The organism is Pseudomonadota bacterium (genome assembly GCA_018817425.1).
Taxonomy (GTDB): domain Bacteria; phylum Desulfobacterota; class Desulfobacteria; order Desulfobacterales; family RPRI01; genus RPRI01.
Genome location: JAHITX010000011.1, coordinates 1 through 57,671, shown reverse-complemented (window position 1 = coordinate 57,671; position 57,671 = coordinate 1). Strand labels below are relative to the sequence as shown.

Annotated in this window: 44 protein-coding genes and 1 pseudogene (1 of these 45 running past the window's edge); 8 read left to right on the top strand and 37 right to left on the bottom strand. The window is 38.1% G+C overall.

Annotated features, from left to right (window positions below):
• The 5 genes from KKC46_02595 to KKC46_02575 form a co-directional block, all read left to right on the top strand.
• Positions 1-1,266, top strand: the 3' portion of a protein-coding gene (locus tag KKC46_02595; protein MBU1052701.1) for an amidohydrolase. It extends 63 nt beyond the left edge of the window; only the last 1,266 of its 1,329 coding nucleotides appear in the window; its start codon lies beyond the left edge, outside the window; it ends in the stop codon at positions 1,264-1,266.
• Entirely contained in the window at positions 1,263-2,975 is a 1,713-nt protein-coding gene (gene ade / locus KKC46_02590; protein ID MBU1052700.1) for an adenine deaminase, read from the top strand. Before KKC46_02595 ends, ade begins: the two co-directional genes overlap by 4 nt.
• Before the next feature lie 99 nt (positions 2,976-3,074).
• On the top strand, positions 3,075-4,196 hold the full coding sequence (gene mtnA, locus KKC46_02585; GenBank protein ID MBU1052699.1) for an S-methyl-5-thioribose-1-phosphate isomerase: 1,122 nt from the start codon (positions 3,075-3,077) through the stop codon (positions 4,194-4,196).
• Positions 4,197-4,469: 273 nt separating this feature from the next.
• Complete coding sequence (locus tag KKC46_02580; GenBank protein MBU1052698.1) at positions 4,470-5,918, top strand: sodium:proton antiporter; 1,449 nt, start codon at positions 4,470-4,472, stop codon at positions 5,916-5,918.
• Between the two features lie 3 nt (positions 5,919-5,921).
• On the top strand, positions 5,922-6,809 hold the full coding sequence (locus KKC46_02575; protein ID MBU1052697.1) for a universal stress protein: 888 nt from the start codon (positions 5,922-5,924) through the stop codon (positions 6,807-6,809).
• Here KKC46_02575 and KKC46_02570 read toward each other — a convergent pair.
• The 7 genes from KKC46_02570 to KKC46_02540 all read right to left on the bottom strand — a co-directional run bounded on the left by KKC46_02570 (position 6,799) and on the right by KKC46_02540 (position 16,724).
• The gene (locus KKC46_02570) at positions 6,799-7,659 is read right to left on the bottom strand and encodes an OmpA family protein (protein ID MBU1052696.1); all 861 of its coding nucleotides are present in this window, start codon (positions 7,657-7,659) and stop codon (positions 6,799-6,801) included. The two genes, KKC46_02575 and KKC46_02570, sit on opposite strands and share 11 nt — an antisense overlap.
• Before the next feature lies 1 nt (position 7,660).
• Positions 7,661-8,512, bottom strand: coding sequence for a flagellar motor stator protein MotA (motA, locus tag KKC46_02565; GenBank protein ID MBU1052695.1), 852 nt, complete (start codon positions 8,510-8,512; stop codon positions 7,661-7,663).
• Between the two features lie 380 nt (positions 8,513-8,892).
• Positions 8,893-10,653, bottom strand: a complete 1,761-nt coding sequence (locus KKC46_02560; protein ID MBU1052694.1) for a hypothetical protein — start codon at positions 10,651-10,653, stop codon at positions 8,893-8,895.
• 232 nt (positions 10,654-10,885) lie between these two features.
• On the bottom strand, positions 10,886-11,602 hold the full coding sequence (locus KKC46_02555) for an FHA domain-containing protein (GenBank protein MBU1052693.1): 717 nt from the start codon (positions 11,600-11,602) through the stop codon (positions 10,886-10,888).
• Positions 11,603-11,641: 39 nt separating this feature from the next.
• Entirely contained in the window at positions 11,642-12,463 is an 822-nt protein-coding gene (locus KKC46_02550; GenBank protein MBU1052692.1) for a protein phosphatase 2C domain-containing protein, read from the bottom strand.
• Positions 12,464-12,666: 203 nt separating this feature from the next.
• Entirely contained in the window at positions 12,667-15,219 is a 2,553-nt protein-coding gene (locus KKC46_02545; GenBank protein ID MBU1052691.1) for a CHASE2 domain-containing protein, read from the bottom strand.
• Between the two features lie 68 nt (positions 15,220-15,287).
• Complete coding sequence (locus KKC46_02540; protein MBU1052690.1) at positions 15,288-16,724, bottom strand: sensor domain-containing diguanylate cyclase; 1,437 nt, start codon at positions 16,722-16,724, stop codon at positions 15,288-15,290.
• A 552-nt stretch (positions 16,725-17,276) separates the two neighbouring features.
• Here KKC46_02540 and KKC46_02535 point away from each other — a divergent pair.
• Positions 17,277-18,575: a CBS domain-containing protein gene (locus KKC46_02535; protein ID MBU1052689.1), complete on the top strand. Its 1,299-nt coding sequence runs from the start codon at positions 17,277-17,279 to the stop codon at positions 18,573-18,575.
• A 47-nt stretch (positions 18,576-18,622) separates the two neighbouring features.
• Here KKC46_02535 and gptM read toward each other — a convergent pair whose 3' ends face one another.
• Both gptM and KKC46_02525 read right to left on the bottom strand, forming a co-directional pair.
• Complete coding sequence (gptM, locus tag KKC46_02530) at positions 18,623-19,930, bottom strand: geopeptide radical SAM maturase (protein MBU1052688.1); 1,308 nt, start codon at positions 19,928-19,930, stop codon at positions 18,623-18,625.
• A 393-nt stretch (positions 19,931-20,323) separates the two neighbouring features.
• Positions 20,324-22,297, bottom strand: a complete 1,974-nt coding sequence (locus KKC46_02525; GenBank protein MBU1052687.1) for a TonB-dependent receptor — start codon at positions 22,295-22,297, stop codon at positions 20,324-20,326.
• A gap of 156 nt (positions 22,298-22,453) precedes the next feature.
• Between KKC46_02525 and KKC46_02520 the strand changes: the two genes are divergently transcribed.
• Both KKC46_02520 and KKC46_02515 read left to right on the top strand, forming a co-directional pair.
• Complete coding sequence (locus KKC46_02520; GenBank protein MBU1052686.1) at positions 22,454-23,356, top strand: ABC transporter substrate-binding protein; 903 nt, start codon at positions 22,454-22,456, stop codon at positions 23,354-23,356.
• A gap of 10 nt (positions 23,357-23,366) precedes the next feature.
• Entirely contained in the window at positions 23,367-25,682 is a 2,316-nt protein-coding gene (locus KKC46_02515; protein MBU1052685.1) for a response regulator, read from the top strand.
• A gap of 313 nt (positions 25,683-25,995) precedes the next feature.
• Here the strand turns inward: KKC46_02515 and KKC46_02510 are convergent, their stop codons facing one another.
• From KKC46_02510 to KKC46_02375, 28 genes and pseudogenes are all read right to left on the bottom strand, one after another.
• Entirely contained in the window at positions 25,996-26,556 is a 561-nt protein-coding gene (locus tag KKC46_02510; GenBank protein ID MBU1052684.1) for a sugar transferase, read from the bottom strand.
• Between the two features lie 104 nt (positions 26,557-26,660).
• A complete protein-coding gene (locus tag KKC46_02505; protein MBU1052683.1) occupies positions 26,661-27,617 on the bottom strand; it encodes an SDR family oxidoreductase in 957 nt (318 codons plus the stop codon).
• A 98-nt stretch (positions 27,618-27,715) separates the two neighbouring features.
• Positions 27,716-28,798 (bottom strand): glycosyltransferase family 4 protein, encoded by a 1,083-nt coding sequence (locus KKC46_02500; GenBank protein ID MBU1052682.1) that lies wholly within the window; start codon positions 28,796-28,798, stop codon positions 27,716-27,718.
• Positions 28,799-28,912: 114 nt separating this feature from the next.
• On the bottom strand, positions 28,913-29,995 hold the full coding sequence (gene wecB / locus KKC46_02495; GenBank protein MBU1052681.1) for a UDP-N-acetylglucosamine 2-epimerase (non-hydrolyzing): 1,083 nt from the start codon (positions 29,993-29,995) through the stop codon (positions 28,913-28,915).
• Between the two features lie 29 nt (positions 29,996-30,024).
• The gene (locus tag KKC46_02490; protein MBU1052680.1) at positions 30,025-31,308 is read right to left on the bottom strand and encodes a class I SAM-dependent methyltransferase; all 1,284 of its coding nucleotides are present in this window, start codon (positions 31,306-31,308) and stop codon (positions 30,025-30,027) included.
• 51 nt (positions 31,309-31,359) lie between these two features.
• Complete coding sequence (locus KKC46_02485) at positions 31,360-31,530, bottom strand: hypothetical protein (GenBank protein ID MBU1052679.1); 171 nt, start codon at positions 31,528-31,530, stop codon at positions 31,360-31,362.
• Positions 31,523-32,378 (bottom strand): annotated as a pseudogene (locus KKC46_02480) (SDR family oxidoreductase). The gene KKC46_02485 and the pseudogene KKC46_02480 overlap by 8 nt, the downstream one beginning before the upstream one ends.
• 93 nt (positions 32,379-32,471) lie before the next feature.
• On the bottom strand, positions 32,472-33,647 hold the full coding sequence (locus tag KKC46_02475; protein ID MBU1052678.1) for a glycosyltransferase: 1,176 nt from the start codon (positions 33,645-33,647) through the stop codon (positions 32,472-32,474).
• Positions 33,648-33,649: 2 nt separating this feature from the next.
• A complete protein-coding gene (locus tag KKC46_02470) occupies positions 33,650-34,579 on the bottom strand; it encodes an NAD-dependent epimerase/dehydratase family protein (GenBank protein ID MBU1052677.1) in 930 nt (309 codons plus the stop codon).
• 37 nt (positions 34,580-34,616) lie between these two features.
• Positions 34,617-35,954: a hypothetical protein gene (locus tag KKC46_02465; protein MBU1052676.1), complete on the bottom strand. Its 1,338-nt coding sequence runs from the start codon at positions 35,952-35,954 to the stop codon at positions 34,617-34,619.
• A gap of 55 nt (positions 35,955-36,009) precedes the next feature.
• Positions 36,010-36,939, bottom strand: a complete 930-nt coding sequence (locus KKC46_02460) for a glycosyltransferase (protein ID MBU1052675.1) — start codon at positions 36,937-36,939, stop codon at positions 36,010-36,012.
• 32 nt (positions 36,940-36,971) lie between these two features.
• Entirely contained in the window at positions 36,972-37,874 is a 903-nt protein-coding gene (locus KKC46_02455; protein ID MBU1052674.1) for an NAD(P)-dependent oxidoreductase, read from the bottom strand.
• Between the two features lie 147 nt (positions 37,875-38,021).
• Positions 38,022-39,308 (bottom strand): glycosyltransferase, encoded by a 1,287-nt coding sequence (locus tag KKC46_02450; GenBank protein MBU1052673.1) that lies wholly within the window; start codon positions 39,306-39,308, stop codon positions 38,022-38,024.
• A 6-nt stretch (positions 39,309-39,314) separates the two neighbouring features.
• A complete protein-coding gene (locus KKC46_02445; GenBank protein ID MBU1052672.1) occupies positions 39,315-39,914 on the bottom strand; it encodes an acyltransferase in 600 nt (199 codons plus the stop codon).
• A gap of 7 nt (positions 39,915-39,921) precedes the next feature.
• Positions 39,922-41,871, bottom strand: coding sequence for a hypothetical protein (locus KKC46_02440; protein MBU1052671.1), 1,950 nt, complete (start codon positions 41,869-41,871; stop codon positions 39,922-39,924).
• Between the two features lie 70 nt (positions 41,872-41,941).
• Positions 41,942-42,877 carry a hypothetical protein gene (locus KKC46_02435; GenBank protein MBU1052670.1) on the bottom strand — a complete coding sequence of 312 codons (936 nt, stop codon included), beginning with the start codon at positions 42,875-42,877 and terminating at the stop codon, positions 41,942-41,944.
• A 52-nt stretch (positions 42,878-42,929) separates the two neighbouring features.
• Positions 42,930-43,799: a hypothetical protein gene (locus KKC46_02430; GenBank protein MBU1052669.1), complete on the bottom strand. Its 870-nt coding sequence runs from the start codon at positions 43,797-43,799 to the stop codon at positions 42,930-42,932.
• Positions 43,800-43,818: 19 nt separating this feature from the next.
• Complete coding sequence (locus KKC46_02425; GenBank protein MBU1052668.1) at positions 43,819-45,009, bottom strand: glycerate kinase; 1,191 nt, start codon at positions 45,007-45,009, stop codon at positions 43,819-43,821.
• Positions 45,010-45,028: 19 nt separating this feature from the next.
• Complete coding sequence (locus KKC46_02420; protein MBU1052667.1) at positions 45,029-45,769, bottom strand: hypothetical protein; 741 nt, start codon at positions 45,767-45,769, stop codon at positions 45,029-45,031.
• A gap of 56 nt (positions 45,770-45,825) precedes the next feature.
• Positions 45,826-46,857, bottom strand: coding sequence for an aldehyde dehydrogenase (locus tag KKC46_02415; GenBank protein MBU1052666.1), 1,032 nt, complete (start codon positions 46,855-46,857; stop codon positions 45,826-45,828).
• A 55-nt stretch (positions 46,858-46,912) separates the two neighbouring features.
• Entirely contained in the window at positions 46,913-47,896 is a 984-nt protein-coding gene (locus tag KKC46_02410) for a hypothetical protein (protein ID MBU1052665.1), read from the bottom strand.
• 2 nt (positions 47,897-47,898) lie between these two features.
• Complete coding sequence (locus KKC46_02405) at positions 47,899-48,624, bottom strand: acylneuraminate cytidylyltransferase family protein (protein ID MBU1052664.1); 726 nt, start codon at positions 48,622-48,624, stop codon at positions 47,899-47,901.
• 385 nt (positions 48,625-49,009) lie between these two features.
• Positions 49,010-49,654: a hypothetical protein gene (locus KKC46_02400; GenBank protein ID MBU1052663.1), complete on the bottom strand. Its 645-nt coding sequence runs from the start codon at positions 49,652-49,654 to the stop codon at positions 49,010-49,012.
• Positions 49,651-51,342 (bottom strand): ABC transporter ATP-binding protein/permease, encoded by a 1,692-nt coding sequence (locus KKC46_02395; GenBank protein ID MBU1052662.1) that lies wholly within the window; start codon positions 51,340-51,342, stop codon positions 49,651-49,653. Before KKC46_02395 ends, KKC46_02400 begins: the two co-directional genes overlap by 4 nt.
• A 162-nt stretch (positions 51,343-51,504) precedes the next feature.
• On the bottom strand, positions 51,505-53,160 hold the full coding sequence (locus KKC46_02390) for a hypothetical protein (GenBank protein MBU1052661.1): 1,656 nt from the start codon (positions 53,158-53,160) through the stop codon (positions 51,505-51,507).
• Between the two features lie 64 nt (positions 53,161-53,224).
• Positions 53,225-54,304 carry a hypothetical protein gene (locus KKC46_02385; GenBank protein MBU1052660.1) on the bottom strand — a complete coding sequence of 360 codons (1,080 nt, stop codon included), beginning with the start codon at positions 54,302-54,304 and terminating at the stop codon, positions 53,225-53,227.
• 6 nt (positions 54,305-54,310) lie between these two features.
• Positions 54,311-55,696, bottom strand: a complete 1,386-nt coding sequence (locus KKC46_02380) for an amidase (protein MBU1052659.1) — start codon at positions 55,694-55,696, stop codon at positions 54,311-54,313.
• Positions 55,693-57,501, bottom strand: coding sequence for an N-acetyl sugar amidotransferase (locus KKC46_02375; protein ID MBU1052658.1), 1,809 nt, complete (start codon positions 57,499-57,501; stop codon positions 55,693-55,695). The genes KKC46_02380 and KKC46_02375 overlap by 4 nt, the downstream gene beginning before the upstream one ends.
• Between the last annotated feature and the right edge of the window lie 170 nt (positions 57,502-57,671).

Genomic DNA, 57,671 nt, shown 5'->3' with positions numbered 1-57,671 from the left:
ATAAAAGACGGCATTGTCTTTATTACTGACGGCAAGATAGTAGAAGTATCATCAAAACCCTTAACCGCCCCCCTTCCGGAAGCAAAAGAAATAATTGATGCTCAAGGCGGAATAATAATTCCGGGGCTGGTAAACACCCACACACACCTTCCGATGACTATCTTAAGAGGGATAGGCGATGACCTTTTGCTTTCCGAATGGCTCAATAATTATATTTTCCCTTTAGAAGCAAAGTATATGAATCCCGAAACTGTAAGGGTTGCTTCTTATCTTGGATGTGCCGAAATGCTTCTTTCGGGCACTACAAGTTGCTGTGACGGATATTTTTTTGAGGAAGAAGTTGCACAAGCCGTGCTTGAATCAGGGATGCGCGCTGTTTTAGGGCATGGCGTGATTGATTTTGCCGCACCAGGAGTTTTGGATCCGGCAAACAATATAAAAACAGCTCTGAATTTTGTGCAAAAATGGCAAAACGTATCTTCATTGATTACACCCTCAATTTTTTGTCATTCACCCTATACATGTTCGGAAGAGACACTTAAAAAAGCAAAACAGATTGCTTCATCTCACAATATACTATTTCAGATTCATGTGGCTGAAACAAAAGATGAATATGATACAATTATGGCAAAGCATTCGGTTTCACCTGTAAAGTATCTTGAGCAAACAGGGATTCTTGATGAAAACACACTTCTTGTTCATGCTGTTTGGATTGATGAAAATGATATAAAGATTATATCAACGCATAACTCAAAAGTTTCCCATAATCCCCAGAGTAATATGAAACTTGCATCCGGGATATCGCCTGTGCCAAAAATTTTAAAAGAAAGAATCACAGTGGGCCTTGGAACTGACGGTTGCGCAAGCAATAATGACTCTGATATGTTTAAGGAGATGGATACCGCAGCTAAGTTGCATAAAGTTAATGTCCTTGACCCCACAGTTATGGATGCCGAAACCGTAGTTAAAATGGCAACAATTAAAGGAGCAGAAGCTATAGGAATTGGCAATGAAACCGGAAGCATAGAAAAAGGAAAACAGGCCGATATCATTATAATAGACACAAATGTTTCTCATTTGATTCCGATGTATCATCCTGTCTCGCATATAGTATATTCGGCAACAGGCTCTGATGTTAGAGATGTGGTTGTTTCCGGGAAAGTGGTAGTAAAGAATAAAAAGCTTTTAACCCTGGATATAGAAGATATTATGGATAAAATAAATCTTCTTGCCTCCAACATTAAAAAAGATCCGATAATGATATGAACCTTGGTTTAAAAATAAAAGCTTCCCTTGGAGATTTAGAAGCAGACATACTTTTTACAAATGCCCGCATCATAAATGTGTTTTCAGGCGAAATCATGCCCGGAAATTTTGCTGTTACCGGAGGGTTTTTTTCAGGTTTCGGATCTTATAAGGCAAAAAAAATTGTTGATCTTAAAAACAGTATTGTTGCACCTGGTTTTATTGATGCACATGTTCATATAGAAAGTTCCATGTCCTGTATAACGGAATTTGTAAGAGCGATTTTTCCCAGAGGCACTACCTGTGTTGTTGCAGACCCGCACGAGATTGCAAATGTTTTGGGAAAAACCGGAATAGATTATATGATCGAATCAAGCAGGAATCAGCCGATTGATATATACTTTTCCTTGCCTTCTTGTGTTCCGGCAAGTGATATGGAAACTTCAGGCGCAAAACTTACTGCTAATGATCTTTTTCCCTATATGAATAACGAACGCATTGTATCACTTGCGGAAGTGATGAACTTTCCAGGTGTTATTTACGGCGATCAGGATATCCTTGCTAAAATAGAACTTTCAAAAAAACATAAAAAACCTATCGATGGGCATGCTCCATGTTTATCCGGGAAAAACCTTTACGCATATTTAGCGGCAGGCATTTCAAGCGACCATGAATGCACAACAATTGCAGAAGCAAAAGAAAAGTTGTCAGCCGGAATGCATATAATGATAAGGGAAGGTACTGCTGCAAAAAATCTTTCGGTTCTGCTTCCTCTTGTGAATGAAAAGAATTTTCATCGGATTATGTGGTGTACCGATGACCGCCACCCCGGCGATATTATCAATAGAGGTCATATAGATTCAATGGTACAAGAAGCCGTAAGATACGGAATTGATCCTATTACTGCAATACGAATGGCAACAATAAATCCTGCAAATTATTTCGGCCTTTATGAAAAAGGCGCTATCGCTCCGGGAAGGCATGCCGATTTTGTTGTATTTAAGGATTTGAATAATCCTTTAATAGAGCAGGTGTATTCAAGAGGAGTGCTTTTGGCGCAAAACGGGGTGATAGAAAATGAGGTTAGAAAACCCGAACCTGTTTTGCTGCCTTCTGCAATGAATGTTGAAATAAGCGATATTGATTTTTCCATTTCTTATAAATCTGAAAAAATAAAAGTAATAGAAATTATACCGGATCAGATTATAACCCGTCATATTGTTTCAAAAACAAATATTGTAAACGGTATGGCTGTTTCCGATATATCAAATGATATTTTAAAAATCTGTGTTATTGAAAGGCACAAAAGCACAGGTAATATCGGCAAAGGTTTTGTCAAAGGTTTAAGCCTGAAAAAAGGAGCAATTGCATCAAGCGTTGCACATGATTCCCACAATATAATTGTTGCAGGAACAAATGATGAAGATATGAAAGTTGCAGCAAATGCGGTTATTCAAATGGGCGGAGGACTATCAGCAGCATGTGACGGAAATGTTTGCGCAACGCTTTGTCTTCCTATTGTCGGCCTGATGTCAGATGAAACCGTTTGTGATATTGACAGAGATATGAAACATCTTGTTTCAATTGCTCAATCTTTCGGCTCATTACTTGCCGATCCGTTTATGGCTCTCTCATTTCTCGCCCTTCCTGTAATTCCTGAACTTAAAATTACCGATAAAGGGCTTGTTGATGTTGATAAATTTTGTATAGTGCCACTTTTTGAACCGTAAGAACGAATACTTTTTTATAAAGAGAATAAAAGCTTATTGCAAAACACAAGTTGTTCTTGAACCCTAATATTTTATAAAAAAATCGAAAGCAAAAAAACAATGAAAGAAACAAAATCCCCCCCCCCAATACCTCTTCGGCCAATATGGCTTGATGACAAACAGGATGCCGTCAAAATTATTGACCAGAGGCTTCTTCCGCACAAGTTTATCATCGTTGATCTTAAAACCGTTGATGATGTGATAACTGCGATTAAAGATATGTACGTTAGAGGAGCTCCTCTTATAGGAGTAACGGCAGCATACGGGGTTTATCTTGCCGTACTTAGTCTTTTAAAAAACCAGGGCGGAAATGATTTTATTGTAAATGAGTGTAACAGAATAAAATCTGCAAGGCCGACAGCTATAAATCTTGTATGGGCAGTTGACAGAGTATTAAAAAAGGTTCTTTCTGTTGATAAAATTCAGGATAAAATTTTTGCAGCTCGAGATGAGGCAGCAATAATAGCTGAAGAAGAAGTTAAAAACTGCAAGGATATAGGCCTTCATGGCCGTGAAATAATAGAGAAGATAAGCCGCAACAAAAATAATGCTACAGTAAATATTTTAACTCATTGTAATGCCGGCTGGCTTGCCTGTGTAGAATACGGCACAGCAACAGCTCCAATTTATGCTGCTCATGAAAAAGGGATGGATGTCCATGTCTGGGTTGATGAAACAAGACCGCTTAATCAGGGAGCACGATTAACTGCATGGGAGTTGGGAAAAAGCGGTGTAAAACATACGGTAATAACCGACAATGCAGGCGGGCACCTTATGCAAAACGGCATGGTTGACATTGTAATTGTTGGAACCGACAGAACAACATATAAAGGAGATGTTGCCAACAAAATAGGGACTTATCTGAAAGCTTTGGCCGCAAAAGATAATAATATCCCTTTTTATGTAGCTCTTCCATCAAGCACTTTTGACTGGAATATTGATAATATAAAAGATATGCCTATTGAGTTGCGAGATCCGGATGAAGTGCGTTATGTTCAGGGACTTGATATAGATATTATAAAAAGCGTTCTTATTACTCCAAAAGAAAGTCCTGCTGCTAATTTTGCATTTGATGTTACCCCTTCAAGGCTTGTTACCGGTTTTATCACCGAAAGGGGGATTTGCAGTGCTGAAAATATCAATGAGCTTTTTCCGGATAAGATAAAGATTAAAATTGCCTAAAAGATCATAAATTGTAATTTGCTTGACAACGTGATTTGCCTAGAATAGGTTTTCCAAAAGGACAAATACTTGAGCCAGTTTCAAAACGCCCCATTTTGGCCGATCTCTGCGTTGGGCTCAAATTTCAATCCTCGAAATACTCAATGTATTCCTGTGGTTGAAATTTTCCCCCGCCTTGAGCTTGACCAAACTGAAACGTTTTGAAAGTGGCTCACTTGTTATTTTAGATCAAATTTAATATACATCAGCCTCACTAAAAGAGGAATGTAACATATGAAGATTGACAGAAAGATTATTTTCGGTTTGTTTCTAATAGCACTAGTGATTCCTGCAATTGTTTTTGGCAGCGACACCGAATCGCCGACAAATCATATGAACATAGGAGAAATTCTTCCGCTCTGGAGTTGTATACCTTTTGGTTTTATGCTTCTTTCAATAGCTCTTTTTCCTCTTCTTGCCCCAAACTTCTGGCATCATCATTTCGGCAAAATTTCCTTTTTCTGGGCAGCTCTGTTAGCCATTCCAGGGTTGGCTATATTTCGCGGAATTGCTTTATATGAAATCCTTCATATTATAATCATTGATTACATACCTTTTATTATACTGCTCTGGTCACTTTATGCCGTATCGGGTGGTATTTTGCTGCGCGGTACTCTGGTTGGGACTCCTGTTGTAAATACCTGCATGCTTATAATAGGAACTTTGCTGGCTTCCTGGATGGGTACTACCGGAGCAGCAATGCTTATGATACGTCCTTTTTTGAGGGCAAACAGCCATCGCAAAAACAGAACTTTTATGGTGGTTTTTTTTATATTTTTAATCGCCAATGTAGGCGGTGCCCTGACGCCTTTGGGTGATCCACCGCTTTTTTTGGGTTTTTTACATGGCGTGCCTTTTTTCTGGACACTTAATATTGCTCCTCATATGATTCTGGTTGCAGGATTACTTCTTATAATTTATTTTTTTATGGATTCATATCACTACCGTCGCGAGAAACCTTCACCAATAAACCTAAATAAAAAAGTACCTTTCGGGATAGAGGGAAAGCACAATTTTCTTTTAATAGCAGCAATTGTAGGCGCAGTTCTTATGAGCGGCATAGCAGACTGGGGAGAAGTATCAATCTTTGGTGTACATACTTCTGTGCAGGATCTGGTTCGTAACGGGCTTTTACTTATGATAGGAACTTTATCAATTGTAACCACAAACATAACCGTTTATGAAGAAAATAATTTTTCATGGGCACCGATCATTGAAGTTGCTTATCTTTTTATTGGTATTTTTATTACTATGATTCCATGTTTGCTGATTTTAAAAGCAGGCAGCAAAGGAGCCCTGGCTTTTATTATTAATTCAGTTCAGGATCCGGTTCATTTTTTCTGGATTACAGGGGTATTTTCGAGCTTTCTTGACAATGCACCCACTTATCTGACTTTTTTCAATACTGCTTTGGGAAGTTATTGCGCATCATTACCGGAATCGGCTGCCATAGCTTATCTTATTGCCGAACACCCGATATATCTTGAGGCCATTTCTACAGGAGCTGTTTTTTTTGGAGCTTGCAGCTATATCGGCAATGCCCCCAATTTTATGGTACGATCCATAGCCGAAGAAGCAGGCACTCCTATGCCCAGCTTTTTCGGCTATATCATCAAATATACACTTTTGATACTTATTCCGGTTTATATATTAGTAACTTTTATCTTTTTCTGGGGCAGGTGAAAAATGAAATTTGAAAAAATATTGTTTAATACACGTTTTAAAGACAATGCAATTAGCGCTCTTGAGGAGATAACAGATCTTAGAGCAATTGGTCTTAAAGAAGTTGTGCTGGTTTATGTTATTCCAAGAGACAGTGTCGCTTTTGTTCCTTATGGAGGTTATCAAAAAGAAAAAGAATTGGAAATTAAGAAAAAAGTCTCAGATAAATTTGAGAATTGGGTTGATATTCTTGCGAAAAAAGGTGTTAAAAGCAAAATACAAATTGAAGTCGGCATGCCGAATGCCGTAATACTTTCCATAGCTGAAAAAGAAAAAGTGGATATAATTGTCGCGGGAAGCAAAAAACGCTCACTACTGGAAAAAGTTTATGTGGGAACACACCTGCTGGATCTTGCACGCCGCAGCCCTATCCCGATATTGATGAACAAGTACCTGGCTGAATATGAAAAAGACGGAGAAATAATAACAAAGGTTAATGAGCATATTTTTGACCGTCCCATGCTTGCTACAGATTGGTCATGCCCTTCGGAAAACGCACTTGAAGCTCTGATATCTCTTAAGGGATTAGCTTCTAAAATTATAGTAGCTCATAATATCGGTTTTAAAATAACTAAAGCTATGAGCCCTGACCAGTTTAAGGAAATTAAAAAAGAAAGCCGCAAGAGACTTGAAGAATACCAAAATCGTCTGAAAGATGCGGGTATTGATTCGGAAACAAGTCTGACCTCCGGACGGACAGTGCCTGAACTTATCAATGTTTCGCGAAAGAATAATGCTTCTATGATTGTGATGGGCAGAACCGGGAAAGACTGGCTCAGCCAATACTGGTTGGGCGGTATATCTCACAGGATAGCTGAAACCTCCGAATTGCCTGTATTACTTATTCCCTAACAATATTACCAATTTTCTGTATCTCAGGTTTAGACATATTAATGGGTGCGTATTGATCCGTTTGCGCAGATCCCTTTTTATCAGACCATGACAGGGGTAAAAGAATGCTTACCCTTCTGTTTGAAAAGTCTAAAGGCTTATCAGGAAGCCTTAGATTTCTGTCTGCAAAACCTCGCACTTCAAGTATCTGATCCTTTCGCAAGCCGCCTTCTTCCAGTATCTTTCTTGCGCTATTGGCTCTTTCAGTACTTAGTTCCCAGTTGGAATAGCCGGAAGAAGATACATAGGGCCTTGCATCTGTGTAGCCCTCAATTATGATTCCGTTTTTTAGTTTGCCCAGATGTGATGCTGCAAGTACATGTAATAACTTTACCGTTTCAGGCTTTATTTGAGACTTGCCTATATCAAAAAAAAGGCCTTCGGATGCCTCAACAAGATTAATTCGCATACCCTCATTTGACACAGATACCATAATCTTATCCTTAAACCTGTCAAATTCCGGAGTCTGGTCTATAGTTTTTGAGATTTTTGACGCTTCTGCTTTTAGTGTCTCCATTTCAAAGGCACGTTTGTCTGCCGGTATCGGCGAAGGCGGCAAGGACATAGCTTTTTCCTTTTCAGGGAGAATACCTCCGGTTCTGCCGGACTCAAAAATTCCCGGGTCATTAAAATAGGCGCCGATATATTGTTTTACCTCTTTGCTTTGTCCTACAATCCATAAAACTATAAATAGTGCCATCATAGCAGTAACAAAATCTGCATATGCAACCTTCCATGCTCCTCCGTGATGACCGCCATGGCCTTTTTTTTTCTTAATAACTATAATCGGGGGAAGTGTTTCATCGTTCATTTTATTTACCCTTTACATGGTTTTCCATTTCCTGAAATTCAGGCCTGTAATCACTTGGAATAGAGCGCCTTGCAAATTCTACTGCTATTATAGGATTTAGTCCTTTTGCAAAGGCTATCATACCCGCCTTGATTGCATCATAGATTTTAGATTCATCATCATTGGCCAAATCGATATTTGTGGCAAGTGGCTGAATAAAACCATACGAAAGATATATGCCAAGAAAGGTTCCTACAAGAGCAACCGCAACCTTATGTCCAACTACTTCAGGCGGACCATCAATGGCCTGCATTGTTATAACAATACCTAACACAGCAGCCACGATGCCAAGCCCAGGCATTGAATCACCGATTTTCTGAAGAATCATGCCCGGTTTTGATCCTTCGCTGTGATGAGTTTCAATATCACAGTCTATAAGAGCTTCCATATCGTGGGCAGCTACCCCTCCAAGCACTACAAGACGAAATGTATCACATATGAAATGAAGAAGATGGTGATTATTTAAAAATTTAGGGTATTGGGTAAAAATTGTGCTTTTTTCAGGATTTTCAATATGGCCCTCAAGAGCTATAAGTCCGTCTTTACGGCTTAACTGAAAAACATCAAACAGGAGCTTTAAAAGATCAAGGTATGTTTGCTTGCTTATTGAAGAGCCTTTCATTGTACCAATTATTTTACCCATTACATCTTTAAGAAGGCTGGCCGGGGCCGAAATGAAAAGCGCTCCAAGTGCTGCACCACCTATAATCAAAAATTCAACCGGCTGTATAATGACAGCTAAAGGGCCTCCTTCCAACACAAAACCCCCAAAAACACTTACAATAACCACTACAATACCTATAATTACAAACATCTCTTTTTTTCCCTTTCCGATTGAATAAGGAAGTATTTGAAGTGGATCACATACATACCCATAAAAAAATCCAACGTTTTACTTCCGAGGTGCTAAACAGCTGTCTATTTATTTATCGGCACAATATAGTAAAACTTTAGAGCCACTTTCAAAACGTTTCAGCTTGCTCAAGCTCAAGGCGGGAGAAAATTTCAACCACAGGAATACAATTTAGTATTTTGAGGATAGCGCTAAAGGTTAGCGCTTATGCTTCACTACGTGTCACTTCGTGCGAAATTTGAGCCCAACGCAGAGATCGGCCAAAATGGGGCGTTTTGAAACTGGCTCTTTAAATAGTCTTTTTAGCTAATATTGAAAGTCGATCAAGTCTTAAAAAAGAATTAGAAATTGCAGATAGCGCCAAGCCTCTGGTCATACATCTTGCCCACTCCATATTCATTTCGTCTCATAAATTTATCTTCTGAAGGACCACTGATTTGCATTTCGGGATGTTTTTTGAGGACTTCACTTGCTATTTTCATCTCTTTTGTACACCCGGTGCTAAACGTTGCATCTTTACCTACCCATTCGGGAGGAACTTTTCTTCCCAGGATCTGAAAAGTTTCAACTATGTCATCATATGTCTGAAATCTCCATATGTCGATCAAACCGCTTCTTTGTACTATTTCCCACATATACATCAGATCATCGGCATCCATCCCTTCTTCGTAGTATTCTGAAGGATTAATTATAAATGTCATAGAAAAGCGTTCCCTAAGATGCTGGATGAAAACGGACATAATTTTTTTGGCCATTTTAATTTTTCCTGGGATAGAACCAATTATGCCACTGTAAAAAATAACAGTCATACCCTTTTTCTTAGATTCAGACATCTGGTTGATAATTGTATTTGCCTTTATTTCTAAACTCTCATAGGAAAATTTAATCACAGAAGGATGTTTTGGTTTGTAGCTTATATTTACCGAATCGTTTTCACCGGATGAAATATTAAAAATATCCTGTGTGAATTGGAAATGGGAGTTGAAAAACCGCCTTTTCTGGTCATAACCCCTTGAAATAATAAAATCGACTTCTTTGAAAAACCTGGCAAAAGTTGTAGATGTAAGAAGAAGATTTATATTTTCAAAAATTCCGTCCGATATTGCCATGATATCATTATCGCTTCTTATAATCCTGATCAGTTCATTTTTCCCCAGATGGCTGTCTTTTATAAAATATGTTCCTTTAAGATCTTCAGCCATGGTTTCATCTCCCATTGCATCATAAAAAGTAGCTTTTGTAAAAAGAGGCCCTTCCTTAAACACCAGAATTATTTTATGACCAAGTTTTGCAAGATATTTTACGATTGTTATATCCACAACAGCTTCACCGGCTTCGTCTATAAGCCATAGAATCTTCTTGCGCAACTCCTGCCCGCTATTACTGTCGCTTTTGCAAAGAAGGTCAAAAAGCAGTTCGGCTCCATTTCCTGTAAATTTTCTTTCGAATATTTTCAAAAAATCTTCTTCAGTATATCCGGCCGATTTAGCGGATGTCCAAAGGGAATTTTCTACACAAAGAGTAAATAGTCTTTTAAGTTCAAGGTAGTCAGCCAGTTTTCTGATATCGGAAATTGTACCTGGAATATCTTTAAAATATGATGGGTCTACAATGTTTAAGGCTTTTTTGCAGGATTCCGATTTCAAGGTTTTTCTGGTAGAAACATTCCGAAAGGCTTTGTCACATAAATAAGGATCTAGTATGTTTGAATGATTGATGAATATTCTAAGCAGCCGCTTTTCAAGACGCGACGGGAGCATAATAGTATCTTTTGTTTCATGCATGAACTTAATTTGTATTAAAGATTTGAGAAAATTATTTTCGTTTTCATCTTCTATCTGATCATCTACAACATTAAGTATCCGCTCAAGAACAGCATTATATTTTTCATGCACAAAAGCTTGATCATTACGATTCATTATGCTTTCAAACATTTTATCGGAACATGGATAATAACGCTCGTCTTCTTGAGTATAAACCATAAACCTCACCTGTTCGGGAGTTGCAACCTGTTCGGGATATGAGTTATAATCGAGGTGATTTTCAATAAAAAAAGCGACATACCAGGCATCTTTCTCGGGATTTTCACCTTCTGTGTAGATGCTCTTTTGTTCCGGTGTTGTTGGTTTGTCATTATGAAAAAATTCCATTAAAGGTCTCCTGTGTTAAATGGAAAATAAAAATTGGGCAGTCTTGGGAAATGAAGCGGATGGGGAAAAATAGAAGTATATAGTGTTTTGCAAAAAAACATTACTATTGATACGAAGATTATCAACTCTCGCATTAAAATTATTTGAAACAACAAAATCAATGACAATATTCACAACATATAAGCTATTTTAACAAGAATCTCATCTTTGCAGAACCGATTTCTATAACATCAAAATCCTTAAGTTTAACAGATTCACTTACAGCAGTTCCGTTGACTTTTGGTTTTGACCCGCTTTCATGACTTAAAAAATATCCGCTTGGCCTTTTGCTTATAGTGGTTGAAACCTTGCCTACCAGAAATCCGCCTACTACTATGTCATTTGTTGATGCTTTTCCAATTTTGAAAAGTTTTTTTAATAGCCCTATTTCTCCTGTTCCCCCTGATATAAATGATAGCATAGCGGCAGGTTCAGTTATCTGAGTTTTAGCTGCCTGTAGTGAAGCGGCATTAGGAGTACTCTTAGCAAGCATAGATTTGTACGCATCGGTATCCATAACCATAGTCTGATCCATATCTTCTGAAGCGGTGGCTTCGGGTTTGGTTTCAGTATCTTTGTATTGAAAAGAAAGACTATGTTTGCCTATTGTAATGTTATCTCCATGTTGAAGCCAGTGTGAACTTACATACTGTTCGTTAACAAAGGAGCCGTTTTTACTTTGAAGATCGGTTAACAAAAAACCTTCACCAACCGAATCTATCTTGGCATGGTGACCGGATACGGCAAGATTGTCGATAACAATATTGTTATCTTCCCGCCTTCCGATATTAATCGATTTCTCTTTTTCAAGAACGTATTCGGAAATAACATTATCTTTGAATTTAAGTGTTAGAGTCGGCATTGCAATACCTCATTTAAAAAGGTTAGTAATAATAAAAAACTATTTAAAAAAGTTTTTTAGCTTTGACATCAATCCTTTCATCAGGCCGTTTCGATTTTTTTTATTCTTAACCTTTAAAACAATAACGGTTATGTTATCATTGCCGCCGCGTTCATTTGCAAGATCAACGAGCAAACTGCATGCCTTCTGAGGGTGTTCTTGTCTTACTGTTTCAAGTATCTCTTCAGGCGTAACATTGTCTGATAGTCCGTCTGAGCTTAATACTAATACGTCTCCCTGGAAGTAGGGAGTTTCGTATATATCAGGCTCTATCGTTTCTTTTATGCCGACAGCCCGGGTTAACATGTGCTTGAAATGGTGCTCAAGCATTTTGGCCCTTTGCGGATCAATAGCCATCTGTTCAGCTAAAACAGTATGTGGTACAGATAGTAGTTCTATGCTACCATTATGTATAAGATAAATCGGGCTATCGCCCACATTGGTTGCAATTAAATTATTTTCAGTAAAAAGAACCGCTGAAACAGTTGTTCCCATTTCTTCATATGCTTCATTGCTTTTAGATAAACTATAAATTCCTTTATTGGCAAGATGAATACTTGAAATAAGCCGGTTAGCGTCTTTTGAAAGAGAGATATCAGAATCTTTAAGCTCCTCGACACCAATAGTATTATCTTCAAAACGTTTCATATAATCACGGATAGTATCCACAGCAATAGAGCTGGCCACTTCTCCGGCATTGTGTCCGCCCATACCATCAGCAACTACAAAAAGGTTCATGGAATTGTCGATATATATGGCATCTTCGTTCTGTTTTCTTTTTCTTCCGACATCACTAATGCCTGCTGATTCAACAACTGCCATGTAAGCTATGTTCCTATATATACGAATACAAAAGATAATGTGGATTCGATCTGTTAAATTTAAAACAATCTAACTTTTCCCTTATATAATAAAAAGTTGTTGGGGTCAAGCAAGATAAATATATATTTCTTTTAAGATTAATTATAAAGTTTTAAAGTGTTATTCACACCCTGCCATGCATATTATACCAGATGAATACACAATCAAACATTACTTTTCGGTTTCATCCTGGCGATAACCTCATCAATTCTTTTGCCGATTGCTCTAAGATCTGATGCCATCATAGATACCCGTTTATAACGTTTTTCCTTTTCTTTTTCCAATGCTTTGTCAATGACTGTTACAAGAGATTTTATTATCTTTGGGTTGATCTGTTTCGGGTCGGGATGTTTTACATTCATGATTTGATTCATCAATGCAGCAGGGCTGTCCCCGGCAAAAGGGTATTGACCGGTTGAAAGCTGGAACAGCATTGTTCCTAAAGAGAATATATCAGATCTTCCATCAACCTTTTCTCCTGAAAACTGTTCAGGCGACATGTAATACGGCGTGCCTTTGATAACACCGGTTTGAGTCTGTGAAGTAGCAGTTATTCTCGCAATACCGAAATCAGTTATTTTAACTATCCCGCTTTTTAAAAGCATTATGTTTGCCGGTTTGATATCGCGGTGAATAATTCCTTTTTGGTGGGCATAATCAAGTGCTTCAGCAACGGTTGCAATATAATCAATAACTTTGGGGATAGGAAGCAGATTTTCTTTTACGGTATATTTTTCCAGGTCTTCACCTTCAAGATATTCCATAGCTATGTATGCGAGGTTCTGATCATCTCCGGCATCGTAAATAGTTACAATATTCGGATGTGAAAGAGTTCCGGCGCTTTCTGCTTCCCGGAAAAATTTTTCTTTCATATTTTGAATTTCTTCCAACGTATGGTCTTCTTCACTGAACTGGAAAGTTTTTATTGCCGTTGTCCGGTTTATCTTGGGGTCAAGCCCCAGGTAGACAATTCCCATTGCTCCTTTTCCGAGTTGTTTTTGTATTTCGTATCTGCCCAGTGTGGGTTTTGTTCCTGTGGCTGTTGAAAGAAAACCGTCTGAAGAAGGGGATGCACCGAACATACCGTCCCCGAATACCATAGTATTACTGGCTTTGATTAGTTTCTTTTTTCTTTCCGAAACATCTTTAAATTTTTTGTCATGTCCTTCCACATATTCATATACTGCTGCGGCTTTGTTGAATTGTCTTTTTCTTTCATAATCAAGTGCAAGATTATAAAGAATATCTTTCATCTGATCATCTACCGGAATTCGCCGAAATTTATCAAAGGCCATATCAAGCATGCCCTGACCCTGAAAAGAAAGCCCAAGCATCCGGTTTGTTTCAGCCGATTCCACTTCGATTTTATCTTTTTTGGATTCGGTTACAAAATATCTAAGACTTATTATTCCAATATAGCCAATGACAAGCTCAAGAGCAGGATAAGCAACGCGGACCCAGTATCCTTTGGAAGCAAAAAAGTATGCCGAACTTCCTATAAGCAATATGATCATTATAATGAATGCGGCACCAACTGTTTTTGCTTTTAATCTTGAAAAAACAAATGTGATAATAAGGCCTATTATAATTATGGCCGCAAGTTCAACAACCGGTGACCAGTATGGCTGCAAGATAAAATTGTTGTTAAGTATTGTCCAGACGGCATTAGCGGAAAACTCGCCCACAGGTAAAGCCGGATCGGTTGGCGTGCTGATAGGGTTCATGATTCCGGCTGCGGATGCACTGACAAGAACAAGCTTGTTTTTAAAAACATCCGGCTGAATTTTGTCGTTTATAACATCAAAAAATGAATATTTTTTAAATGCGCCGCGGGGACCTTTAAAATTAATAAGAAGCTCCGAAGCAAAAGTAGTAGGTATTTTAAGATTACCGAGAGTAACGCTTGAACCCAATTCGGCTGAAAGTTTTTCCCTTGGAATATCAAGGTAGGCACAAGCAAGCTTTAAGGTATATGATGGATAATAAAGTCCACGACATTCATAGACGAGACGTTCTCTTCTTGCAATACCATCCATGTCATTGCCGAAGTTAAGATGACCTATACCTGCCGATGCTTTAAGAAATGAAGGAAGAGGAAGTATTATTTTATCAGCCCGGTAGTGTAACGCGCCGGAAGGACTTTTTATTTTCTGGATTGAATATTCGTATAATATATCATCGGCTTCTTTTGTATCATTGCCCGTTACGGCAGATTCTTTGAAATAAAATGGCAAAACAATATTGGCGGATTCGCTGATTGCCTGGGCAAGCTTTTTGTCATTATCCAGTTTTTCTCTGGTCTCATGCAAAACATTAAGGTAATTGCTATATGTTTTTCCGGTATCTTTTGAAAAAATGGCTGTAAATTTGTCTTCCAGTTTTTCAACAGTTTTTAATCCGGTGCTTTCTTCAGGTTCGCTGAGTATAAGATTGAGCCCTGTTACTTTGGGATTTCCCAAATTTATCTTTTTGATGCCATTCGCAATAATATCACGTGACCAGGGCCATCGACCGATTTTTTCAATCGAATCATCATCTATATCAACTATTACTATGTTGCTTGATGATTCAGGGTCTGCGCGTAATCCCATCATAGCATCGTAGAGTTTATATTCAAGAGTATCAAGAAAATCGGTACGAAATAAGCTTATACATAAAAAAAGTATAGTGATGCCTATTCCCATAAAAAGAGTAGGGTGTTTTTTAAATAAGTTCATAGCAATTTTCTCATATTACATGTTTGCATAAATTTCTGTCTGCTTTGACAAAGCTTGAAAAAAGGATGCTATCCTTCATTGTCGCAGATAACCCTGTTCTTTCCCTCATTTTTTGCACAATACATGTGTTTGTCTGCTCTTGAGACAAAGGCTTGCTGCTTTTCACACGGTACATACTGGGTGCACCCGATACTCAAAGTCACAGCAAATTCCTCAGAAGAATTCACAGAAAAGGAAAAAGAAGCACAAGACTGCCTGATTCTCTCTGCTACTTTAGTGGAATTTTCAACCGAAGTTTCAGGAAGGATAACAACGAATTCCTCGCCTCCGTATCGGAAGGCTAAATCAGAATCCCGGATACAACTTCTTAGTACCTGGGCCAATCCTGCCAAAACCTTATCACCCTGGCTGTGACCGTAAGTATCATTAACAGTTTTGAAGTTATCAATGTCCATAAGGAGAAGTGATAGAGGCCGGCCATATCTGAGTGCTCTTGAGATCTCTCCTTCAAGTTGTGTATCAAGACACCTCTTGTTAAAAAGCCCGGTAAGGTCATCCACAATACTAAGCTGTTTGTATTTCTCTTCACTTATTTTTAAAGCTTCTTTTGTTTCTATAAGGGATTTTTCAGCTTTTACCCGGTCCGTGATATCCGTCAGGAATGTGACGATACCCACAAATTCAGGGCCGAAGGTACGAAGAGGTGTTGCGATGATAATATAGTGTGCGATTTCACCATCTGGAAGTGTCTTTTGTATTTCAATTTCAACGCGCGCCTCGCCTCCTTGTATCCTGGCAAAAGGGCATTTCGGCGTATTACAACATCCGCAAATAGAGGTCTCAAAGCATTTTTTCCCCTGAAGCTCTATTCTTGTCAAGCCGGTAACCTTTGAAATAGCATCATTAGCGCGAATGACATTACAATCCTTATCAATGAGCATTATGCAGCCTGCAACGGTTTTGAAAATCTGGTCCAACTCCAATCGGGATATTTCCGATTCAACCGTCAGGGTGTTTGCCCTTGAAAACGCATCTTCATGTTGCTGCTCCATCAAAACCAATTCTTTTTTGTGTATTTCCGCTTTTTCCTTGATTTCCATCAGTTCTAATAAGTTATATCTATGCTTGTCTGCGGCAAGAAGCTGGCACCGGAGCAATTCGGGATTAACAGGTTTGAACATAAAAAAATCCGCCTTACTTGCAGATACACTGCTAATTTTGTGATTATCTTCATTATACACCTGAACAACTATCTGATTCATGCTCGTGCAACATTTTTTATTTAACCTGTAAATTTCCGAATCTGTATTATCATTGGAACATTCGCGATCTATGATAACCAGGGCCGTCGTTAACTCATTCTCCAATTCTGAAAAGGCATTGGAAGCATCTTTGTGGACTATGATTTTGTAAGAAAGCTCATCCAGACCTGACGCAAGGGCATCACGAAAATCGGAATCTCTGGTAATAATAAACGCTTTTTTTTCTTCTTTTGATTTCGTCATATCACTCCTCAATCAAAGACCTGCAGAATATAATTCGAAAAACAAGAAAATACTAAAAAATTGTAGCAGACCCAACCTTGTTTATAATAAATACTGATCGATTAGCTTCAAATGTAGTCATACCCGGCACCTGAACAACTTATTAAAGCAAATGTCTAAATCTGAATATTTTAGAAGAGTTAAGATAAACTCTATTCATCATGCTATGTCTAATATGTCAATATTTTTTTAAGATATAATTACATTGATTTTAGCAAATCTGTTTGTTTTGCATGATAGCCGGATTCAATGACCGGTCATGTAGTAAGTATCAATAAGAATGTTGTTTTGTGAAAAGCTATAAGCGGGAAATATATTATTTTATTATCGTTTTTATAGAAACTGCCGATATATTATTTCAGAAGCTTGTTTTGAGTAACATTTACATTTAAGAACACTTAAGAATATAATTATATATTACAAGATATTATCAATTTTCTGTACTTAATATATTCTTTGTGTTAAAAATATTGGGAATTAAGATAAACAGTAAAGAATTGCGGACTGCTATTGATGGAAATTATTACAACACATAAAAACACGGATTTTGATGCTCTTGCATCCATGATTGCTGCAACAATTTTATATCCCGATGCTGTTTGTGTTCTTCCAAAAATGATAAATCCCAATGTCAAGGCCTTTCTTTCTATCCATAAAGACATATTTGATATGCATTCACCCGCTGAAATTGATTTTGATAAGGTTAAAAAATTAATTGTTGTTGATACAAGCAACTGGAACCGTCTTGACCGGTTAGATGCACTTTCAACAAGAAAAGATCTTGAGATCATATTATGGGATCACCATAGAGGTGACGGTGATATAACAGCAGCGTGGAAGTGCCGGGAAGAAGTCGGATCAAACATAACTCTTATGGTGCGCAGGCTGAAAAAAGAAAAAAAGAAAATATCTCCTATGCAGGCAACTCTTTTTCTAACCGGCCTTTATGAAGATACAGGGCATCTTAGCTTTTCATCTTCAACAGCAGAAGATGCCTATATGGCAGGTTTTCTTCTTGAAAAAAAGGCGGACTTAAACATTGTCAGTTCTTTTTTGCGCCAGGCATACGGGGAAAAACAAAAAAATATTCTGTTTGAAATGTTGCAAACTGCAAAAAGATCAAAAATAAACGGCTATTCTATCAGCATTAATAAACTTGCAATTAAAGGACATGTAAACAGCCTTGCCGTTGTTGTAGGTATGTACAGAGAGATTTTAAATGTTGATGCTACATTCGGAATATTCAGCAATAAAGAAAAAGACAGGTGTATGGTTATTGCCCGCAGTAATGCAGAAGGTTTAGATGTTGGTTCAATCATGCGCAGCATGGGCGGAGGAGGGCATCCCGGTGCCGCTTCTGCAATGTTGAAATCAGTTAATCCCAATGCGGTTGAGGAATGGATCACAGAACTCATTGAAGGCAATCAGCAGGCATCCGTACAGATAAGCGATTTAATGTCTTTTCCGGTTTTTACTGTAGAATCTGACATGTCTATGGGAAAGGTTGCTTCCATACTGAAGAAAAAGGGCTGTACCGGGCTTCCTGTTGTTGAAGGAGAAAAACTGGTTGGAGTAATTTCACGCAGAGATTTTATTAAAATAAAAAAAGAATCTCAGTTGGTATCTCCCGTAAAAGCATTTATGAGCACAAAAATTGTAACAATCGATCCGGGAAAAAGCCCTATTCAGGCTGCAAAACTAATGGCGAAGCATGATATAGGAAGGCTTCCGGTTGTTGAAAACGGGAGCATAATAGGCATTATTACGCGCTCGGATACTATGCTGTATTTTTATGATATGCTGCCGGATTGAATTTTTGACGAATTTGCAAACAGTAGAAAAAAACGGTGCGATTGGCCTTATCGGTTATCCGCTTTTAATTTATATTTAATGTCCTGCTTGACCAATGCTTCAAGTGAGGCATCAAGATAGGCTTTTTGGCAATCAACCGTATCTATAGTTCCATTGCGCAAAAACGTCATATACCTACATCCTCCATAACAAAGAGGCAAATATTCACAACCGGCGCAGTCCTCGTTTTTCCAGATACCGGGCTTATAAGAGGCACAATCTTTTGTGCCTGTCAGAAGATCTCCGACTTCATAACCTTTTTTACCTATAAAACCAGGACATTTGCAAACAACGCCATCGAAATTTACCACATAGGAGTTTGTAGATTCTACCATGCAGGTCATGGGCATAATCTTTTGCGTATTGTATCCTCTTTTTAAAATCTCTTCACGCAAGTACGCAACAACACCCATCAGCCATGGCTCATTAACTGAAGTACAGCCGCTTCCGTATTCGGGCAGCGAAAAATTCCCTTCGGGCTGTTTCATTACAGGGTCAAACTTTACTGAGGCAATTTTATCCGGCGTTAGCCCTTCTCTTGCCATATAATCAAGAAGCAAAGGAAATTTATCGTAGTTGTCCTTGGTAAAATTTCCACCTATGCCAATTTTTACAAGATCGCAAGTCTCTTTGATATTCTTGATGAGGGTAGCAAAGCTTTTGGCACCTGATTTAAAAGGCCTTGATTGATTATGAGTTTCGGCAGGGCCGTCTAAAGTGATTTTAACACCTTCAAGCCCTAAGGCAACCAGCTCCTCTGCCGTCTTTTTGGTAAAAAGAGAACCATTTGTGACAAGGGTAAAGCTGTAAGAGGCTCCTCTGCTTTCGGTAAATGACCTTAATGCTTTGGAAATACGTTTAATAAGGCCAATGCTCAAAAGGGGCTCTCCTCCGAAAAAATCTATAAGAAGAGATTTTTTATGGCGCGGGAATTTTTTTTTGATGAAATCTACAAGATGATCCGCAGTTTCATCCGACATATAGAGCTTTCCCTTCATGCCCCCTTCATAACAGTATGTGCATGCAAAATTACAGTCCAGATTAAGAACAGCTATGACATGCACACCGTTATTTTTTGTATTAAGATTATCGAAAAGTCTGAAAACGGCCTGCTTTTCCTCCTCTTTGTCATGAACTATCATGCCAAGCTTTGATAACAAAGCCTCATCGGAAGGAGAAAGCTCAACATTATTTTCAATGGCCTGATACGTTTCTTTATTAAGGATGATCTTTGACATCTTACGGGTGGAAAAAAGCAACAGTTGGCTTGGGCTTTCTTCGTAAGGATATACCTTGAGGTATCGTGAAAATTTCATAGAGTATAGAGAAAGTTAAAAAAAAGGGGAAGCGGCACTCCCCCTTTTTTAAAAAATTAATTATCTAAACGGAGTAAGTGGGCCAGAACAACAAATCCCAAAAGAATCTACAATATCATCCATCTTAATGCCTTCATCAAGTACTGCTATTTGTTCTTTGGTTTCTTCTCTTTTTTCTTCTGCCATAACATACCTCCTTTTTTTATAAATGCTGTTTATATTACATGTTGGTCTTAACATGTTTGCAAAAAGTTATAACCTTTTTTAACGCAGCTTCATTAAATATCACAAAGTTTATGCCAAACAACAGAACTTAAATTTTATTGGTTTAACCAATTTAAATACAAGGCTTATAACATTGTAATAACAGCAAAAACATATGAATGAACTGTTTTAAAATGAGAATCGTATTCCGGCTTCAAGCCATCTTTCCGGATTTTTAATATCGCTAAAGGTATATTGAGATCCGTTAAATATGTTGTGAGCTGTAAAAAATATTTCCGTTGCAGTTTTTTGGTTAGAGCAGATTTTTTTGCTTAGATTAAAGTCCCATATAAAATCATCGTAACTTGCCCCTGCCGCAGAATTAAAGTCCCACCACACATAGTGGCCGAAGAGCTGAGCATAGAAAGATTTTTTGTCATTATACTTTAAACCTATATTCCATGTGTAAATTCTTTCAGATCCTTCCTCGGTGGCAGGATTAATATCCACATAGACAAACCCGGACCGGCAAGAAAAATTATATATGGGAACCGTTTCCGCTTCAAGCTCAATTCCCTGCCGCCTGCTTGACCCGCTGTTGATAATCAAATCATTAAATGCCGGTGCTCCTCCAGCATACGGCTCCTTTTTGAGGACATCTTGTATCTTATGGTGAAACACCATAACCTTAGCCCAGAAATACCTTAAAGCGGTTGATTCCGCACCTGCCTGATAAGACCAGACCTTTTCAGGCTTAAGGGATGAATTCGGATCAAGGAATAATCCTCCTCCTGAGGTCCAGGAAAGGGGAGGCATGGTAAAGCCTCTTGCCACAGAAGCCCGTAAAATTGAATCTTCACCAAGCCGGTAGGTAGCTCCCAGAGAGGGGCTTGTAAAGGAGCCGGTAATGCTGTTATGATCGTAGCGGATACCGGGTGTAATCGACAATCTGTCGATTACTATAGTATCGTTAAAGTATACCGCCCACCGGTCAACATCGGGATGTGTTATTGATTTTGCCGGAGCATTTTTCGATTGTAGATAGGCCCCTGAGACAAATGTCTGATCGAGCTTACCACTGTCAGCATCAACACCAAGAACGGCTGTGTGCATTCCGTGCTTATATACAAGTTTGCCGCTTCCTCCGGTAGTTTTTTCTTCATAAAGGTTATCAGAAACAAATTGCCCGAGCGTACCATAAAGCCCCAGCCCCAAGGCCTTATTCACTATATCGCTTCTTTGTTTGAAATTATGTAATGATATATTCAAATCAAATTTCTCGGTAATGGATGCGTCAAAGTAAGCTGTTGTAAAAAAAGTTCGGCTGCTGTTTGTTGAACTGATGTCTCCGGTGGGGAAATCACCCAGTGAGTTTTGCGGGTCACTGTAGCCCATGCTAAAACCCATGGCCATATTTTCTGAAAAAGGGATATGAAATTTTGAATAAAAGCTATTGGTATCAAAGTCTCTCGAAGACATCTGACCTTCTGAATATTGCCTGCCGGCATACAGATAATAACCCACAATTCCTTCTTTTCCAAAGATCTCGGCCCTGTAATCCTGCGTATTTTTTTCACCATAAGAAGTGCTTACTGAACCAGAAGGTCTTTCAGAGCTTCCCGCTGCCTTTGTTATGATGTTAACAACACCTCCCAGGGCTGAACCCCAGGCAGATGATGCCGGTCCTTTAATGACCTCTATGCGCTCAATAATGCCGACAGGAATTGAATTGGTCTCGGCTGCTCCGCTGCTTAAGAAATTCCAGGTCATCCCATCCACCTGAACAAGTACGTGCATGTCTTCAGTACCCTGAATTTTTGTGAGGGAAGTTGAGCCGAAAATGCCTGTACCCTGGCTGGAAACAACAAACAGTCCGGGTATTCTTGCAAGAACTTCCGCCACCGTATGGGCATTCATCTCCTCTATTTCTTTTGCAGTGACAACCGTGATGTTTTCCGCAACCTGAGAAATGGGTTTAGGATGTCTGGTAGCAGACACAACAAGATCTTTTTCCTTATAAAACAGGCGAAGAACATCCATTTCATCTTGAGACTGGGCAGCGAAAGCCCCACAAAAGGCAGTCATTGTAAGAACAAAACAAAGCAAGAAGATGCATATTTTATGAAAATGGCTACATGAATAATTCATTTCTGTTTTCTTCATAAAAAGAGTTTTCAGAACAAATAATTTATGTTAATAATTTATTATTATTTTAATTTATTATCAATTTAATTTATTATTTTCAAGCAATTAATATATTTTTTTACAAAAACTTGAGAATTCGTTTGCATACATTCCAAGCCAGCATATGAGAATATAGTGATAAGAAAACTTTCCATACTGGTTATTTTAATATTTTTAACTCTTTGTCAGGATTTAGCCTGGGCCGGACAAGAGGTTGTGGTCGTCCAAAGTAGCAGAGTACAACCGTACGAAGATGCCATCGAGGGTTTCAAAAATGTTTGCGATACCCAGATTAAAAGGCTTATTATCTCAGAATTGCAAGGTGCAGATGTTGCAAGACAGATCAATATGATCAGTCCCGATATGGTTCTTGCAATAGGGATGGACGCCCTCTTGAAGATAAAAAGAATAAAAGATATTCCAGTTATATATGTCATGGTCTTAAATCCCTTGTCTATACTCTCCGGGGAAAAGAATATCGTCGGTGTCGGTATGCATATTTCCCAGGAAGAGCAGTTAGCTACTCTTTTATCCGTAATGCCGGAATTAAAAGCTATCGGCCTTTTATATGACAAGGATAGAACAGGCCATCTTGCAAAAGAGTCAAAAGATGCCGCTGGTAAATTTGCTATTGAACTGGTTGATAAGCAAGTTTATAATTCCAAGGATGTTCCTCAATTAATACAGGATATGGAAGGAAAGATAGATGCCTTCTGGATGCTCCCGGATCTGACGGTTATTACCCCTGAAACAGTTGAATTTATGCTTCTATTCTCCCTTGAAAACAAAATACCTATCATTGCATTTTCGGAAAAGTATGTGGAGATTGGAGCGCTAATGTCGATAGGCGTAGATGCTTTTGATATGGGTTCTCAGGCAGGAGAGATGGCTAAAAAGATACTCTCTGGAAGTAATATATTAAACGGTAAGCAGGTAGATGCAAGGAAAGCAATCATAACGATTAATCTTAATGTAGCAAAAAAGTTAGGAATTAGTATTGAAGAAAAAGTTATCAGGAAAGCAAGGGTCATTAACTAAAGGAAATGAAATGAGGCTGAATTTACTTAAAATCTTGAATGAAAATTTCCGCATAAAGGTCTTTGCTGCTATTTCCCTTTTTATATTTGTTATTTCTGTTTCATTCACGTCTTTATTTATTCATCACCAGGTTAAAACCCTGACAGACAATCTTATAAGAGATGGAAAAGTACTTACAAGCGTTCTTGCTTATAACTCAAGGCTTGGTGTATTTTCGGAAAATAAAGAACTGCTTGAGGGCCCTGCGGAGGGAATTTTCCAACAGGAGAATGTCTTAGATGTTTCTGTGTTTAATCTGGATGGGAAGTTGTTGAATAGTAAAGAAAGACCTAAGACAAGAATTTCAGAAAAGTCAAACGAAAGAGATGGACAAGGAAGAAATAAGATATTTGAGAAATTGAAAAAGTCTGCCTCCCCCTTTTATCTTGAGGATAAGAGCTATGTAGAATTCTGGGCACCTGTAATCTCAAGCTCAGGTCACCTTGTAAAAGAATCCATGTTTTTTATTAAAAATCCTCATCAGAAAAGTGACCGTCTTATTGGATTTGTCAAGATTACGATGGATAAGGAAATGCTGCATAAGCAGTTCAATGATATTTTATTTAAAAGCATCCTGATGGGTATTGTTTTCCTGATAATTGGTTCTGCAACTGCATACATCGCATTAAATAGAATAACAAAACCTCTTAACAGATTAACTAAAAGTGTTAAAATATTAGGAACGGAAGGAGTGGTCGAGGAGGTACCTGTTGAGACAGAAGATGAAATAGGTGAACTTGCAAAAGCCTTTAATAATATGGCGGAATCCTTAAAGGTAAGAGAAACGGCGCTTCGTGAGAGCGAGACACGCTATCGGACGCTTTTTGAAAATATGTTGGAGGGATTCGCGTATTGCCGGATGCTTTTCGAGAACGGCCAACCGCAGGACTTTATCTATCTTGTTGTCAACAATGCATTCAAAACCCAGACGGGATTGAATAATGTTGTCGGGAAGAAGGTTTCAGAGGTCATTCCCGGCATCCGTGAAGCCGATTCCGAGTTGTTAAAACGCTTTGCCCGTGTGGCATTGACCGGCCAGCCAGAGCGCTTCGAATACTATGCTAGCGCCATAAACGTTTGGTTTGATTTCTCCGTCTATTCACCGGATAAGGAGTATTTTATCGTGGTGTTCGATGACATTTCCGAGCGCAAACGTACGGAAGAAGATATTTTGAAGGCTCAAAAACTTGAATCCGTTGGGATACTTGCAGGAGGCATAGCTCATGATTTCAATAATATACTCACAGTCATTTTGGGAAATATTTCCCTTGCTAAGATGAATGTGAAATCTGGCAATAAGATATTTGATCTTTTGAGTGCTACGGAAGCTGCATCTAAGAGGGCACAGACACTAACAATGCAGTTATTGACTTTTGCTAAAGGCGGAGCACCTGTAAAGGAAGTTTATTCAATTGCTAAAATTCTGCAAGAGTCCTCACTCTTTGTATTGACCGGCTCAAAATCAAAATGCGATTTTTCTATAGCAAATAATCTCTGGCCGGTTGAGGCCGATGCAGGACAGATAAGCCAGGTCATTAACAATATTGTTATAAACGCGAACCAGGCTATGCCGGATGGTGGAGTCATACAGATTCGTGCCGAAAACAAACTAATAGAAGAGAAACATAACCTGCCTATCCAACCGGGCAGATACATCATGATTACTATCAAGGATCATGGGATAGGCATACCCGAAAATTATCTTTCAAAGATATTTGATCCTTATTTTTCAACCAAGCAAACGGGAATGGGTCTCGGACTTGCAACAGCCTATTCTGTTATCAAAAAGCACGCCGGGCACATATCGGTAAACTCTCGACCAGATTATGGAACTACATTTTACATTTACCTGCCTGCTTCCGGAAAAGAAATTCAGACAAAAGAAGAACCTGCCCTGTTAACAGGCAATGGTAAAATACTTATGATGGATGATGATAAATATTTAAGAATGATGGTTGAAGAAATGCTGGAGATGCTGGGTTATGAAGCAGGTTTCGCAAAAGATGGCGATGAAGCAATTGCAATGTTCAAAAAAGCCCGGGAATCCGGAGAACCCTATGATGCCATCATACTGGACTTAACCATTCCCGGTGGTATGGGAGGAAAGGATGTTATAAAGATATTGCTTGAAATAGATCCTGAAGTAAAGGCCGTCGTTTCCAGCGGTTACTCTGATGATCCGGTCATGTCAAATTTTCGTGAATATGGTTTCAAAGGCATGATGCCCAAGCCTTTTAATGACAATGACCTGGGTAAAGTGTTAAATGATATGTTGACAGTAACGTAACTATTCAGCGCCACACTAGTATATACTACTGTCGCATTATATGTTCCTGTTAACTTATAATCAGAAAAGCCAATCAATATTCATTTCCCCTCAAAAAAAGTTCTCATCCTCAAATTCCCCTCAGGAAAAGGGTGATTATGGGAATTGTATCATGGAGTTGTTTCGATATTCACATTACTTTCATACCGGGCTTTAAACCCCCGTTGGAAGATACGCAGTAGAGAGAAGAAAAGAAAGGGGCAAGAGTAAGCCAGAAACTTTTGATTTTCTTGGATTCACACATACCTGTAGCAAATATGAGCTTATCAGACTGTCAGTGCTGAACGCCTTTGCCGAATAAAACATTTATTACGGTTTTTGCCAATATTTTAAGATCAAACATAAAAGAGCGGTTTTGCAGGTAGTAATAATCAAAGTCCACTTTTACAGGAATCGGGAGATCGTCCCTGCCATTTATCTGTGCCCAGCCCGTAATGCCGGGTATAAGAGTGTGTATCCCTTTTGAGGTCCTGAGTTCAATAAGATCATCCTGGTTAAACAAAGCCGGTCTCGGTCCAACAAAGCTCATATCCCCCTTAAGCACACTGAATATCTGGGGGAGTTCATCCAGACTTGTTTTCCTGAGCCATCTGCCAACAGAAGTTACATGTTTTTCAGGATCTGATAAAAGATGTGTCGCAACAGCAGGAGTATTTGTTTTCATAGTGCGGAATTTCGGCATTTTAAATATAGTGTTGTTAATGCCTACTCTGTCGGACCAGTAAAAAACCGGTCCTTTTGAAGTTGTTTTAATGAGCAAAGCTATTGCCAGCACAGGCAGAAATAAAATAGCCAAAAGTATTAAAGAAATTATAAAATCAAATATCCGCTTCATAATAAAAGAGGAAAACTATCTTATAAGATTATGTAAGATTATGCGTTGATAATAAAAATACAATTTTACTGTAAAGTATTCCAGTAAAAACAGTCATCAATTTTTCAACTCCGGTTTTTGTACCATTCTGCTGTTTCTTTGAGACCCTGTTCCAATGTAAAAGGAGGCTTCCAATTTAATTCTTTTCTGATTTTTGATGCATCAACGTAAAGAGAACCCACAAGTCTTTCTATGGTATGAGATTTTCCGGTTAAGAAACCCCCAAGCCGTAACATAAATGGAGGTACATAAAACAATCTTGGCGGTTTCCCAAGTGATTTTGCGATTTGCCTGACGAGCTCCGGTGTAGATATATCATGTCCATCGCTCACAAGATAGATCCTTTGTTCTGCTCCTTTATATGCCAGACATTTTATAATAAGATCAACGAGATTACCCAGATATATCATGCTTCGTTTATTTTTAATACCGGCAACCGGAAGTGGAATTCCTTTGTCAACAGACTGTAACAATTTTAAAAAATTTGCTCTAACTCCCGGCCCATAGACCAACGGAATTCTGATAATTACTACCTTCATGCCGGTTTCATCAGCAACTGATTTTAACTTTTTTTCAGCTTCCAATTTACTCAGACCATATGGATCTTGTGGTTCAGGAACATCTTTTGCGGTATAAGGAGTTTCGCGACCTTCCCCGTTCACTTTAACTGTACTTATAAAAATAAAAAGCCGGACACCAGATAAAGCTGCACAGCGTGCAAGCCTCTCTGTTCCGGCTGTATTTACAAAACGATATTCAGAAAGAGGATCAGAAGATAAATCCTCCATAACATGGACCCGTCCGGCAAGATGTACTATTGTTTCTACATCTACCAATTCTTTCGACCAGTCCGTATCAGGACCGATTGAACCTGATTCTGTTATTTCAATTTCTTCGGGAAGACTTTGTATATTGATACGTGACCGGATAGAAGCACGAACAGCCCATTTTTTATTGACCAGTTCTTTACAAAGTGCTGTTCCTACAAAACCGGTTGCTCCGGTAACAAGCACATGATGCAATTAAAGACCTCCAGGCAATTTCAATACTTATGCCAAAAGCATAAATTTAGAATCTTTACTTTTTAAAATTCGTCTCGCTATATCAGGTACATGCTAATTTACTCGATAAAATGAGCTAAGATTTGTTCCGCAGCCCTTGAAACTGAAAACGTATTTTCCAGGAGAGTACGCGCATTGTTACCTAATTGACAACGCAAATTCTCATCTACTAATAACTTTCTTGCATTATCAGCGAGTTTGTCATCTTCTCCGTTGATGCAGACCAACCCCGCTTGTTTATCTTCCAGCATTTCTTTTATGTCATTTCCATGGTTTATGCTGGCTAATATAGGCTTGGCATGAAACATATAGCTCATCATCTTCCCTGGGAAATTATGCGATCTTAAGCGACGATCAAGAGAGATCAAACCCACATCAAACTCAGAGAGCATAGACATGTATTCCTGATGATTCACAGGATCGTGTATAGCAATATTAGTCAATCCCTTCAAATTTATTAACGACTTTAATCGGTTTACTTCACTTCCGCCGCCGACGATCAAAAAATAAGCGGCTGATTCATTTCGCAAATTATCTGCAAGACGTATAATATTATCTACATCCTGGGCGACACCGATATTGCCGCCATAAAAAAAAACTACTTTATTTTGTAATCCTAAGCGAACACGATATGAAGCGCACGGAGCATGTTCTTTAGTTAGGGATATCCAGTTGTAAAGCACCTCTAAACGATACTTCTTATCCAGTCCATTTTCTTTAAAATACAGCAGATTAGCTGGAGACTGAACTCTGATAATATCTGCTGCTTCGTAATTTTGCTGTTCTTTATATTTGAAATATCTATAAATTAAGCCCTTTCGCAAGACCCCGGTTTCCACTGCCCATTCTGGGAAAATATCGCCAAGGATTAAATAGGATGGACAGGTAAATTTCTTTTTCAACCATTTTACAAGAGAGCTAAAAAAAATTGATGGTGAGTAATAAATAATTAAATCGCAGGGATTATCATCAAAAAAGTGCTTTCCCTTTTTCCAAATAGTTTTTGAAAGCCTGATTTCGTTGAAGGCACGAACAAATCTTGTCGCTGATTTTATTTTACCAGCCCGAATTCTTAAAACCTTTATGCCATTTTCGCATGATACCTGATATTCTTGCAAAATGTTCTCATCAGGTGCTACCACTATAGGTTCATGGCCCAATCGATGGAATTCAACTGCAAGATCATGAATAAGCGTTGCACTCGACATGGTACTGGGCAAATAATATACGACAAAGAGCAATATTCGCATTGGCAATTAAAAATAATTAGTAATTTGACTTCTCAGGACATTGATGACAACTGAAGAGGGGCTGAAATCCTCATACAGATCATATCTTGCACTCCATTCCATGCTGACAGCAGTTTCAACCGCTTCCACAATGTTAACAGGCTCAATCCCTGCAACGATATGCGCTCCAGCCTCAACGGTTTCAGGTCGTTCCGTAGTCTTTCGCAGGCTGACGCACGGCACCTTATAGAACAGGCCTTCTTCGGGCGTAGTGCCGGAATCTCCAAGCAGACAGAATGCATTCATGCTGAGATGATTAAAATCGTAAAATCCCAATGGATCAATAATTCTTATTCCTTTTGGAATTGAGATATCTTTGGTTTTGCTTTTTGTCCGAGGATGCATAGGATAAATAACTTCTTTTTTGAACTTTTCATAAATCAAGCCGAGACCTTTCAGAATTGCCTGAAGAGACTCCATATCATCGACATTCTCTTTTCTATGCGCGGTCACTGAAACATACTCTTTGGGGCTTAATTTCAAAGTGTTAAGTATATTACTATTCTTAATTTTATCCTGAAATACCCGCATGACTTCAAACGTTGTATTACCGGAGACAAATATTTTTGACGGGTGAATATCTTCCCTGATAAGGTTTTCCCTGTGATACTGGTTAAACGGAAGCAATATATCTGATATATGATCAATTAAAATACGATTCTTCTGCTCCGGCATCCGCTTATCCCATGCCCTTAACCCGGCCTCCATGTGAAATATTTTTATCCCACGATTAGCAGCCGGTAATACTGATAGTCCGCTATAAGTGTCTCCTAAGACGATTAATGCATCAGGTTTAGTTTTTTCAAACAATTCATCACTTTTCCGGATAACATCGGCGACTTCTCTGCCATATGAACTTGTATCAATCTGAAGATCATAATCAGGCGCCCTCAGTTCTAAATCCTCAAAGAAAAAATCTTTCAGTTCCCTGGTAAAATTCTGGCTCGTATGAACCATTATATGATCAAAGTTCAGGTCATCCAACTTTTTTAATACCGACCACATTTTAATCATTTCGGGCCGAGTGCCCATTATTGTCATTACTTTCATTTTATTTCTCCGCTCTTTTCAAAAAAATTTCACTCCGACACAATTCTGACTTCCGGAAGCGGGATGATAAATTTCCCCCCCTTTTTAAGATAATCCTGTCTCTTTTTGATGACTTCATCGGTAAAAGCCCAGGCAAACAGCACAATGTAATCAGGAAAATCTGATTCAGTCGTAAATTCCCACGGCTTTATGGGCACGTGGGTTCCAGGGGTGAAGAAGCCGTGTTTTGCAGGTGCATCATCAACAACATAATCCAGATATCGTCCATCAATACCGCAGTAATTCATGATAATTGTTCCTCTACCGGATGCGCCATATCCAATAATCGTCTTGCCTTCATTTTTCAGGCGATCAAGCAGGTTTAAAAGCTGGTCCCTTGTTGCATTTACCTTTGCAGCATACTCAGAGTATGCATCTATCTTCTCAAACCCTTTATCTTTTTCATATTGCATCATATCTGTAACAGCAGATGAAATTATTTCAGTCCGTTGACCGATATTTTTCGCGTAGAAACGTACAGAACCGGATCTGACTCCTGGAATATATTTAGCATCAAATATTTCCATATCAAACTGTTTTAAGAAAGATACTAGTGCAGTCAGGGAATAATAGCTCATATGTTCATGATAAATCATGTCATACTGCATCTCGTCAATCAGGGTGCCCAGATAATAAATTTCAACTATAAATACGCCGTCATCTTTGAGTAAGCACTTTACCCCTTTCATGATATCAACCATGTCGTCGATATGGGCAAAAGAATAACTTGAGAGGACTGCATCAAATAGATCGTATCTTTCCCTTATCTGATATGCTAATTGTTCGCTGAAAAAATTGTTAATAACAATAAAATCTTCTGCGTTAATTAATGATTTTACCACATTTGTCGCGGGATCTACGCCGACACAGCGAACTCCCATTGCCGCTAACGGCTTGAGTAAGACACCATCATTACACCCGATCTCTAATACAGAGGGTTGGGGTATCGTTTCTAAGAAACGCTTTTTGACCTCTCCGGCAAACTCTGCAAAATGATTGACGAGGGTTCCTATGGCAGAAGAAAAAAAGAAATAATTTTCCTGAAACAAAACTTCAGCCGAAACAACGTTGCTTACTTGAACCAGATAACAATCCTGACAGAAGTTGAGATCCAGTGGATAATATTTTTCATTGGCGAAATCTTTTTCTTTAAGAAAACCACCAGCTAAGGGCATATTGCCAAAATCCAGTATATTAACTAAATTTGTGCCCTGACAAAATCGGCAGGTATCACGTCTGATAAATTCCCCTATTGGCTTATTTGTTATGAACACCACAATCTCCTTAAACTATTAACAATAAAAATTCTGTTTGTATTTGGTATGTTAACGAAGCAATTCCCGACGATTTTGCAAATTTACATCCTCTGACATAAGATGATGTTTTTTGAGAAGGGCAACCGTGTCTTCAAAATCAAGGGCTCTGTCCACGAATGTCCTCCCCATTGAACCGGTACCGCCCGTTACAAGAATCTTTTTATTTTCGAGGCTAAGCATAATACATACACCCCTTATATTTGATGTAATCGGAATACATTTTATCGACTAATTCCGGCCATGATGGTGGTGCATATCCGGTTAAAGATCGAAAGGCCGAAGAATCGAGAGAACGATCCATCACAACTTCATCAAAAGCTTCAATTTTATTTTTTTTCCCATACCTGTCAGCGATCAAGCACAACAAATCATATTTTGATATGGGTTCAGAAGAGACATGATATATCCCGTATAGATTATCGTTCGGCAAAATATAGCCACTGATAATTTTTGCAAGTTCAATCGTTGGGAATCCTGAATACATGGCCCTTGAATAGCCTCTCACGTTTCCATCCTGAGCAAGAAACCACTCAACTAACCCTGATTTTCCTTCTAATTCATTGCCTATGATTGAAGTTCGTAATGTCAAGCAATGGGGATAATTCACTTCACCCAAAAACTTCGACATCCCGTAAACATTAGAAATATTCACCTCATCACTTTCGGTATACATACCTTTCTTCCCATCGAATATACCATCTGTGCTAATATGAATCAGTTTAGCACCGACAGTTTGGCAAAGGAATGCAAGTCGGTGAGGGAATCTTGCATTTACATTAATCAACGATAGAAGATCATTTTCTATACGGAATTCGCTGACCAAGCCGATACAATTAATCACAATATCCGGCTGTATTGAGGCAATGATATTGGTAACAGAATCATAGTTATTCGCATCCACGTCCGCATATATTTTCTTTAAAAGATCTTGAGAAAACCACCGCGAGAGGCCTTTAGGGCTTCGTACAGTCGCATAGACACTTAAACTATCCTAATGACAATTGCACAAATAGTGCATGCCCCAACATTCCGGTACCACCCAGAATTAAAACTTTTTTCAAAATATTTAATTCTCCTTTAATTGGTCAGCATCTTGAGCAAGTCTTTCGAGGGATACTGGTTCATTTACGTATTCTATCCCTAAATTCTTGACTGGCCCTTCCAGTTTCATCAAATATTTGATGAAATAATGTCATATATTTACATATTACAGAATCCCAAGTGAAATTTTCCAATGTATATTTCTTTAAATTTTCCCCTTTTAATTTTAGCTTAACAGGGTCCTTAAGGTTTTCAATAAGACCTCTGCTGATCCCATCCACAGTTGCTGGGACTACATCGCCTCCGTCGATAGCGCCTATGTCATCAAAACCGCATTGGTCTGTCAGCAATACAGGTGTCCCTGTAATGCCGGCCTCAAGAGCCACGATTGACATGGCTTCCTGCCTGGAAGGAATAATTAAAACGTCAGCGGCATGATATGCCTGAGACTTATCTGCACCTCCCAGATAACCGAGGAAATGGACCCGGTCGCTGGCGCTGGACTCAACAACCATATCTTTTAACTCGGAGAGCATTCCGCCATCAGGCCCGACAAAGACCAGATGATAATTTGAAAATTTATCTTTTACATTGCAAAAAGCACGTAACAACAAATCCGGCCCTTTTATTGAGTTCAATCGTCCCACGAACAGCATAAAAGGAGCATCACCAAAGCCATATTTTCTTCGGAAATCAGCAATATTCGCTGTCTGGAAATCTTCAACATTGATGCCATTGGGAATAATGGATGTTTTACCCGCCTCGACCCCGTAAGTTTGGAATTGATCAATTTCGTTTACAGCTATTGCAATATGGCCGTTTGCATTGCGAATTATTTTGCTGCCAATGACGTAATTGTAAATCTTTTTAATGATCCTGGATCTACCATAAATCGGAAGTGTCCCGGCAGGGCAAACCACGTATGGCTTATTAAGACAATGCGCAATGGAGTAAACAAGGGCGTTTATAAAAGTCCAATGGCCCATAAGATGGACAACATCAGCATCCTTTACAATATTCTTTATCTTTTTGTATGAAAATTTAGGAATATAAAAACGTTTAAGTAAACAAGGTAACGCAACAACCTTTACCCCATCCAATGCTTTTATACGTTCAGCAGTTAGCCCTAAATCGGTGGTAAGAACAGTGCATTCTATGCCTGATTTAACCAGAGATCGGCTTAATTGAAAAGTCCGTTCTGCTCCTCCCCCACCGGTTACAGGATCGAGAGACATATTAACATTTAATATTCTCATAACTATTTGGAGCCACGTGTTGAAAGTAAGTCCGTCACAGCTCCTTTTGTGCCAATAGAGAACTTAAACCCTTCAGACATGATTTTTTCTGAAGAATATCGGACATCACCTCGGTTTCCTTTACCGCGCCGCAGTTGTCGTAATATATGAGGAACAATCAACGGTAGATGCAGCGCTGGCCGAACACTACCAACAGGGCGATTATTCTCAATGGCTCTATAAAGAGCCCTTAACCCTGCAAACGTGTTCAGTGGTTCATTGTCACAGGAAACAAAAAAACACCGGGGGGTGTTAAACGGGCGAGAAATAAAATACATTGCAGCTTCGGCAACATCTTCTGCATGCACAATGTGCGCACATTCTCCACCCTTTAAAAACACTTTAAATCGGTCCAACCACGAGTTGCGCATCGGCAAACCAAGAGCTCCAGGTCGTTTATTATCTATCACATTCGTTGGTCGCAAAATTACAATTGTGCAACCGTCAATACCCTCTGCAACAAGTTGTTCAGCCGCCCACTTGCTTTGCTCATAGGCATTTTGCGGCTTACAGATAGTTTTTTCATTAACCAACTTCACATTTGTTCGCCCCACCACGCCAGCACTGCTTAAATAGCATAAGTACTGAATGTGTGATTCCTTAACGATACGCAACAATTGCTCGGTTCCCAGAACATTAACATTCCACATTTTAGATTCATCATATAATTCAGCAGCACAATGGAAAAGAAGGTCGGTATTACTCAAAAAAGATTTGAGAACTTCTTCATCCTCAAGCCCACCACAGAACAATTCAACATCTGGAACATCAAAATATTTGCTCCGGCTTAATGCTCTAACTTTATACCCATCCAATACTAATCGCTGGACAATTTTACTTCCAACCATCCCGAAAGCACCGGTTACACATGCAATTTGTTTTGCTTTATTCAACACTCCCTCACATTTTGTGATAATCCAACATCTTTCATCAATAGGGGGGTCTCATTTTCATTTTGACCCGTTCCAACCGCCGTACGCAGTGAAATCTTTTCCTTTCTTTAAACTCGTATTTCTTTAATAATACCAATATTGCAGTAGTAAATAAATAGTTGGTAGAAAGCCATGAGCCTTCTTCAATTCCACTAATTGTTTGAGCAAAAAAAGCCAATGCAACGTAGTATTCAATACGGAGAGGCCTATGTATAAGTGCCGGAAAAACATGAACCTGAAACATATACGTTATAAAAATGATAAAACAAATTAATCCAGGGTATCCAAGTAAAACAACCCATCGCACAAATCCATATTGAGAAGTATACAATTTCCCATTCTTCATATATGCCAGTCCTTCTCCGAAAGGTCTCTCTATCTTGGGAATGAAAGCTTCTTTCTGTTGTGAAAATGCGCGAAATAGTGTTTTGTATTCACCTCCACGAAATACTGGACTATCACCTTTTTCATATTGAATTTGATAAAATTCAAAGATACATATCATTAAAATCAAAGCCAATATAAGTCCGCCAAACCCAGCTAAGTTAGGAACCATTTTAAACTCTTTAATTTTACAAACCATAGTAAAGAAAATACTTAACAAAATTGCTGCCATAACGACCAAAAAAATCGTGAGTGACAACGTTAAGAACATCACCACCGAGCATAAAACACAAGCGATTAAGTATATAAATCGCCTTTTCAAAACAAAATAGCCATAACTCACAAATATGGGGAATATCAAAAAATTGCCATATCTGTTTGGTGTCTCAAAAAAACTGCACACTCTGGTAAAACCACCGATACCACCACCACTAAAAGCATAGTGCAAATCACCCCACAAATAACTAAACTTATCGATACGCGTAAATCGTTCCGAAGAAATGTTAAAATAATGAGGTTCAAAGCCTAAAAAAACTAATATCCATAAAACAATAGAACTAAGAGAAAAAGCAACTCCTATTAATATTACGAATTTTATAATTCTATCAGAAAAATAATACGGATGGACCTTATACAATAAGATAAAAACGATTAGTAAAAGCAGAGAGTACCTAATCAAAAAAGAAACCGATAGCACACTTAGATTTGCTACAGTACTGACAATCATTACGAAGAAAATTGCTAAATAAATTTTGGTGACTCTTTGAATATAAATATTCTTCTTATTATCACGAATATTTTTAAAAAATATAATCAAGATAGCAATAAATACTATCTTGATTATTCTGTCAAATAGGAAAGTATGAACAAAAGAAAGTTGATATTCTAGGATGATTACGAATATTGATGTGATAAAAACATTCTCTCTAAGTTTAAATTTATTAATACACATGTTTAACTCGCCTATCGAATGGGTCTTTTTACAGAACCCTGTCCAAATCAGGAGATCAGACGGAAATTAGGTGATATTTGTTAGGTCTCAGATAGAGGATGATCTTACAACATAATTTTGGAACAAATAACATTCCCCCCAATAAAAGAATCCCCCTCAAACCATATGGTTTATTTAACACGGATTTTAACAATGTTTCCCGTGATTGTTTAAAATCTTGCATTACTGCATAGTTTACGCCATATGTGAAATACACGGTTGATAGACACCTTTTTATTAATCCACTATAAAGGTGATTGTTTCTGCTGAGCGCCTTATTAAGAACATAATTGATTTCATTGAGCCCCGTTTCCATGTTTGATGCTGTATAACTATCAGTAAGTCTATAACCGGTAAGTTTATCATCAATATATGAAGCCTTGTATTTTTCTGAGAGCCTTAACCACATATCCCAATCTGCTGGTATAAATATATTTTCATCAAAATATCCGACTTCTTTAAAGCATTCTTTTCTTATAACAACTGTCGAATTACAAACGAAGTTACACAAGATCAATCTTGATGCTATCCATCCTGAAGCAAGGCAATCTGAGATCCGGTGTTCTGAAATGACATCACCGTCATCGTTTATTAAATACGCTCCAGTATATACAAAGCCATAATCACTTTTCTTTTCCAAGCACTCAACACTTTTTGCAATTTTCTCAGGGTAGTAAATGTCATCACAATCAATAAGCGCAATATATTCTCCTGTTGCTTGTTTTATGCCTACATTACGCGCACTGCATGCTCCGCCATTCTGTTTGTATATATAATGAATTTTATCTCCGAACAATTGAAGTTTATTCTTCGTGTCATCTGTCGAGCCATCATCAACGACAATAATTTCAATATTTCCATATGTTTGACCAAGGACGCTCTTAATCGTCTTGATGGTCAAGGCTGCTTTATTGTAGGCCGGGATTATTACACTTACTTTTTTCATATTCAAATAAGCCAATCAAGGTTGATACTTTTTTATAGATAGTCGTTATAATAATCGTTGATATATTCTCTCAAGGCAATTTTCCAATCTCGCATAATATTCAAGCCTCGTAAGTTGAGCTTTCTGTTCAAAAGTCTTTCTGATGGTGGCCTTTCGACAAAATATTCCTTTTTAAAGTAATCTGAAGAAACTTCATTTATTTTGATCTTGTTATCAAGATTCAATATACCGAGTAATTGCTTAGCAACTTCCAAACGACTCGTTTCTCCATCACAAACCATATTATATAGGCCCCAATATTCTTTTTCTATCAATGATTTTACATTCTTTGCAAAATCATGAGTGTATGTTGGAGTCCCAAATTTATCATTCACTATATATAGTTTTTTTTTGCCTTCTTTTATTTGTTTCATTATTTTTTGAATAAATTTCTTGTCTTTTTTAGGCCCACTCCCCATCATCCACCCAGCTCTGCAGATCAGGTGCCTTCTTACATTTTCTTTAACAAATAACTCTCCTGCATATTTAGATCTGGCATAATGGCCCAATGGGGCGGGATTATCCCAGTCATCGTAAGCAACTTTGCCTCCATCAAAAATTCCTGCAGTGCTTATATATAAAACAGGTATATTTAATTGGTTTGCTATATAAACCGCATTTTCTACCGAAAGCGTGTTGGTTACATACGTTTCATCGGGGTGCAATTCACAATATTCCAAATCAGTATAAGCACCAAGATGGAAAAGATAATCGGGATCAAAGCTGCATACATCCTCCCTGTATACGTCAAAATCCCTAAAATCGAGGTGCGAAAGCCAGTCTTCATTTACATCAATATCTGTGCATTTCAATTCATATTCAGCTCTAAATTGCCTGTAAAACGCTTCTCCTAACATTCCACCACACCCAGAAATATAAATTCTTTGTTTTGTCATCTCTAACGATCCTTTGTTTCCTTGTTTAACCTCATAAAATTGCCCACGCCCTCCCCGTTTTGGGAAGTCTAAAGGTCGGGTATTGCAAGCCAGCTTATTAATGGGGCGATCTTGTAATGATAAACGTTATCGTGGAGAAACTATCCTCTATTTTGAAGCAAATAGCATATGAAACTGCTTGGCCATCCGTTCAGCACTGAATTTCCTGATGTGTTGCTTCGCCAATACTGCTTTCTGTTTAGATATTTCTCTATTCTCAACAAACGTAACCAAAGCATCGCATATTTCATAAGGTGATTCGGGACAAACTAAGGACCCCACTCGTTCATTCATGATTTCAGGGATAGCGCCCACCCGAGTCGCGAGCACAGGTGTTCCCACGCTCATTGCTTCGCCGATACTTAGCCCAAACCCCTCAAAGTCTTTTGCCATAACTACCAGCAAATTCAATTGGACAATTATAGTTTGAGAAGATCCAGGAAGGTAGCCGGTAAATAATAGGAAATTTTGCACTTTCAAATAATTAGCAAGTTTTTTTAATCGCTCAATCTCCCCCGAGTCGCCAGAACCTATAATCAGTAATTTCATCTTTTGCTGATACTCCTTCGAAAGAAGAGCAAAGCCAGCAATCAAATCTTCATGTCCTTTAACACGTTCAATTCTGCCCACAATACCGACGATTATCGAATCCCCCAAGGAAAATACTTGGCGCAAATTCATGCTTTCAGGTGCACTACCCAATTTTCCTGAATCTTGCAAATCAATACCATTATAAATCACGCGAATGGGATTAATAGTGGTATTAAACCAGCGATAGTCGATTAATGTCTGTCGCGTGGCCTGAGACACGGCAACCAGGTCAGTGGCACTACGGCAAATCATTCGATCAACAAAATGCTCAAAAATCTCCCATGTATATATACCTGGTTTTGTTGCTGCATGATGAATAAGTAAAAGTCTTTTGGGTAGATTTATCTGCTTTGCTGCAATAATTGCAGCCAAAGCTCCCCAAGCCGCTGGATAACCGCCATTGTCAGCAAGGACACCATCAAAAGGGCCATGCTCAACTAACAATTTTCGACATTTCCTAACCATTTTCCAAAAAAAATATGGCTTTGCCATATAATTCAATATTTTTCTGAATTTGGCTACAAAATTGTTTATAAAATTATGTTTAGCCACAATATCAAACACAGGGGAAAACGCTACGCTTTTAACATATTTTAAATTCTGAAGGTCCTCAGAAATGCGTTCGTGCCCTTGATTATTCCGATTGTATAAAATCGTAAACCTATCATTTTGATCCGGCCAATTTTTTAGTAATGTCAATAGGTGGCTATCGCTTCCACCCCAAAGCTCTGATTCCCAATAAACAGCAATTCTCATAGGGAATTTTCCCTCCTGCTTCTTCCAATATTTTGCCTTATCTGCCAATAAACTTCAGCTTCCATTAAGATCTACATCTCTTCTAAAACCTATGAATTGCGCTGGATTTCCCTTATAAATTCCGCCTGGCTTAGTTTGCCCTGAAATCACAGCCCCAGCACCCACAACCACATACTGTTCCAATACTGTTCCAGGAAGAATTATCGCCCCCGCATAAATTATACAGTAGTCTTTGATAACAACCGGTTTAAAAACAAGTTGCTCATGTTTTTCACCTCTGTGGTGCATGGTCAGGATCTGTGCATTATGTGAGATCGTCACATAGCATCCGATATCGATCTTATCATTCCCACAGAAATAGCTATTTCGATTGACATGAAAATGTTTTCCAGCTGACAGGTTTGAAGCACACTCGATAAAAAATCCCTGTCGAACCATGCTCGAATTAATCTCCTCAAGTCTGGCACCAGCAATACAAAGAAGAACTGCGCGAATTCTGTCACAAAAAAATAAGTCCGGTAGTAAGTTTCCGATATACAGTGGAATTGCTGTACGAATCCGTTTTGTTTTAAGGTCCTCCAGAGCTGGCCACATAAAAAGATAAATCTTCATCAAAAATTCATTTCTTTTAACAAAATTTTTAATGTATTGCATATCCAATTTAAATACTCTTAATTTCTTGAAGAGCTTGCCAAAATCGATTTTTTGTTTGCCCATCGATTTTATATAAATATTTTTCCGCCAGATCACTTTTGCCTATTGTTGAACCTGTCTCCCATTTGGCATACCACTCAATAAAACTTTTCGAATCACTAAAACAGGGAATTTCAGGTTCCATATCATATGGGGGAAGTCTTTTAGGCTTTGTAATGCGTATTGACTGGGAACCAAAGATAAGCGCTTCTATAGCAACTGTTGAATCTGCACAAATCACTAAATCAGATACTAAAAGCAGATGGGGAGTGGACAAATTGCTGATAATTTGTATACCTGTATTTAATTCTTGAAAATGAATATCACTCTTAAATATTTCAACATCGGTTGTGGGGTGGAGTTTTAAAATCAATTTTGTACCATCAAATACTCTTATGGTCTTCTTTAAAAAAAGCATAAGAAGACTTATATCATTAGTTGAAGGTGCAATACAAATGACCTTTTGATCTAACTTTAATTCCAATGCACTCACGACTTCTTTTTTAATAGATGCCTTTATTTTTAATAGTTCATAATAACTATCATATTTAAGGGATCCTATAATTCGTATTTTTTTTGTAGGATAAAATTGCTTTAAAATTTTTTTATATTGCATTCCCTGGATAAAAAACCCATCAATAATCGGACTTCGCTGTATTGCATCAAAATGAGTTTGCTGTTCTATTTCCCTTCTCCGATGGTAAGGATATAACTTGTTTTTATAATATGTTGTATGTTGAATACCAATTAGCAAATTATTTTTATCTGCCATTTTTATACAATGAGCCATTACTCTGCCCTGAATTCTAGTATCAGCATATGTTATATACATTTGGGGTGATAAAAATTGTTCTGCGAAACGCTGAAAAGCAATCCCAAACTTCTGCTGCTCTTTAACTCCATTATGAATTATTGGTAGAAACAAAGCTTCCACATTGAGATCTCTGAACCAAAAGGATTCTTTAAAATTTTTCGTTTTCATCTTTGCGTAGCTATTAAACTGCTCAATAAAATTGAAATAAATTTTAAACAGATCTCGTCGCAAGATAAATGACTCTAAAAAAACAACCGGCCTCTGTGTTTCGCTTGAAAGTTTATCTAAATTAGCCTTGAGCTTTTTAGGGTTTAACAAAAGTTTTAAAGGCAAATAAGAGAATGAAACTAAATATACCGATTTAAAATCGAATTTCTCATCGAGCAAAGGAGTATCTGAATATAATCTGTCAACTTTATAATCACCTTGCCATACCCAATTGATAGGATATAATGTAACAAAAAATATATTATTTTTTGCTTTTGAAATACATTCGAAATCACCATTTCCAATCAACCATTTGAAAATCTCAAGCTGAATATAATAACCGACTACCCTTAAGCACTGTTTTATTGTTTCAGAGATTCTTGCTGTTATTTTATTTTTCAGATCATATAAAATAAATAGTTTCAGTCCAGGCCAGTTCTTTTTAATGGCCTTTGCAAATATTTTATCATCAGTTGCCACTGTAATATCGCACTCTTTGCATATAATACTTTTTAGAAACAAAAGATATGCAATAAGATAATAAGATTGATTCACAGACGGTGGATTTTTTTCGACTATTTTGGAAATCCACCATGTCGACATCCGATTCCACTGAAATTGTTCTTTAAAATTTTTACCTGAATCATCTACATAACTTTCAGGCCACTCAGCTACAAAATCTGTATAATACTCCACAGCACGATCCAATGATTTGGTATGCAGCTCTTTAAAATATTCTTCTTTCTGAAAAACATTACTATTCTCTTGATTGCGCCCCATCCATAGCGTTATATCCTCATGTGTAACACGATCATCCAACGAGAAGACAAAATCAAAACCATTATATTTTAACTTTTCCAGATTATCTTTAGAGATGCCTATTATTAAAATCTTCATGCGCAGATTATAAGAAAACCTCGGAGCCCCGAACAAGGGGTGGTAAATTTGTATACTTGATGGCAGGCATCTAATAGACTTTGGCCTCGGCTCTCATTTTGAGCCATTCTTCCTTGGAGTGGGTTGGTTGGGGCCGATTACAAACATTATCTTTATAATCTATTTTCTTTTCTGCAATTAGAATCTGATGATCTCTGAGATGCGGAACAGATGTCACAATTATTTTTTTTATGGCCCCCTTTAGCCCGGTATATTTAGATTTTTCGAAAACATTTCCTTTCTTATCAAGATAAAAACAGGCCTGTTTTCTTTCAAAATACTCATGCTTTACCACCTTAAATCCACAGTGTTGCAGATAGAAGATCAACTCATCCTTCGAATACTCCCTGAAATGCGGCCGCCATGCTCCTCGATAAAACAGGCTTGATTGCATGGGATGTACATTGGGAGACCCTCCGGTTTTAGCCATCGAATACACCCTTCCAAAAGGTGTCATATTATCAGTTGTGAGAATAAGATGTCCGCCCACCTTCAACGAATGATTAATTTTATCCAGACAATACACAGGGTTGACAAGGTGCTCAATCACGTCTAAGAGCAAACAGACGTCATTCTCCTCAACTGGCCATTCTTTACATTCTTCTGCCTCGATAAACTCCGGATCAAAATCTGTTGAAAACAATTTAGCTGCAAGCTTTTCCATTGCCAGTAAATATTCATCAGAAAAATGTAAACCAACTCCCATATATTTAATTTCTTTACCCATAAATTCTTTAATCAATTGAACCATTATCCCCGGAAAAGGTCCGACATCAACTATACTTTCTACAGGCTTGCCAGAACAACAAGACTGAAGATATTCCAGCACCTTATAATATCGTATAAAACTTATCAGAAGTGTGTGCTTTCCACGAAACTCTGGAAAAGGTACATCTTCACGTCTGTCCCAAGGAAACGGCTCATAATTTTTAACATACTCTTTATAAATCTTCTCTGTTATTTTCATTGGCATTTTTGCTCTGGCTGGACCTCTGTTAATTAATTTAGCAAATACAATCTTAAGAAAGATTTTTTCCTGTATATTTCCGGCCAATTTCTACAGCCCACTCCTCAGTCGGCCTACACAGCATTAGACCTCTATCAATCATTTCGGTTACGGTGTCTGGAGTGACTATTCCTAAAAAATAAAGCCCTGCTTTTTTACATGCATTCCAAATTTTTGTTCTGACTTCTTCTAATTCAATGGGAAGTGGGAAGTCGGGTTTTTTTCTATATCCAAAGGACATGGACATATCGCTCAGCCCCCATTCTCCAAATGCTATGCCTGGCACCAATGCTGTTTTTTCAGCATTCAACAAAGCTCGTTTATTTTCCATCTTAATACCAAGAATAAGTTCTCCATCTGGATTAAGAGGCCATACATCAGCTTTTTCCAAATATGCTTCTTTACTGATTCCCCATATGTTTGATGCATTATCTTCTCCACCATGCCCTCTCCTACCTTGCTCTAAATTATCACCAACTCCAATTGAATTAAAAGGAAATCTTGCCGATTCCACAAAGGCACGAACAGCTCCCGGATTTTCGGCATGGCATAAAATTAAGCCATGAAGCCCCAAAGCAAGCAACTGCTTAATCATCCATGCATTGCATCTAACAGTAACTTCATCTGTACCATCAATAGGTAATTCTGCAATAACCGCAGGAGTTCGGTGTCCACTTTTTGTAGGACCTCCGTCAATTAGACCTCTCATAAATGCATCAATTCCAGCGAGATCAAAAGGGCCATGTTCAGTATTTAATCTGATATAATCAACATAAGTTTGGGAAAGTTTTTTGCCATTTTCATAGGTAAAGTCACCGGTGCCTATGTAATATGCGGGCTGTTTGCTTTCTAACAGTTCTATAATTTTATTGATTCGGGACATGTTACAACCTCTTAAATTATTATTGAATAAACAATTCACTCATTACTTTATAAATTGCTTTCCCCAATGTTTTTTTTATCTTTGTTGCGGTTAATATTTCATTCTTATCATAAAAATCAGAGCAACAGCTAATGTGATCATAAAAGGAGGAGAAATCGGCAGATTTATTAACGTTACCAACTACAGCAATAAACTTCTTTTTATTCATTTTTGCCAACTGGCTGATATAATAAGGACCTTTATTGCACAAGGTCGTCTCATCCAGGCATCCTTCCCCGACAATAACAACATCCGCATTAGATATTTTCCCGGCCAAGCCCATTTCCTCGGCAATGAATTGTGCCCCTAAATACAATTTTGCGTTTAAAAATCCGAACAGCCCAGCTCCAAGTCCACCCGCCGCCCCGGCCAAAGGAATGTCAATATCTTTAAAGAAACGTTCACGAAAAACTTGAACTAAATTTGCGAAACCTTCTTCCAAATACTCTATTTCAACAATATTCGCTCCTTTTTGTGGGCCAAATGTCCTTGCCTGCCCATTTGACCCAAGTAAAGGAATTGCAACATCTGAAGCAATATGAATTTCCAACTCATCAACATTTACTTTAAGATCATCAAGCACAATATTGTCAATCGACTTCAAGCTGAGGGCATTGAAACCACCATTAGCAATTGGCGCAAGACGATTGCCTTTTTTGTCAAGAAAAACTGCACCTAAAGCTTGAGCCATTCCAATACCACAATCACTGACAATGGATCCGCCAAGCCCAATAACAATCCGATTACAACCTAATCTGGCTGCAGCTATAATTAATTCCCCCACACCAAAAGACGTTGCAATCATGGTCTGACGCTCATGCGGCTGCAATATTGCTGAGCCTGCAGCCTCAGCAATTTCAATCACTGCCGTCTTCTGATCCTCACTAACACCCATCTTGGCCCCCCTCGTTCGAAAAAGACCATCATGGGTTTCTACAATTACTATTCCCCCTTTTTTGACGGCAATAAGAGCATCAATAGTTCCATCCCCCCCATCAGCCATGGGAGCAACTTCAATCCCATGGTTAGAGGACCAACGATTCAATCCACCCACAATAGCCTGACAGGCTTCAACCGGGTTTAAAAAATCTTTATGTCCGCAGCTGGCTACTAATATATTCATATTGTTTCTGTGATGGAAAAAAGGCTGAATTTTTCTGAGAACATACAATTCCTCTCCCAAAAAAAGATTAATCCATATGCAAAAATTCTTCTTGCGATAAGGTTTTAATTCTATACTCTTGAGCAAGCTCCACGCATCTTTGGGAATTATATCCCCAGAGAGATAGATAAGGAGTGGTTACTAAACTTTGTACTAATAACAAATTGTCTAAATTATCATCAATAAAAATTATATTATCTTCAGTATTTGAAAGACGCAAGGTTCTGAAATGACCTGGTTTATCTCCAGCTTCGCTGCCAAAAATTTTATTTTTATCAATGGATACTGAATTCGCCTGAAGGATTGTCGCAATGGAATAACTGTCCTTAGCTGAGATAATTCCAAACGAATGTTGATTCTGCAATGAAGTGATTTTTTGAGCGATCCCAGGATAAAGAGGGTTATGTTGCAACCACGACCCGATATCAGAACCCATCCAGAAAGAACGTTCATCATAAAACAATGTGTGGTAGAAATTCAATTGGGTTTCATCGTCATCTGCTTGCTCGCCTAAAGGTAAATTTACATCTATAGAGTGACCGTTTAGAATCAAATCCCAAAGTAATTTAAATTCTTTTGCCACCCGGGCAAGGTACCTGTATTTAAAAAAAAGTTCCCTTTGAAATTCAGGAATACATTCCCAGGTAAAAACCTTTTTTTGTTTTGAGTGATTAAATCTATTATAGGCATTAAAGGAGGTTATCATACATTCCGCTCTGGAGTCACAAATTACCCCATCAAAGTCAAGCACATAAAACCGATTTTCCATGACATCCCATTTAGTATGAATCAAAATTGAGGAAGATGCAATAAACCCAGCTAATTTTATAGTGTTCCCAGATAATGTACTAAATCAATAACCCGAGAACTATACCCCCATTCGTTGTCGTACCAAAGGATAAATTTGCAATAGGAATGACCGTTCACCATAAGCCATCTATGATCAACGATGGCTGAATATTCACTTCCTGTGAAATCTATAGAGGTCAACGGCTCATTAACATTCTTAATAATCTTATATTGCTGGATTTGCTCCGCGTTCTCAAATACCCTTTTAATCTCTTCACGGGTTACGTTCTTTTCAAGTTTAACCGATATATCAGCAGACGAGACAATCATTGTAGGGACTCTATAAGACAGAGACATAAACTTACCATCCAGCCACGGCAAAGCACGGCAAGAGGCACTAATGCAAGTAGTCGTTTTGGGGATCAACGCATTAATACTGGAACGACCCAAAACATAGGTTGAATGAATATGGCCCGGGTCGGAAACAGACATGGAAGGTCCGTCTAATAAATTTTGATATCCAAGCCACGGATGTAAAGTAGTGACGAAGCCATGATCAACACCAAAATTTTCCTGAAGCAAGTTCATTACAGGAACAAAAGCATTTGCGTCACATATACTTGATGATAATATATAATCATCTAAATTAATGGTCTTTTCATTAACACCCATCACTATCGATTTAATATTACTGTCCTCAGGAGAATTGGTCACGACACACCTTTTAACACCAAGATTCTGTAAACTATGCAATTTCTGGAGACAACTTTTAACGCCCGAAGCATCAATAACAAAATCAACCCCATGTTTATCCCAAGGGACTTTAGTTACATCCTCTTGAGAATACAGTGCAATTTCAGTTTCATTATTGATATATAGTTTGCGCTCATCAGCCCAGATCTTTTCTGATAAGCGACCATAAGTGGTGTCATATTTTAACAAATATGCAAGATTACTTGGATCAGGATTAATATCATTAATTGCCACAATATCTAAAGATTTATTTTCCACTATTATTCGAGTAATTGCCCGACCAATCCTGCCAAAACCATTAATACCAATACGCATCTTTTTCTCCTTGTTTCTATTAAAGACTGTATGATTTCCTATTTATCATAATTTTTCAGCCAATTGATTCATAATCAACAGCTAAATTTACGGGTGTATTTCCGCTGACAATTCTACGAATATTTTCGACTACATTTCGTGCAGCTTTAAATCGAGTCTCATAACTTGGTCCGGCATGCGGAGTGAAAATAACATTGCCTAAAGTAAGAAGCTTGGAATCACGCGGAAGCGGCTCTTCATTAAACACATCAAGCCCTGCTCCAAGGAGTCGCCCCTGGGACAGGCAATCATAAATTGCATCTTCATCCTGAATCTCACCACGTGATGTATTTATCAGGACGCAGGTTGATTTCATGGATCCTAAACTTACCTCGTTGATCATGTTTCTTGTTTTGGAAGTGAGCGGCACATGATACGTAACGATGTCTGAATCTTGCAATAAAATTTCAAGAGGTTTGTAGGTTAAACCGTACTTTTTCTCGAATGCCGGGTCAGGCCGTATGATGTCATAATATGCTATATTCATCTGGAAAGCCTGGGCACGAATGGCCACCTGTCTGCCGACATTCCCTAACCCTACTATTCCTAATTCTTTCCCGGCCATTTCCAAGTTACTGTGTTTTAAGTTTATCCATGATCCGTCCATCACAGAATTATGGTGATTCAATAAATGTCTGTAGAGAGCAAGAGTAAGAAGAAAAAAATGTTCTGCCACCGACACAGCATTTGCCCCGCCATTATTCGCCACAGGAATTCCATATTTTTGTGCTCGACATAAATTTACAGCATCATAACCTGCAATGGGCAACTGAAATAATTTTAGGTTGCCAGCAATTTTATATTCCGTATCGCCCAAGTCCTTATTTTTTGTAATATAACAATCAGCTTTTTTCAGGTGATTGTAAAATCCTTCACTATCCCCTAATGGGTCCACCCGTATCCATTCAAACCTTGAATCCAGGAGCGGAACCATCAACTCGACAAATTCATCATCAACCTCGGGGGTAACCAAAATATAAAATTTATTTTGCAATTCCATAATTATTCCTTAAAGGCCAGCAGAGCTTTTGCAATTTTTAACTGAAACGGCTCATCGATGTCGATTGACCTTTCATAGGGCATGATATAGGGAATGGGGTCATTCCCAATAAGATTTATCTGTTTTTTTAAGTTCCCAACCGTATTGAAAATTATTGAATAATTTGCGTGATAACTTTTTTTATGGGCATTATGCCTTGTAGACCGCTGATAGTCTTCAGGAAAAACCGGTTCGAGCCTATTATCTTCTCTGATATTTAATGCAACCTGTATTGGATATTCATAACTGGTCACACTAACCACAGGTGTATCACCGCCATTCTCCATAAAAAGAGAGAGGGCGTTTTCAATATCTTCGATCGACCGTAATGGACAGGTCGGAAAAAGAATCCCTATGATCTGTGAGTCATCTAATTTCATGGAATCAATCATCTCTTTGATCACATCAATAAGAAAAATAGTATCAAGAGCAAGAGAGCCGGGCCTTTTATAAGTTGTAACGCCCAACTGTTCGGCAATTTGCAATATTTCAGCATCCTCTGAATTAACGATTACATCGTCAAAAAGCTTACAGGATTTTGACAGCTCTATTGTATGGACGATGAGAGGTTTTCCGTGTACAAGCAAAACATTTTTCCTCTTGACCCGTTTTGAGCCTCCTCGAGCGCAGATAACGGCATATATTTTTTCGGTATATAAAACATCTTGTTTCTCTAAATTTATTGTCATGTTAATCATCCTAAAAAGGTTGGGAAATTTCAGTAAAATAAGGACCAAACAAGCAAAAAATCGACAGTCCCCCTACAGCTGAACTGTATATGAATTCATGTTGATATAACTTCAAACATAACCCAATGTGGAATATTTGGGCGCAGCCACTTTTTTAATATATGTTTTGTGGGAGAATGGGGACAAAGATACTTTTCTCTGACAACCTTTAAATCGACTTGAGATAATAAATTTTTAAAATCGGTAACACTCAATTCAAACATATGATCAGATTTTGATCTTCCTTTGCTATATCCTTTTGTACAAACTCGGCTATTCGATACATAAGGAATCGAAATAAAAAGACTTCTCTTCGCAACTCGCCCCATTTCTTGTAGTAGCAGAACTATATTGGGCACGTGTTCAAAAAGCTCGAAGCAAAAAAGATAACCAAATCTTTCTTAAACGGAAGTATCTGGGCATCACTCTGAATAGCTGAGATGCCATTATAATAAATCATTCGGCAACACTCAAATCGAATATTTGAGCTTAATCCACTTCTCACTTCCATTGCATTCATAAATAATCCGTTTGAATCACCAAGATCCAAAAAAGAATCATTCTGCCTCTCAATAGCCGATTCATTGAGGAATAATATTGTTTCAATCAACCTAAATAAAACTAACAATTGAGCTTGATAGTATAACTGTCGGCCATCAGAAAAATGGTTTTCAAAATCATATCGATTAATAGAATTAAGCAATGATTGTTTTACTCTAATTTCATCATTATTCTCAATAGAGTCGATAATCCCTTCAACAAATTGATATTCAGTTGAACCGATTATCAATTCAACTGATCTTTTTATTATTTCCCTTGCATATTTAATAAACCGATTCTTTTTTACGGGAGTTAAAATATCATAAACAACTATCCACCTGACCCTTTCTTCAGCAAAATGTTTAATAGAACAAAATGGCCTGATTTTTGGCACAGAAGGCTTTCGGCACTCTGGGCACAAGTTAAAGTCAAATAATGAATCAGCCTTCAATTAATTTCTTCCTTTCCTGAATTAATTTGGGCAACATACCCGCCCTGATTTGACGTTAGTTGTTCCCAGTTGCCCTGTTCAACGATCCTCCCCTGGTCCAGAACAAATATCTGGTCAGATTCCTGTACGGTTGTAAAACGATGAGCAATTATGATGATTGTTATTTGTTTAGAGCGATTCATTACCTCTATTGACCGTTTTATATCCAATTCAGAATGATGATCCAAGGAACTGGTTGCCTCATCTAAGATTAAAATTTTAGGCTTCTTTACCAATGCCCGGGCCAGCGCAAGTCGCTGCCGCTGTCCTCCTGATATCTTAACACCTCGATCACCAATCACCGTGTCATAACCATTCTTTAATTCAAGAATAAATTCATGGGCAGCTGCCATTTTGGCAGCTGCGACAATTTCTTCATCAGATATATTTTCATCTCCCCATGAAATATTGGCCTTTATGCTATCATTAAACAACACAACTTCCTGGGACACATATCCAATTTGATTCCGCCATGAATTCAGGTCACTTGCTTCAAGGTTCTGATCATCGATGCGGATTTTTCCTTTCTGAGGAGTATAAAACCCCAGAATCAAATCTACTAGAGTTGACTTTCCAGCACCTGACGGCCCTACGATGGATGTGGTCTTATTTGCCGGAATGCTAAGGCTTAATTCATTCAGAATTCGTTTACCTTCAGTATATTCAAACGATATTCCCTTGAACTCTATTTTCCTTTCCAAGGGATTCACTTTCAAGCCTCCCTGTCGTTCTCCTGCATTATCCAATTCCCGTAAAAGGGAGGTAATACGTTCATATCCCGGCATATTACTGTTTACATTATGCTGCAGCCCCTGAAGGGCTGCTATGGTGGGGATCAATCGTAAAAGCACCAGTAAAAAAACCATTATCTCTACAGTACCAACATTTAACTTGACACCGGCATAGATAAAAAAGCTCAATATTATTACGGCTATGGGCTGTGAATAGATGTTAATCGAATTCGCACTAAAGGCTATTTTGTACCAGACATCTCTGAATAGCTTATTTTGCACTTTAAATCGTCGCAATGCATCTTTTTCATTTGAAGCGCCTTTCAAAACCTTAATGGCTCCTAAAACATTGAGAAGCTCATGTTGAATTTCTTCATTCAATTCGGTTGTCAGATCACCATATTTTCTGGCCTTTCGGGCTATCAGAGTAAGTGGAGATAAGACAGCAATAGCAACTATCACAGCAACTAAAGCCAGCCACCCTGATATAAATATAGCTAATCCTATATATATAAACACAGACAACAGTGTTGAGACCCATTGGGCGGTCTGGAAAAAAGCCGACGAGGCTCTGTTTGCTTCAGTTGTCAAAATATTCATCAAATCACCCTGACGATGCGCCCAGAAAAAGTCAAGCCGTGCATCCAACAGTTTTTTATAAGTTTTTTGTTTTATTTCAAACTGAAAATCTGAAGATATCTTAGTACTAATATGCCTCCCCCATAAAGAAACAGCACACCTTATTAAAAAAACAACACACAATAAAATCAAGGTATTCAAAAAGGTGGGTTTCAGGTGTATATAAAAAAACATTCGATCAAACCATTCAATGAAGCGGCTGGAAGCATCTGAGGCGCCGATAAGTTTTTGAAATACTGGAATCAGCAATCCAAGCCCAATTCCTTCTATCAAATTCATACACAACAGCGATATACACAAGACACTGACCTGAAAAGGATACAGACTAAAAAAACCTCGAAAAATATTAAACATAATTTATCCGATTAAAATTAAATGACGACCTGTCGCAGCAAGCATAGCATAAGAATGAAAGAAAAAGATCCTGATAAATGTATTTACTTAAGCACTTCCAAACATATATTCACGGGTTACTCCCACGGCAATGCGTCCTTTAATAATATTAATTTTCAAATCATTAATAGTTCTGGACACAGGTTCTGGACTAACAATACATGATTTCTCAATCATGGCGTTTGAATAACCATTTTCATATGGTTCATAAATATAATAAGGAATCCCATGATAAAAAGATTCTGCCACAGCACTGGAAATTCCACCAATAATAATGTCCGCTTTCAGGACATGCTTATAAAACATTCCAGAAAGAATTTCGACTTTTTCTAAAAGCCCTTCGGCCTTAAGTATTGTTTCATAAAATCCACGTTGAGATTCTGCTTTGATTTTCACGGCAATCCTTTGTTTACCAAGCGCCATCAGTAAACGGATAACATCTGCTGTCATTTGCCCGCCAAATTCCTCTCGGGAATAAGGATTCCAATGCATGGGTATCCATGTCATGACAATCGCATCATAACATTTATCCTGAACCGGCAAATTTTTATGATGGCTTAACAACGGGGCTGCCATTAGCAAACATTGCTCAGGTCTTGCCCCACCAAGGAGATAATTATCCCGCCCTCCCTTGCCAAGCCCGGCAAATTCATCAAACAACCAATTTTTTCCAGTATCGTCTAAGAATAAAGGTTCTGTTGCCAAAATCCCGAACCCATCTCCCAGATACCGGGTAGTAATTCCCATTGATTTGGCTATCTGAAGGATAATGGTATAAGGCTCGAAGGCTTCGCCTGGAACCGAGATCAGACTGGGCTGATAATAATGAAGCAATTCCCGGTAAATGGCGTATGTTCTTATAAACATCGACCTATACTTTAGATAAGTTTCCTTAAGGTATTTGCTGCATAAAAAAAGCAGATTGTCATCCCACTTGGCTCCGATTCTGCTCAGAACTTCCCCCAGGTGAGACACAGCAGCATGCTCACCCAATTTTTCCGGAAACACTTGCTCTGCTTCTTTGAAAAAATTGGTTTTATGCGAAAAGTAGAAACCTTTCCAGGGCATTCCCGAGTTCTGGCATAACCCATGCGGATCATTGCGCGCAACCTTATCACTAGTCCAGTCCGGTACATAAAGGTGTTTTCGTTGTCTCACCAACGGCATTATCAATTTCTGAAGACACCGAGCCACCAAAGAAAAACGTCTAATCAATGGAAATTCATTCAAAACACGTTCTGCACACGCACTTTTCAAACAAGGTTGCGAGTGCCCAGGATCGTATATTCGAACTTGGTCGCCAAAAGTTTTGGCCACCTGGAGAAACCGGGGATGTTCATTTTTGGAGACATTGAGGATATCTATCTGTTCCAAGCACCTCTTAAGGGCGTTATATTCCCGATAATAGCTGGCAAATGCAATCCATGCAGAGCCGCTGATAATTTGCCCTGGCGAAATACCCTGATTAAATGACAAATCTCTTCCATTTTCATCACGGTGCCAATTCAAAGTAAAATATTTTACTTCATCAAATTTTGCAGGATCACCTTGACTCGGTTCATAAAAATACTCTAATGAAACCTGTTTGAGAATTTGACGAGTATGTTGCTCATGAGCAATAAGTAAAATATTTTTCCCAATTTTTTTTTTTATAAAATCAAAATCCTTCGGATGATTCAACAATACAGCTATTTTATTTTTCACAAAAATTCCATCAAAACTAAAATTTTAATTCAACATACAAAGGATTACACATCGATGTGTGGTTTTATACTTGCCTGCTTTTAACCAATTTTTGAAAATGGTTTTCCATATCAGCTTTCATATAATCTTCGTTATAATATTTAACACCCATAAAAAAAGGAACTGTCATTCCACCAAAACTTCTTTTAAAAAATGAAATATTAATCTCCTTTTCTGAAGGATGGTTAAATAACTGGTGTCCATAAAACTGCGAACCCAACTCAAAATACTTAAACCCTTTATCCTTAAAGTACTCAATGGCATACCATAATAATGAGTGAGCTGTTGGAACATCACAGCTATTGAAATCAGGGTCGTCTGCAGAAGAAGAGTAATTAACATATTGGTTAAGATGGTCAAAATAGATAATCTGAACATCTTTTCCACGATATTGAGTGCCAATCAAAGTGGCTTCACCTTTGGTGAGCGATTCATACTGCAAATCAAAAGTTTTTTTGGTTCTTGTGACCCTGCCGGCAGCTTTAGCATGCATTAACCGATATCTTTCGTGTATTTCATAGTCAGCACAATCTTTGTCCATCACAAAAAACGTATACTCCCTTAAACCTTTATTAACTAAAGCCTTACAATGTTTACGGCGGCCTGCCTTCAATGTGTCCAATTTTTCTGTCAAATCTATTATCTGAGTACCAATAGAAGCATCTATAAATCCATATTTAGTTAAATAATTGAAATACTCTTTTTCATAAAAATATTCAGACGGATGGATAGACAGCATAACTTTTGCAACCTCAAACTGATTTGCCAGGCTATGAATTTCCTCAAAAGCAAAGTTCCTTATTTTTCGTCTTATCTTTTGACCCAACAAACAGCTAACTACAGGGCAAAACAAGGGGCTTACACCTAAATTGGGCCAGAAGAACCTTAAACCATCAGATTTTTCAAGAAGTAGGGGCACTATTGCAACAGGACTATTATCTATACAAATTATAAATGATTTGTTCTCTGCTTCATTCTTTTTGCCATATTCCAATTCTTGATTTAAAATAGTAAGTGAATAAAAAACCCCTACATTTATATTTTCTTTGATAAATAATTGCCAAAATTCTTCAAAGTTAGCATCATCAATTCTTATAATATTCATATATTCTCAAATGGTTCCATATTCGTCATATACATCATCACTCAAACATTTCATTATATGTTCACCAAATTCCAAGAGTGGCAAGTCGCAATATTTCGGAGCAATGATCTGCAGCCCAAAAGGCATTTGATGCTTTTCTGACCAAAAGGCAGGAATGCTGAGTGTTGGATACCCAAGAAATGTCCAAATAAGACACGTATCATCTTTTTCAACAGACCTTCCAGTCTGTTCATCCTGTGTCTCGATGAGCGGTGCAACAGATGCCGTTGACGGTGTGACAATAAAATCATAATCTCGAAATACATCATCGAACTGATGACGATATTCAGGCTGTTGTTTAATCGCACTTATATATTGTTCGATAGGAATTTGATCTCCCAAAGAAATCATCTCAGACATTATTTTACTTATCGCGGCTCCTTGTTTTACCTCTTGTTGAAAATAATATGAAAGGGACTTACAATAAATGGCGTAATGCATCTCATGTATATCATTTATAAATTCCACATTTTTCATTAAAGAAACATCACTGCCTTTTGTTTGCAAAAGATCAACTGCCTTTGAAAAGTCATTTTTCACATGTGAATCAAAATCCTGATACCCCTTAAATTGGTCGCTGATCACACCTATTTTCAATAGCCCTTTCTCGCTTTTTTTTCTTTGCTCCAGAAAAAAGTTTTGTGCAAGAGGATAACTTAAATCTTGTTGAAAAGTTGATAAGAAAGCACTTTGGAGCCCAGAGATATCTGAACCGAGAAAACCAATAGTATCAAGTGTATCTGCTGTTTTCAGACAACCTGTCCTATCGAAAGCCCCAAAAGAAGGCTTGAATCCAAACACACCACAGAAACTTGCGGGGCGAATGATCGATCCTGCAGTTTGTGTCCCAAGACATATTGGAAGTGCTCCACATGCAACGGCAACAGCTGAACCCGCCGAAGATGTCCCAGTGATCCGGGAAGCATTATGTGGATTAATTGTTTTGTTGTTTTGGATAAAGTGAACTGCAAATTCTGCCGTCGTTGTCTTTGAAAAAACAATTCCTCCACGATCAACAATTTCATCAACAATTCTAGCATTATTCCCTGCCTTAAATCCCTCCCAAATTTGACTCCCCATAGATGTGGGGAGAACTTTTGTATTAAACACATCCTTTATGCCAAAAGGAATTCCAAACAATTCTCGATCACGGATTTTAAGGTTTTCCTCTAACTGTTCAAAAATAAAATCAAAGTCTACACTTTCCGAAAACGAATACTTGTTATCCAGCAATTTATATTGTTCAATAAAATCTTCATAATATTGAACAATTTCTTCACAATATCTTAAATTAGAAATTTTATCAGCAATCGAACAATAATCAGAAGAACGCACCTTGGGTAATCTAATCATAGCTCTACTCCATTAAGTTTGTTAGCATATTTACTGATCGAACGCGCTCTTTTGGTAGCGTCTTCGAACTCTTCTTCGGAGAGCCCGGTCAGTTGTAAATAAAAATCAAGAGCATGAGGGCGCTGTGTATCATATTTTTTTGCTATTTCAAATCCTTCCTCTCTTGTGAGCAACCCACGCCGAACATCCTGAGCAGCCTGAACGGTTGAACGACCTATGCCTCGCTTGATAAAGTTAGAGTAATCATGAACCCCTGCCATCACGCACTCGACACTTTTATAACGCTTATAGGAATTTTCAACAGGGGCATCCATCCACTCATAATTCCGCTTTACAAACTCGACTTGACGTTCTTCATCCCAAAAAAAATAGTTTCCTAAATGTAGATATCGTATCTTCTTGTCTTTCAAGGTTTGTTCTGATGGGTAAATCCAAGGAGAAAGATCCTTTGTGGAAGTAAACTCATCTGCCATATCTTCAGCTTTAACCAAAGCTGAAACTTCAAGATTGTATAACAACGAAGCTTCTTCTTGATCTTTATGAGTACTCCGACCGTCCTCCTCTGCAAGGGATTCACCCCAGCACATTAGACCCAATTCCCATGCTATTGTCGTTTGAATCGTAAACGTTCCGGCACCTATATGACAATGCCAGCAGGCATCACCAATAGCAGCTATAGATTTCCGGGCCATTTTGTTTATAACAAGTCGATTCATATTAAACACAATATGATCTAAATCAAATTTCTGCAGACAATTTTCTAGATTATACCTTCCTGCAAGTGACAACCAATTCTGGCCATGTGTAACGGCCAAAGGAGTCACACATAGCACCTTGTCAAGAATATGTGCTTGATAAGTACTGTCCTTCCCCCCACTCATTGGTAACATACAGTCGTAATAATTGTCGGATCGGAATGAGTCAACAATTCCATCAATTCCTTTCCTTCTTTGTTCCCAGTCAATATGCATTTTATCTTCTGAAGAACGGCAGGGTTCACAAACACACATTTCATCAAAAGATATTCCTTCCATAGTTTCAGGGAGGCAACATCTATTGCAATATCTTATATAAGGCTCATAAATACCTTTCCCTGCATCACTATTTTTAAATAGGGTTGTCCACTTTGTCTCGGGATATTCTTTATCCAAAGGCACGTCTTTAAAGGAAGGATCGAACCCTACCCAGAATAAGTTTTTCTCTAAATTATTGATTTGATAATCATTGTAAATGTATTTTGAGGAATAAGGCCTTGCCTGAAACGAATTCAAGAATGTTAATTTCTGGTTACGTACCTTCGGCAGAATACTGTCGACTGAAAACAACCAGCAAAATTGTTTATGCAAGTTTATATTTTTCGAAAACCGATTTGAAAAATCATCGAGAAAGGATAAAATTTGCCCTTCAATTTCTGCCACACATATGGATTTTTGATCTCCTAAATTTAATAAGCTATTGGAAGCAATAATAGCCTCGGGAATATTATATCGCCCCATGCATTGGAGAACAAACACGAGTTGTGATAAATTTTTAAAGTGATAAATATAATCATGATCAAAATCACTCAGAAGTTTATTTGAACTCGGCCTCATTGAAAACATGATGTGATCAAGGTTATGTGCTTCTATGGTACCCTTTATATAATTTTTTTCATGTAGATCATAAAAGCGATGGTTTAAAGTTGCCGATAGAATTTGCTTTTCTTTATAGAGCCTTTCTATTTCCGGCAAACTTTGCCTTAATCGAGTTAACGAATTCAGAGACAGCACCACGTCGTACTTGAATGAGTCGTCAGATTGTTTCATGATTAACCTCAATTCTATTTAATAAATATTCTTGAGCCAGTTTCAAAACGCCCCATTTTGGCCGATCTCTGCGTTGGGCTCAAATTTCAATCCTCGAAATACTAAATGTATTCCTGTGGTTGAAATTTTCGCCCGCCTTGAGCTTGACCAAACTGAAACGTTTTGAAAGT

Excerpts from the sequence above, each read along its gene's own strand:
- ade (MBU1052700.1), top strand. The coding sequence starts at position 1,263 with ATGAACCTTGGTTTAAAAATAAAAGCTTCCCTTGGAGATTTAGAAGCA.
- mtnA (MBU1052699.1), top strand. The coding sequence starts at position 3,075 with ATGAAAGAAACAAAATCCCCCCCCCCAATACCTCTTCGGCCAATATGG.
- KKC46_02580 (MBU1052698.1), top strand. The coding sequence starts at position 4,470 with ATGAAGATTGACAGAAAGATTATTTTCGGTTTGTTTCTAATAGCACTA.
- KKC46_02575 (MBU1052697.1), top strand. The coding sequence starts at position 5,922 with ATGAAATTTGAAAAAATATTGTTTAATACACGTTTTAAAGACAATGCA.
- KKC46_02570 (MBU1052696.1), bottom strand. The coding sequence starts at position 7,659 with ATGAACGATGAAACACTTCCCCCGATTATAGTTATTAAGAAAAAAAAA.
- motA (MBU1052695.1), bottom strand. The coding sequence starts at position 8,512 with ATGTTTGTAATTATAGGTATTGTAGTGGTTATTGTAAGTGTTTTTGGG.
- KKC46_02555 (MBU1052693.1), bottom strand. The coding sequence starts at position 11,602 with ATGCCGACTCTAACACTTAAATTCAAAGATAATGTTATTTCCGAATAC.
- KKC46_02550 (MBU1052692.1), bottom strand. The coding sequence starts at position 12,463 with ATGGCAGTTGTTGAATCAGCAGGCATTAGTGATGTCGGAAGAAAAAGA.
- KKC46_02545 (MBU1052691.1), bottom strand. The coding sequence starts at position 15,219 with ATGAACTTATTTAAAAAACACCCTACTCTTTTTATGGGAATAGGCATC.
- KKC46_02540 (MBU1052690.1), bottom strand. The coding sequence starts at position 16,724 with ATGACGAAATCAAAAGAAGAAAAAAAAGCGTTTATTATTACCAGAGAT.
- KKC46_02535 (MBU1052689.1), top strand. The coding sequence starts at position 17,277 with ATGGAAATTATTACAACACATAAAAACACGGATTTTGATGCTCTTGCA.
- gptM (MBU1052688.1), bottom strand. The coding sequence starts at position 19,930 with ATGAAATTTTCACGATACCTCAAGGTATATCCTTACGAAGAAAGCCCA.
- KKC46_02525 (MBU1052687.1), bottom strand. The coding sequence starts at position 22,297 with ATGAAGAAAACAGAAATGAATTATTCATGTAGCCATTTTCATAAAATA.
- KKC46_02515 (MBU1052685.1), top strand. The coding sequence starts at position 23,367 with ATGAGGCTGAATTTACTTAAAATCTTGAATGAAAATTTCCGCATAAAG.
- KKC46_02510 (MBU1052684.1), bottom strand. The coding sequence starts at position 26,556 with ATGAAGCGGATATTTGATTTTATAATTTCTTTAATACTTTTGGCTATT.
- wecB (MBU1052681.1), bottom strand. The coding sequence starts at position 29,995 with ATGAAAGTAATGACAATAATGGGCACTCGGCCCGAAATGATTAAAATG.
- KKC46_02485 (MBU1052679.1), bottom strand. The coding sequence starts at position 31,530 with ATGCTTAGCCTCGAAAATAAAAAGATTCTTGTAACGGGCGGTACCGGT.
- KKC46_02475 (MBU1052678.1), bottom strand. The coding sequence starts at position 33,647 with ATGAGAATATTAAATGTTAATATGTCTCTCGATCCTGTAACCGGTGGG.
- KKC46_02465 (MBU1052676.1), bottom strand. The coding sequence starts at position 35,954 with ATGTGTATTAATAAATTTAAACTTAGAGAGAATGTTTTTATCACATCA.
- KKC46_02460 (MBU1052675.1), bottom strand. The coding sequence starts at position 36,939 with ATGAAAAAAGTAAGTGTAATAATCCCGGCCTACAATAAAGCAGCCTTG.
- KKC46_02455 (MBU1052674.1), bottom strand. The coding sequence starts at position 37,874 with ATGACAAAACAAAGAATTTATATTTCTGGGTGTGGTGGAATGTTAGGA.
- KKC46_02445 (MBU1052672.1), bottom strand. The coding sequence starts at position 39,914 with ATGCAATACATTAAAAATTTTGTTAAAAGAAATGAATTTTTGATGAAG.
- KKC46_02440 (MBU1052671.1), bottom strand. The coding sequence starts at position 41,871 with ATGAAGATTTTAATAATAGGCATCTCTAAAGATAATCTGGAAAAGTTA.
- KKC46_02435 (MBU1052670.1), bottom strand. The coding sequence starts at position 42,877 with ATGAAAATAACAGAGAAGATTTATAAAGAGTATGTTAAAAATTATGAG.
- KKC46_02430 (MBU1052669.1), bottom strand. The coding sequence starts at position 43,799 with ATGTCCCGAATCAATAAAATTATAGAACTGTTAGAAAGCAAACAGCCC.
- KKC46_02420 (MBU1052667.1), bottom strand. The coding sequence starts at position 45,769 with ATGGAAAATCGGTTTTATGTGCTTGACTTTGATGGGGTAATTTGTGAC.
- KKC46_02415 (MBU1052666.1), bottom strand. The coding sequence starts at position 46,857 with ATGCGTATTGGTATTAATGGTTTTGGCAGGATTGGTCGGGCAATTACT.
- KKC46_02410 (MBU1052665.1), bottom strand. The coding sequence starts at position 47,896 with ATGGAATTGCAAAATAAATTTTATATTTTGGTTACCCCCGAGGTTGAT.
- KKC46_02405 (MBU1052664.1), bottom strand. The coding sequence starts at position 48,624 with ATGACAATAAATTTAGAGAAACAAGATGTTTTATATACCGAAAAAATA.
- KKC46_02395 (MBU1052662.1), bottom strand. The coding sequence starts at position 51,342 with ATGAATTTGATAGAAGGAATTGGGCTTGGATTGCTGATTCCAGTATTT.
- KKC46_02385 (MBU1052660.1), bottom strand. The coding sequence starts at position 54,304 with ATGAATATTATAAGAATTGATGATGCTAACTTTGAAGAATTTTGGCAA.
- KKC46_02380 (MBU1052659.1), bottom strand. The coding sequence starts at position 55,696 with ATGATTAGATTACCCAAGGTGCGTTCTTCTGATTATTGTTCGATTGCT.
- KKC46_02375 (MBU1052658.1), bottom strand. The coding sequence starts at position 57,501 with ATGAAACAATCTGACGACTCATTCAAGTACGACGTGGTGCTGTCTCTG.